Source organism: Blautia sp. DFI.6.71, assembly GCF_020593585.1.
GTDB lineage: Bacteria > Bacillota > Clostridia > Lachnospirales > Lachnospiraceae > Blautia_A > Blautia_A wexlerae.
In genome coordinates this window covers 57,672-100,044 of record NZ_JAJDMJ010000010.1, presented here as the reverse complement: position 1 = coordinate 100,044, position 42,373 = coordinate 57,672, and the positions used below count along the sequence as shown (strand labels likewise).

Below are 42,373 nucleotides of genomic sequence, written 5' to 3'. Positions count from 1 at the left end.
TACATACGCAGCACGACTCAGGATTCTGCCATCCTCACGTACTTTATAATGAATACAGTCCATAAAAACAAACGGATAAACCGGGTTCAGAGGACGGGACTGCCATTCCTTAACCTGAGGAAGTATCTTGTCTGTGATCTTGCTGACCATTTCAGCTGATAGCTCAATCCCATAAAGATCCTGGAGCTGGTCGTGGATGTCACGTGTACTCATACCACGGGCATATAAAGAGATCACTTTTTCCTCAATCCCGGAAATATCTCTCTGGTATTTAGGGATGAGTTTTGGTTCAAACTCACCGTTACGGTCTCTTGGTACGTCGATTTGAAATTCACCGTATTGACTCTTTAAGTTTTTTGTAGAATGACCATTTCTTTTATTGTCTGTCTGTAGATCTCCCTTATGGTTTTTCTCGTAGCCAAGAGTTGCATCCAGTTCTGCCTCCATCAGCTCCTGCAGGATATCCTTGAAACTGTCTTTCAGAAGCGTGTATATATCTGCAACGCTATTAATGTTGTTTTCTGAGATGATCTGTCGAATTTGTTCTTTTGCAACTGACATAAAAAATACTCCTTTTCGATAAGAATTGTCATATCTGAATTCTTACCAAAAAGGAGTTATTTTTTACCAAAAACACAAACTATTTTACACTACCCTAATAACTGCTTAGAACTTTGCCAGAGGGATTTAATTCTGCTCCACTGGAAAATCCTTCCCTCGCCTTCCTCTGTCAGAGATTCTGTCATATCCCTTTTCATATACTTTCCACAAGAAATACAGAAAACAGGAACCCCCTCCTGCACAAACCGTTTTCCCGCCAAGAATCATACCTTCCGTCTGGGATACCGTCTTCGGAAGCATCAGATACAGCTTAAATTCTGCCACAGCCTGATTCACCTTTTCTTTCCAGAACCCAAAGTCAGACCACCTTGACGGAATCCATCCCTCCGGCCAGGTCAGATGTGTAAAAAGAAGCCAGACCACCGTCCCTGCCATTACACTGTACAGCAGGTTGCAGAACCAGTACTCTGCATCTTTCACTATATAGTTCTTTTTTTCTCTGCTTATTTCCGTCCACAGACTGCCAGAAAGAACCGCCGGAAGCAGCAGTAATGCCGCCAGTCCTGCATTTTTTGGTAAAGTCGAGGATACCACAGTTCCCTGAAGTCCATATTTCATCAGAAATCCGTTCACTGTACTTTCTTCGGTTTCTCCATTTCTCCTTCTGATAAACAAACGATTATAAAAAAGTTCCGTCTCGGTATCATCCGCAGAAGCCGCCCCGAAAACCAGAATTTTCTGCCCCCAGTCCGCAACTTTCCTGACAGTATAAGTACGTCCCTGAAACAGAATCTGACCACCCGGAACCTTATTGCCAAAGAGCTCCCAGGCAGTTGTACCATCAATCACGCAGCCATCCGGATCACCTTCTGTCAGAGCTGCTGCCTGCCAGTCATACCCTGCGGGATTTCCCTTAAGATACACAGTCATCGCCTGTGCCTGCCGGTTTCCTTCTTTCGCAGAAATCTCCCTCAACCCTGCATCTGCATAAAAACATACATCATAAGGCTTCTCACTTTTTCTTTCCTGCTTCAGGATATTTTCTGCTCCTTTCCTGTCAGGATAAGCTGCGGACAGAAACACCGATACTGCTATATCATTTCTGATCTGCACATAATTATAGACTCCCAGAAAATAAATACAGAAAATAATCAGCCACACAGTCAGAGTACCGGCTTTCCTTAAAAAGGCACTCTGACTTCTGACACTCATTCCTCCAGCAGCCTGATCCGGCTGCCGCTGCTGATCTCTCTGTCACTGGAAGTCACGATTTTCTGGTCACTTGATAAATCCCCGTTCTCCAGCGCAGCAGTGGAAGAATTTTTATCTTTCACATTCACATACGTTTTTCGCGCTACCAGTACCTCACCCAGGACGGTGTTCTGTGTATCTGTCACATAAACATAGTATCTGCCATTTTCCTCATACAATGCGCTCAGCGGAACACAGATATTAAAAGGACCTGCATCCTGAGAGATTGTAAATTCCGCAGTATCTCCTATGGAAAGAGTTCCCTCCGGTACCTGTACAGAAAGAATGTACTGATTTTCATTACTGCTGTCCTCTTTCACAGACTCCACTTTCGCTCCTGTAATCTCTTTTTCATCCGCACCTTTTAAAATTACCTCTCCGCCACTCTTTATGTATTTCAGATCATCTTTGCTGACCTCTGCCTGAAACCGAAAGGTTCCTTTGGATTCATAAAGGACAACCGCAGCTTCCGCTCCTGTCTGGCTTCCTGTCACTGCACTCAGACTCTTTATCACACCATCACAGGGTGCTTTCACTTTTCCCTTTCGTGCTAGCACTTTCTGCAACGTTTCCAGATCTTTCTGCGCAGTCTCAAGTTCCGCCTGCGTATTCTCCAGCGTGGAATCCGAAGCATCACCAATCTGTGTATCCCGGATTGCCTGCTCTGCTGACTGAAGTTCTCTTCTGCGGCTGAGCATGGCTTCATTGACCGCCTCCTCTTTCGCCCGGATATCATCAATCAATGCCTGCTCCTGAGAATTGTCCTGCGCATTCGAATTGTCGCCGTTTCCTGATGTATTTTTATTCCCTTCGCTATCTGTGCGATCCGTATTTCCGGAATCATCGGAGTTCTCCGGATCATCTGTATTCCCAAAATCGTCTGTATTTCCCGGATCATCAAACTCGCTGGAATCACTGAACTTCTCCTCATCCGGTATCTTATCCTGTACGTCATTCTGCGCCGCATCCCGCTGTGCATAATAATCCTGAAGCTTCTGTCTGGCTATGGCTGCCTCATTCTGTGCCGCCTGCACACTGTAATTTCCGCTGGAAACCGCACTGTTATAATTTTCCTGTGCATCTGAAAACTCATTATTTCTCTTCTGCTGATTCACAGACTCTGCACTGATCAGATCATTGATCTTCCCCTGCAGAACATCTATGGCATCCTGTTTTTCCTTTATGGTTTTTTTTAGATATTTTACAGAAAACTTCAGCAGCGCATCCCCTTTTTTCACATTCTGTCCTTCCTGCACATAAACCTGCTCCACCTTCTGTCCCTCCTGGGTAAAAACTGCCCGTTCTCTGGTTCCCATCACTTTACCTGTGCCGGTCACCTCATGCGTGATCACCTGATTCTGAGCTGTTTTTGTCTCTACCTGTGCTACATTCACCGAATCTGCCGCCCTGGACAGAAAAGTAAACAAAAGCATCAGGGCAAAAAATCCTGCCAGAATTTTTATCAGTTTTATTTTCTTCATAGATAAATCCTCTCGTTTCTGTCGCTCTATTCCTTGATTGCCGTGGATATGATCCCTTGTTCCAGATAATCCTGCCCTGCCAGAAAAACGATCACTGCCGGGATCAGAACCAGAACAGATACCGCAAATGCCTTTCCTGTCTGGGAGATATCGATCTGTGGAAGGTACAGAGACAGCGGCCACAGACTTTTGGTCTTCAGAAATGCCATTGGCTGTTCGATCAGATTCCAGTATTCCAGAAATCCCAGAACCAGTGCCGAAATGATACCCGCAGAACCCAGAGGGATTCCGATTCTGATAAAAATAAGCAGCTCACCCGCCCCGTCCAGCCGCGCAGATTCCATCAGTGCCTCCGGAATACTCTCAAAGAAACGATACATGATAAAAACCGGAAACGTGGAAAAGGCCGCCGGAAGAATAATCCCCCACAGATGATCCAGAAGTTTCATCTGATCCAGAACCAAATAATTACTGAGCATCATTACCTGAAAGGGCATCATCATCAATGCCACATAGATCATAAACAGCAGATTTTTTCCCGGAAAACGATATCTGGCAAATCCCCACGCTGCCGGTACTCCCACCAGGATCTGCCCTGCCAGAACTCCGACAGTAATCTTTACGGAATTCCAGAACATCACAAAAAACTCCGGAGAATCCAGCAGGACTTTCACATAGGATCTCAGCGTCGGATAAAGCGGAAGTACTCTCCAGAATACATAACTGACTGCCTGACCGGAAGCAGATCCACTGTCTGCTGTCAGTACCGCCCCCAGAAGATCATTTAATTCCTTCTGCCCCATCAGTGATCCTGTAACTGAAAAAAATACCGGAAATACTGCCACCAGTGCAAGGAGTACAAGGAGCAGGCTTCCTATCTTCCTGATACGGAATATCTGCATAACTTTTCTCATTCTGCCCCGCCTTTCCCCCAGGCTTTCCACAATCCCAGGATCAGCAGAAAAATCACCAGTCCGGTCACCACTGCCGCAGCCGACATCTTATCCAGCGACAGGTCCCTGTACCAGTTGTTAAACAGATGCTGAAGCAGATACATTTTTTCCTGTGGATAATCACCGGCCACCAGATATGCCTCACGGAAAACCTTAAATGCATTGAGTACAGAAAGTACCACGATCGTAAAAAGGGACGGGAGCAGATTCGGGAGTGTGATCTTCGTAAAACATTTCCACTCCCCTGCCCCGTCCACTTTTGCTGCCTCGTAAAGTGCCGCCGGAATGGCAGACAATCCTGCCATCCAGAGCACTACATCATATCCAAGATTTCTCCATATATAACTGATCACCAGTACATAAAAAGAAGCACCTGTATTCATCCAGTCAGTCGTCTGAACAGATAACATATGAAGCAGGTGATTCAATAAGCCCTGATCGTCAAAAAGCAGTCTCCACAGAAGTACCACTGATGCTACAGGGATTGCCATTGGCAGAAGAAAGAAACTTTTCAGAATCTGCGTAAATCTTTTTTGCCCTGCAAGCAGGACTGCTATGATCAGAGACAATACCACCAGCAGCGGCACACACACTCCGAAGAACCGAAGTGTGTTGCCTGCTGCCAGACGAAACGCTTTGTTTGCAAATATCGTCCTGTAGTTCTCTATCCCCACAAATTCTCCATTCACTGCCCCGCAAAAAGATCTGCGGATCACATCCACATACGGGATCAGCCAGAAAATGCAGACACCTGCAAAACTCGGAAGAATAAAAGCCAGACCTTTTTCTGTATTTCTGAAAGCTGCACATCTTCTGCGATTTCGTTTCCGACTAAACAGCAAATCTGATTTTGCGTTCCGTTTCTCTGTTAAAGATAAGTGTTCTTTTAAATTAATCTTCATTCTCTTAAACTCCCTTACCTTGCAGTGTTGGGTAATCAGCAGCAGACAGCCGCTTATTCAGATAAATACAGATTTACTTCCTGCATGATCTCTTTCACAGCATCATCCAGCCCCGTTTCTCCATTGAGGTATTTCTCACCGGATTCCGTTACTGCATTTCGGATGATCTGATTACTCTTTGCAGGTACAGTAAGTGTTTTTCCCAGATCCATGATGTTCTGTATTGCTTCATCTTCCGGAATGATCTCGTCCATCTCAATCTGCTTGATATTACCATCTCCCGTATCATAGGAAGCCCCGATCGAGCCAATGGTATCTCCGCTGGATTTTCCCATTTTCCAGTAAGCCATATCCTCATAAACTTTACTATTTACAGCTAACCCTTCCGTATTACTTGCTCTCTGGGATTCCTCTTCAAACAGAAACTTGACAAACTTCTCTGCCGCTTCTTTTTCGGATGCCTTTGCACTGACCCCGACAGCACTCCTTGGATAGAAACAGTTCTCGCTTTGTCCGTTCAGAAGTTTATAATCCAGATCCGGATCTACTTTTCTTGCAGAATCTAAAGATACCAGACCTTCCGGTGAGAGCAGGCCTCCTGCTGCTACTGTATCAACTTTTGCAAGCAGACTGGTTACGGATCCTGAAATGTCCATATATCCTGAATGATCTGAATCTGCCCAGTCATCCCCCATCTGATAAGCTTTCTTTGTTTCTTCTATCGCATTTTTCTGAGTCTGCCAGATCCTGTTTACCTGTTCCAGATATTCTTTCACAGCATTTTCATTCAGAGTTCCGTCTTCGTTCATCCATGCAGGTATACTATTATCTATGGTTCCCTGTATCAGATAGGATGGTGCTATAGAAAAATCGCTGAAGAATTGTAATTTTCCATAGCTATCTTTCTGCGACTCCGCTGCATCAGCTTCTGTTGTCAGATCCGTAATTCCGGCTATGATATCCTTATTTCCCTCTATCATCGGAATGCCGAACTTGACAGGCATGGTATAAATGCTTCCGTCCTCTTTTGTATATGCGTCCTTGATATTGGACAGGATATCTGTATCTTTTAATACCCCGCTTAAATCCTCCAACATTCCTTTTTCTATATAAGTATCCTCTGAAATACCATCCAGAAGCAGGACATCCGGCCCTGTTCCTGCCATGATCTCTGTATTGAGAACTTTCAGCGCATCTGTATCTGTAACAGAATCATCTCCCGACATTCCCGTCTCAATATTTACATAAACATCCGGATATTTCTTCTGGAAAAGCACTGCTGCCTGTTTTATGAAATCATTATCTTTCAGGGAATAAACAGTCAGCTCTGTATCCGGCGTCGTTGGGGTATCTTTAGAATATACATAAGAATAAATTTTTATATCTTCTCCTGCATTGCAGCCCACATAGAAGTTTCCATCGCTGTCCTGCCCCCATGCTACAGTTCCTGTATCCGGTGAACTGAGCGAATTCAAGGAACCATCGATTATCTGTTCCACTGTGCTGCCTCCCAGAACATATCTGTAAACACCGGTATGATCAATATAAAAAAGGCTGTTATCCTCATCTCCCTTTAAGAACATAAGCGGAAAACTGCTGGTTGTTGTCCAGTTGACATCCTGCTCATCAGACTGGATCTGCTCTGTAAGCGCGCTGATATTGTCCAGTGGTTTTCCAGTATCCAGATCATATCCGTGAAGAGTCTGATCCTGAATGGTAAACAACATTTTTCCTGCTGTTCCGATAAAATCAACACGGATTCCTTCCTCATATCTTCTCACCAGACTTCCATCTGAAGGATTGATCTCTGCTACGCCATTGCCTGGATCTACGATAAGAACTGTCCCATTCTCTGTGAAACATGCCTGAAATGTATAGGAAGACTGAATCGTATCTCCGGTATCAACTTTCTGTACATTTCCATCAGGGGAAAGATAGAAAAATTCCATTTTCAGGTTGTCATACGCAGAATCCTCTTCCCCACTGTCGGCTGTTGTCTGTGCATTTTCATTGTCCCTGTCAGGAGACAGATCTGCCCCGACAAATATACTTCCATCCGCTGCTGCAGAAACAACGCTGATATATTCTCCCAGATTCTCCTTAAGCCCCAACAGTTCTTCCAGACTTTTTCCATTCGTCCAGGTTTCTCCATTATCTGCAGAATCTGCTGCATAATAACAGTTATCTGCTGTACTGTAATAAACCATGCGCAATGCACCTGAGTCGAGTACTTTGACATCTCTCAGAAACTGGCTGTTTTCAGGTACTGTAAGATCATTTTCCAGAAAACGTCCCATTGCTTTTGCGCTCTCATCTTTTGTTTTTTTACCATCTGAATTGTCGGTATTTACATTCACAAGATCTGCTGTATCTGCATTCCCTGCCTGATTGATGCTTCCTGTTTCTCCTTTGCTTCCGGAATTTTTTCCATCTGCACCGCCACATCCGGCAAGCAGGCTGCCAGTAAGTGCGATCACTCCGGCAACGGCGATTCCCTGTTTCCACCTTTTTATTTTTCTCATATCAGGATATACCTCCATGTTTTTATTTTCTTTCTGTCCCTCTCAGGATAAATGGATTGTAACAGGCAAATCTCTAAACTTTCTCTAATTTTCCAGCCGATATCCAATTCCCCGGACGGTTTTCAGGTTCAGTGTACTTCTGACACTTTTTAATCTTCGCCTCAGAAAATGAATATAATTATCCAGATTTCCATCCTCCACCTCACTGTCTGCTCCCCAGACACGGTTGAGGATCACCTCTCTCGGAAGTGTCTGACCGGCGTTTCGAAGCATCAGCTCCAGAAGTGCTCCTTCCCGTTTGGAAAGGGTACATTCCTTTCCGTTTCCTTCCAGTCTGCCGCTTTCGGGATCAAAAATAAGATCTCCGAGCGATAATACTGCCGTGTCCTCCCATCTTCCGGGTCTTCGAACCATACACTGTATTCTTGCCAGAAGTTCTTCGAAGGCAAACGGCTTCACCATATAGTCATCTGCGCCGCCTTTCAGTCCGGTCAGTTTATCCTGTAATTCTCCCAGTGCAGTCAGCATGATCACCGGTGTGGAAACATGATTCTTTCTGGCTTCCTGCAAAACAGTGATACCATCCATGGACGGGAGCATCCGGTCCAGGATCACCAGATCATGGCTTCGTTCTTTCATATAATAAAGCCCTTCTTCTCCGTCATCGCAGATATCTGTCTCATAGCCTTCTTTTTCGAGCTGAAATCTCATGCTATCTGCCAGTTCCCTGTCATCCTCTATCAGTAAAATTTTCATCTGTTTTCATCCTCCTGATTTTTCATTATACATGAGTTTTCTCTAAATTGTCTCTATACTCGGTTACAGGAATTTTTTTAGAGATTATTTACAGGTTTTCATGATACAATTACCATACAATCTCATAAAGGAGTAAATATTTCATGTTTCACAGACTTCATATTCAAATGACTTTTTTCTCTGCTCTGATCATTGGCATCGTCATTTTTATTATGACAACTGCCTGTAATTTCATCGCAGAAAACAGCACACGCCAGAATGCGTGGAATGCCTTTCAGAACAACGCCATCTCCTGTATCTCTCATCTGGAAACGCAGAGTATCATCAGCAGTGACTGGATTTTGCAGGCAGAAAAAAATTATGATATTTCCATGGATATCAGAGACAACGGAAATTCTCTTTATCTGAAAAAACTACAGACGGATTCTCTGGATGAAACGATTTTCCGGAAGGCAGAAGAAATCTCTGCTGCTTCCTATGCACTTGATCTTTCCAATCCCGGTGCGGTCAGTAAACTGACAAAACGGATCTTTTTTCAGATGAAAGATTTCTATGTTTCCACTGCTCTGATCCCCAAGAGCCACGGAACCGTCAGTATGATCATCCTGTATTCCCTGGATTCTGTAAAACACAGGATTCTGTTACAGAGACTTGCATTCTCCGGCGCAGCTTTTCTGGCAATTCTGGCTCTGAGTATCTGTTCCTGGTTCTTTACCGGAAGAATGATCACTCCCCTGGAAAAAAGCAGGCAGGAACAGACCGAATTTATCGCTGCTGCCTCCCATGAGCTTCGCTCCCCTCTGGCAGTAATCCTGTCCGGAATCTCTGCCATGAAAAAGGCAGATCCGAAAGAACAGGAACATTTTCTTTCAGTCATAGAAAAAGAAGGGACGCGAATGTCCCTCCTGATAAATGATATGCTCTCTCTGTCAAATGCAGATAACCATTCCTGGAAAATGCATCCGGTTTTCTGTGAACTGGATACTTTACTTCTGGATACCTACGAAAAGTATGAACCCCTGATGCAGGACCACCATATGAAATTTTTCATTGAACTTCCGGAAGAGGAAATCCCTTCCTGTCCCTGTGACCCGGAAAGGATCAGTCAGGTGCTTGGAATCCTTCTTGACAATGCCATCAGTTATGTCCCCGAAAACGGGAAAATTATTCTTTCCCTTTCACAGACCGAAACGCACTTTCTTATCCGCGTCAAAGACAACGGACCCGGTATTCCGGATTTTGCCAAGACTTCTGTTTTCCGGCGTTTTTACCGGGCAGATTCTGCCAGAAATAACAGGCAGCATTTTGGTCTGGGACTGTGTATTGCGTATGAGATCATTTCACTTCATAAAGGAACAATCTCTGTACTGGATACCCCGGGCGGTGGTTCTACTTTTCAGATTTCTCTGCCGTTGGCATAACACAGTAATTTTCTGTAACATAAAAACCGGAACGAACATACGGCCTCCCCGCATATCCGTTCCGGTTTTCTAATATTCATTCCTCTGATGGATTCATAGGTCGAGTAGGTGCACCCCTTACGGTCGTACACCCCCCTCACAGAACTCCGGACGTGCGGCTTTCCCGCATCCGGCTCTTTGCGAAACGAATCGTTCACATTATCATTCGTATATATTGACATATATCCGGGGTCTTACCAGTGGATAGCTGTTATCCAGCATATTTAGAAATTCTACCCAATTATAGCTTTTCTTCTGGCTTCTCCGGTTCAGACAATAGAACAGGCTTCTCATGATGTTATATCGGAATGCCGTTATACTTTCTGTATTGTCCGTAATTCCATAGTAATGGTAATAACCAGTTAGTATCTGGTTAAGTTTTGCAATAATCTCTTTTAATCTGCATGTTCTCATCTTCACTAGTGTGTTTGAAAAAGGCTTTCTGCAAGATGTGCGTCACAATTTGTGGGATATTGTGCCTAGATGAGGTTGCCGTAGTGGACTACGGCAACCGAATTCGGGTGAAATATCCCGCAAAGTGGGGCGTGCAGATTGCGGGAATGATTTTTCAGACGTGCTATAGTACAGCGAATATTAAGTTTCTGGCTTCACACTCTTAAATGCCTCCACAATCTTTTCTCCATCCGAATAAATCGTGCGAGATACTAAATACCAAAATGTAAAACCACATCATTGTTAACATACGATTGCATCGCAAAATCTAATAGTGCCTGACAATATTGCTTACTTTCTTTCGATACTTCTTCTGAAACATTCTTCAAAAAATCTAACCACTTTATCAGTTCATCCTTTTCATACACAGAAATCCCCCATTGATTGAACTTTATATCTGGTAATAATTTGCCATGCGTATCATACAAAATTTTTTGAATTACATCATCTGGTATTTCCAAAACGGCGCTTTTTTTTATTTTCCCCCCATTTATATACTCATATATATTTTCAGAATATAAGATTTTTTTGTTTGTTGGCTGCCGGACAGCCACAAATTCATGTAATAATGACATTTGTTCGCCTTTCATTGTCTGCCATAGCTTATAATTTTACCGATGTTTTTACTTCCACAAATATCAATATACTTTCCATTTTTCTTCCAACGAGTAACATTAGGGGTACTCCCATTTACTTTTGAGCTCTTAGCCCCACTTAAATTACTCTTGAAGTTTTCGCACTTTGTGCCTATGAAACGATATTAGATGTACCAACACCAGAACCGTGTTTTCCAAAATGATAATTTAAACTTGCAGAAGCAGACGAAAAACTTCCACGATGCCACATATTCAAAAGGTCTGACGGTATATCCCTGGAGCCTTTCGTCGTGCTGCTACCAATGCTGTCCCCACCATCTGCTGCAACTGTATATACAGAAATATCCTCATGGCATTTTTTCATGTTGATATTTACAGTTTTCTGCGTAGTTCCTGGCTTCGCTTTTAAAACGGTTATGCTTTTCTTCGTACTTCCAATTGTAACAGTTTATAAAATTTGAGAAATTTTTCACTGTATTTTTCTTGTTCATATTAACCGTAACGGTTCCCGTCATCCCCGTAAATTTGGGCTGAGTTCCTCCCGTAGGTACATAAAGTTTCACAACAACATTAATACCCTTTTGGGAATCATATGTTGTATACGAATTTACTCGGACATTTACTGCAGAAGCACATGCAATAGAATTCTCTTTATCAATACATTCATTCAGCCATCGTATTCTCCGATAACTATTGGCTGGTCTGTTTCTGCCTCTGCTGCATAAGTTATTGCAATATTTAAAGAAAATATCGTTGCCACAATTAAAAATAATGACATAATATTTCTTGTTTTTTAGAATAATTTTTACATTAAATCTTAGATGGTAGTGTCAACTTTATACATCCAAAATCGGCTCTGATTTATAATCATTAACTTCAACAGCATATTCTGTATCTATGTTGTAATCAGCCGTAGAAATTAAATTCATTGTTTCAATTCCATCTTCGGATAACTTTATGTTCTCATCCTGCATAGCAGCTTCAAAATCCGCTTCCAATGATTCGATCTCATTCTCCGATTGCATTGTTTCATCAACATTTGCAGAATATGAAGTTTCCGAAAAATCGTCTGTACTCAAACCAATCCCATCGTTTATTGCTGCTTCAAAATCCTTCTGCAGTTTTTCATCTTCCACATCTGCCGAATACTCTTTCACATGATCATCATCGTACATTGCCCCTTCATTATAAGAGTACAAATTCGTTGTTTCCTCCCCATACACATCTGCCGCATATACAGGCATTACTGTTGTTCCTATAAGGGAAATTGTTAATAAAGACAGCATGATTTTTTTCATAGTTTTACCATTCCTTTCATTAATTTTTATGGCTAAGAATCTATTCTTACTGTTATCCCCCTTTCTTAAATTTTGCCATCTATATTATTCATCGTATTTTTCATTCTTCCGTTACGCATTTTTTCAATTTTTTAATCTTTAAACAAATTTTATTAAAAAAACAAAAGGGACATAGATACTGTGATCTATTGCCCCTTTTACTTAAATTTCATAATGAATTAGTAAGTACAAACACTATTCTTTTAATTTAATTCTAAATTTTTGCCCAACAGGCTGCATTTCTGCGAAATCTACTTTAAAAATTTCACTTTCCCCGCTTCCTATTATTCCGAAATCCATCGAATCCTTATGTTCCGCATCATACGCATATGACAAAGAAAAAATTTGCCCATCCAGCCATTCACTGTTAGAGGAAGGTATATCTTCATCATTTTGAAAAGTAAACAATTTATCGTCCTTCTTTACCAAAGAATATCTATATTTATCCCCCTGCATATCTGTGATTTCAACATAGTACTGATTTTCTTCAGGATAAAATTTATCACTTTCCAGCTTCAAACTGCTTGTAACATTGTTAATAGAAAAATCTCTGATTACAGCTTCTCCCTCACTTAAACTTATCACCTGATTTAGATTTAAATGCACTGTATTTTTCTGTAATTCTTCTTTTGAAGCAGAAAAAGCAAATGTAAATGTCTCCCCGTCCATATCCTCAATTTGTTTATGGACTACGATCCCTAATTCAATATCCGCTTTCTTTGTCAATGGTACACCTTCATCATAAATCCATTCCACAACATATTGATGTTTTTTTTCTTCCAAATTTTGTTTCTGATAAACCCTTGATGAATCACATGCATATTCTCTACCATTTATTGTAATGCTTTCCCCCACACTTATCCCAATACCATCGTATTCAGCCTCCGCATCCAGATTTACAGATACAAGCAAACTATTATTCGTCAAAATAACTTCATTCAATGTAATTGATATTCCATCTTTCTCCTGCGTGGTGTTGATAACACCGGTATAAGGCTCTAGGTCATTTGATATTTGCAGGATTTCAGCAATCATCGTGGTAAATCTACTAACAGCAGCATAAACCTGATCATGGAATGCCAGGCAAAGTCCCAACATCACAATAATTGCCAGGCAAACCGCTTTTCTCCCGATATGATATACCATGTATCTTCTCGTCTGCCTTTTCCACGGTTGCAATGCTTGGACAATATATTCATCATCTATGTTTCCGAATAATTCCAAGAAGCTATATTCATCCTTTTTCATAGACGTCCCTCCTTTTCCAATATCTTTTTCAGTTTCCTTTTATTCCGTAACAGATTTTGCTTAATTGCCCCTTCTGACATCTTATGTCTAGTGGCAATATTTTTGATGGATTCCATTACCCAATATCTCTGGACAAAAATATCTCTGTCCCTGTCAGATAAACCACCCAGAAAACGATTTATAATTTCTATCAGTTTCTCAGCTTCCATATGTTCATCTAAATTATGCATTATGGCAATATTTAAACTTTCTACATCTTCCGTTATGTCTGCAATATGCATGTCTGTCCGTTTTGCCGCATGTTTTTTTCTTAACATATCAATTGCGAATCCCCTTGTGATTTTTCCTAAAAAAGCTACCAGTTTTGGCGGTCTTTTGGGTGGTATATAACGCCATGCCGCAAACCATGTGTCATTTACACACTCCTCAGAATCTTCCCTATTCATAAGAATCTTCCATGCAATAGAATAACAAGTAGAATTATATTTCTTGTCAACCAATTGTATTGCACTTTCATCTCTACTCCAAAACAACTCTATAATATAAGTATCTTCCATACATTTTCCCCTTATTTCGTAGTTTTAAATAGCCTATGCAAATATCATATCAAAAAAGGTTCTCATAATAAACATCGTATTTCTTATGCTTTGGTTATGCTTTCTCTTCAAATTTCTGTTTCTAGTCTGTGAACTCTGCAAAAAAGTTACACTAAATCCGCTACACCGCATAAATACTAGAGTTTCATGGATGGTCTTAGTGTAACTGTTACACTAAAACCAATTTGGGAAAAATGGCTTGTTTTCAAGCTTTTTAGCCATTTAGTGTAACTTTTATGAAAAGTTCAGATAGTCAATAAAATAACAAATTACATATAATCAAACTTCTTTCGAAAATACATTTTGAGTAACATGATTCCCGTATTGACAAATCCGAATAACAAGATCAAATTCACAGGTAAATATTCTCTGATTGCGTCTCCAAGCACTGATATACCTGAAAGACTTCCCACCAAAAACATCTGTGAAATCTCATCCCACATTTTTTCATATTGTCTTATCCCTTCTGTGATTATCAAAGTTACAATTGCCAATATGAAAAATACAACTATAATTGCCAGAATCCTGATAATCCATGTTCTTCCACCTGTATATGCTATTTTCTGTTTGAATGCGTTATCATAGGTTGGGAACACTAACCATTCACAAAATCGAATATACCACATGAATGGAATCCTGAAAAAATCTATAACGTCATCTTCTATTTCTTTTTCGATCTGCTCTTGCTCGCTCCTGCTCATCAATCCGTTTCTGTTCCTCAAGTCGTCGTTGCTCTGCTGAAGTGACTGATTGAGTTTCTGCGTCTCTGACAGCTCTGTTTTCAGACGATGCATTTCTTCGATGGATTTCTGTACTTCTCCTCGCAGTCTCTGCCTGTCGGATAAGAGCATCTGTTTCTCCTCTTCCAAAGCTTATATATGTTGTTTCTGTATCCGAAATACTCCCAGAACATCTGCTGTTCCACCTTGTCCGGTATGGAAGAATCCAGATATTTTCTGATATTTGCCCCACCTTCCAGGACTTTTTCCCTGTCCTCTGGATAATATGGAAAAGGAATCTGATTAATCGTCATATACTTCGGATCATGCTCTATCAGCTCACCTGACAACACATCATAATAAGCATTTCTGAAATTAATCCAGTGGGCAGGCTGCTTATTCAGTTCATACGAATTCCGGTAAATCTGTGGCTGTGTAATCAAAAGGTTATAAACTCTCTGGATGGTGCTGCTATTAACCTGATCTCGATAAATCAACTTTTGAATCCGATATTTCAGCTTTACACCCTTAGTGTCCTCAATAAAAACGCCATGCTCATAATAATAGGGAATCTCTCCCCTCACGAAAAAGCTCACATTTTCCACGATATAATCCACAATCTCCATATCCCGTACACCGGTGACCTTCCCTTTGGAATCAAACTTGTGGAACCAGCTTAATTCCGGATCATTCTTCGGTTCCCGTTCAAACCGCAGGATAAACTGCTCCAGAATTTTACCAAGCTCCTGCTTATCCACCAGAAAAATATATTTCTGTGCAGTACCCTCTGGCTCTGTCTCCATATAGTGCTTCAGGAACTTCTTGTTCATATTCATCACTTCCTTTCAGAGCAAAGAAAAAGACGTGGGCCACATTTCTATGACTCACGCCTTACTTTGCATTTATTCATTTTTAATATTGTTCTAAAAATTCCTTCATTGTGAGAATCTCTGGTGTTTCGACATCCAACACCAAAAAGTCTTTATCCCCGGTCAGAAATACATCTATGCCTTCCATAATTGCTGTTGCAAGTATTGGGGAATCTTTTACATCCCTCATTTCCGGGAACTCGTTCAAATCCAGTTCTTTCGGTGTATAAACCAGTTCAAATGGTAATTCCATGAAAAATCGGTCAAGGAATTTTCTCTTTGCCGGAAATTTACGTTCCGTTACAAGCCGTAGTTCTTCGATCACATAATCACAGACTACTATCTGATGGCTTTCTGTTAATCTTCTTGCCAGTTCTCTGGTCTGTGCAGAAGGAAAGAAGATCATGGAAATAAAGATGTTGGTATCAAGCATTATCCGCAAATCAACGCCCCCTTACTTCCTTCCGGATTTCTTTCATATACTCCTGCATATCTTCTTCTGTTTCAAATCCTGCCTTTTGCGCTTCACCCGCAAAGGCATCCTCTGCACGTTTAAATGCAAGCATGGCAGAGTTTTCAAAATAAAATCTTCCATTTTCTTCAAGAATGACAATTTTATCGCCAGTTCTCAATTTTAACTTGTTCCTTACAGATACCGGAATTGTAATCTGCCCTTTGCTGGAAATTTTTGCTACTTCCATAATCATCATCCTTTCATTGATTGCTTTGTTTTCTTTACTTTCTTTACATTTTTATTATACGCAATCAACGCAAAAATATCAATTCGATTTTAAATATAAATCAATTCCTTCAAAATAATTTCTTCTGCTATCGCTCTGTGCTGATTAGCAGCTCTTACCCATGCCATCTGATCTTTCTCTTTATCAGGCAGAGGCTCTTTTTTCTCTAACTATTTCAGAATAATTTCTTCTCGCTCTCTGGCTGCCTTATCCACTTCCAGTAGATGCTCACCAATCGTATCCTGTAAAAGCATCACCTGGTACAGGGAATTGCGGTGGTTCTTCAGATTTTATGGAGTCTCGGGCAAAATGTGGAGTCTGCTGTTTATGGACATCTTGGCACATCAAGCCTTGCAGCCTATACACTTACCGGTCCGATACAAGGGCTTATGGTAGGGGCACTTAGTGGATTGTCTGCGGCTGCCGGTGTGATGGTCGGCAAAAGACTTGGCAGGAAAGAATATGATGAGGCTTACACAGAATCAAAGAAGATTATGTATGCAGGCTTATTTGGTGCGGTAACGGTATCGGCTTTACTCATTCTTTTGGCCGGAGTATATACCGGATTATATCGTGTTGATGACAGCGTAAAAGATCTTGGAAAGACACTGCTTATCGTATTTGCCTTGTATGCTCCGGTCAAGGTGGAAAATATGATACTTGGCGGAGGCATTATAAGAAGTGGCGGTAACACCAAAATCATTATAATCATTGATATTGTTGGCACATGGTGTATCGGAATTCCACTGTGTCTGCTTGCAGCATATGTATTCAAGTGGGGAATTGTTGGTGTATATACATTGCTTACCACGGAGGAATTATTCAGGCTTGCTGTATCGTTAATTGTCTTTAAAAGACGTAAGTGGATAATTAGTTTGTGCTGAAAAAGCACTGTAAAACCAATAATCCAACGGTTTTCAGTGCTTTTGGATATTCCCCAACTGTGTATTATTTCTCAGCGCGCCAGTTTCCAGCTTACCGCCTGCTGCCTTGCATCCACAAATCTCTTATAGATACCTTCCTGCTTCATTAGCTGCTCATGTGTTCCCTGCTGCACAATTTTTCCTTTGTCAACAACCACAATCTGGTCTGCATGTCTGACCGTTTTTAATCTGTGGGCAATCATAATAATCGTTTTTTCCCTTGTAAGTGCATCTACTGCATCCATCAGCTCTTTTTCATTCTCCGGATCAACATTGGCCGTTGCCTCATCTAATATAACGATTGGCGCATCCTTCATGATCGCTCTGGCTATGGAAATACGCTGCTTCTCGCCACCGGAAAGTGTAGCTCCTCCCTCTCCAATCACTGTATCATATCCATCAGGAAGTTTGCTGATGAAATCATGACAGCATGCTTTCTTCGCCGCTTCCACCACTTCCTCATGGCTTGCATCCTGACATCCGAATTTTATATTATTTTCAATGGTATCTGCAAACAAATACACAGACTGAAATACAAATGAAAAATTACTCATCAGACTGTTCATGCTGTAGTCCTTTACATTCACGCCTCCAAGCGTCACTTCCCCGGAATCCACATCCCAGAACCTGGCGATCAGATTGCAAAGTGTTGATTTTCCTCCACCAGATGGTCCAACGATTGCTGTCGTTGTTTTCTGTGGGACAGAGAGCGATATATCGTCAATGATCTTCCGTTTGTCATAGGAAAACGAAACATTAGATAGTCTGATGTCGTAATTTTCCGGCTGAATCTCTTTGCCGTCAATATCCATGGTGTCCAGCTCCAGTATTGCATTTGCTTTATCTACACATACACTTACCACATGTAAAAGGGATGAATAATTTCCTGCGCATTCCAGGCTGGAATAAAGCATAAATGCCGAGATTGTCATACCGATCGCATAGACCGCGCTCATGGTTCCATTGATATAAAAATATGCGCTGCCTGCTACGATCACAGCACCTGTGATTTTTGTTATCACGCTTTGCAGAAAATGATAGGGAACAAACAACATCTCCATCTTTGTATTGACCTTTTCGCATGCTTCATTTGCATCGTTTAATCTTTTTGCCTGTTTCCCAATCAAGTTATATGATTTAACTTCTGATATTCCCTGCAGATACTCCATGATCTGGTTTACAAGCTCTGTATCACATACCACTTTTTGCTCTGAATCTTTTTTCCCTGCATTCTGCATCACAGAATTGACCCCAAAGAAAATAAGTACTCCTGCTGCAGCGCTCAATCCGATTCTCCAGTCAAAAAGAAACAGCATAAGAATGATCATTGATGTTTCCAGAATTCCCTGCATGGTCAGCATAACCACTCTTGCAGCTACATCGCCAAGCATTTCCATTGTATTGGTCGTAACAGAAGAAATTTCCCCGATACTGTTAGCATTAAAATATCCCATCGGCAGATAGCGCAGATGCTCTGCAATCTTGATTCTCATAAAAGCACTTGCATTATATCCACCTTCTGTCTGAAGCACAGTTGAATATCTCTTGCAGATAACATCGACTATGATTGCAATAACCATAATCGCAATAGAACCGCCAATATATTTTCCTATTGGTTTTCCACTCAGCAAACCAATCAATATGTACATAATAGCCGGAATCTTCATCGCTGAAGCAAGAGCCTCTATGAGTCCGATCACCATCGACAGTTTAAATTTATTTCCATTTTCTTTGCCTGAAAAACGAAAGAATTTTGCCAGAATTCCAAACATATCATTCTCCCTCCTTCACCGTATCTTTTACAGAAATATGGGCATTCCACATTTCCTCATAAAGCGGGTATGACACCAAAAGTTCCTCATGTGTGCCATGTGCTGTTACATTTCCATCATTTACAACAAAGATCTGGTCACTGTCCTTAACAGTAGAAAGTCTGTGTGCTATTACGATCAGGGTCTTCCCTGCTACCAGTTTTGCGATAGAATTCTGCAGAATTGCCTCATTTTCCGGATCTGTGTAGGCAGTTGCCTCATCAAGGATCACGATTGGAGCATCCTTTAACATTGCTCTTGCAATGGAGATACGCTGCCTCTCGCCACCTGACAGATGTCCTCCTGCACCTCCTACAACCGTATCAAATCCATTCTCCAACTGCATGATAAATTCATAGCATCCACTTTTCTTTGTCACCTCGATGATCTGTTCATCTGTAGCCTCCGGATTTCCCTGTCTGATATTTTCACGGACTGTTTCATTAAACAGATAATTGTCCTGTGCAACATATGCAATTTTCCGATTAAAATCTGCAAATGCCAGTTCTTTGACATCAACTCCACCGATTTTGATGCTTCCGGAATCCACATCCCACAGGGACGCAATCAGCTTTGCGATGGTCGACTTGCCGCTTCCGGAAGGTCCTACGATTGCATTTACCGTTCCTGCTTTTAGCTCCATAGTTACTCCGTGCAGGATTTCTTTGTCGTGATAACCAAATCTGACATCTTCAAGAGTAACGGAGTTATCTTTTGGAACACTTTTACTTTTCTCTGGACGTTCAAGCTCCGGCTGTTCCAGAATTCCTGCCACTTCACCAACAATCACTCCGATCTTGCCAAGATCATCTGTATAGGAACCCACTGTTATCAACGGTCCAACGATTCCAAGTGATAAAATAATGCAGATGACAAAATCTGAAATCGCAAGTGTTTCATTGGCTACATAATGTGCCCCAAACGGCAATACCGTAAGAAGCGTATAAGGTGTGACCACCATCATCAGTCCATGAAAGATTGAGCACCGTTTCATCCAGGAAATAAAGGAATCTGCATAAGCCATAGCCGCCTTTGTAAATTTTGCATAAGAACTTTCTGTCTTTCCAAATGCCTTGATCACTTCGATTCCGTCAATATATTCCACTGCCGCATCATTCAGATCTTTTGTTGTCTGAACCGTTCTCTCGAAGCTTGGTTTATAATCCAGCATCATTCCAAAATAGGAAAGAAATCCCACTATAACCGGCACCAATGACCAGAGTGCCAGTCTCCAGTCTGTCAGGAAGAAATAGATCAAAATCACAATCGGTGCCAGCAGATTGGACGTGAATTCCGGGACAATATGCGCCAGTGTTGTCTCGATACTGTCGATTCTTTCCACCATAATATTTTTAAATGTACCGGAAGGTGTGTCTTTCACATAGCCAAGAGGTACCCGCGCCAGCTTGTCACAGCAGGATTTTCTTATATTTGCAAGTACTGCAAACGTTGCTTTATGTGACAATGCTGTCGAAAGTGAATGAAGCAGTTCTGCAATGATAAACGATAATGCAATCAGAACCGCTTTTGCAAGATATATTTCAAACTCCTTTTCACCATTTAAAAACAGCTTTACTACATCTGCAATAATAAAATACGGCAAAATCTTAAAAATCACATTTCCTATTGCAAGTAACACACTCCACACATAGGCAATTCTTTTTTGTCCGGCCCACGTCAAGATCCAGCTGACTGCCGACTTCTTTTTTTCTTTCACATCTGTTCACTCCTTACGTTCGTTTTATTGTTTCGTTTTATTGTTTTACCTTCTGTTAGTTCGCGCTAACCAACATATAATAAAATAGGTGGTTTACTGGCATCAACCACCTGATATTATTATCCTGTCTGAACTTTATTCAGAAATCCAGGACCTGCAACATACATAACCTATTCAGAATTCCTGCATCAGTTATACTGGAAATTCAATATTCCACAATCGTTCCCAGCCACCTGTATTAAATTCTTTCAGTTGATGTACATTTTTCTTTGCAGTCTCCCTGTCTATATCATGCTCAATGATCTGAAATACTGATGAAAAAAATCCCGTATAGATCATATGCATAAGGCTTTCCTCTACAACCGGTATTTTTACACCGGCTTCCTTCATTTTTTCCATATATTTCAGGCTGGACTTCATTTCTCGCTCCACCATATTGTGTATGAATAATTCAAATTTTCCACTGTCTCCGCATTTCAACAATAATCTGAAATTATCATAATGATCATAGATATAATCAACCATCTGCTCCATCCCATCACTGGATGTATCCGACATATTCCTTGTCTGATCACTGGCAGAAAGCTTTTCAAACTCCTCAACAATCTGGTCATAAATCTGATAAATATGTTCCATATAAGGATCCGTCAGTGCATCAAAAAGTGCCTCTTTCGTCGGATAATATTTGTAAAATGCGCCAGTAGTAAGCCCTGCATCTTTTACAATATTTCTTAAAGATGCTCCTGTCAAACCATCTTTCAGGAAATGTTTTCTGGCTGTATCTAATATGTTTTTCTGTGTATCTTCTGCTTTCGTCGACATTCTTTTCGTATCCTCTAAACTTCTTTTCAAAAATATAACAATGCTATATAGCACTGTTATATTTTAACTCATTACAGGAATTTGTCAAGTCTTGGTGTTTCAATTTTTTATTTTCCTCGTGTATTCAGTTTCCACTCCGCAGATGCTTTCTGCAGTTTTACAAGTCTGTTCTATTCAGACAGATTTTCTTTGCAGAAAAGTTCTATACAGTTCTCAACCATTGTCTAATCATAGTCTGTTGAAATACCTGAGCCAAGCCAGTATTTGCATGCTTCTTCAGATATTGTTCAACCATCCGGTCTAATACAATTGTTCTCGCAATCACACCATAAGTCATAGCGTTATCTTTATCCGCTTTGGAAAAGTCATAATCAAGCTTTTTCACAAGTTCTACTGCAATTTCGTCATTTATTTTAGCATTTTTCTTTCTTGTTTCTTTTGCTCTTGCATATAAGGTCTGTACCATCGTTTCCGGCACACCTGTCACATTCACTTTTTCTTTCATTGTCTGTCGCCTTCCACTGCTTTTTTTACTTCTTTCACCCATTCTGCACTATGGCAGCAAAACAGTTCTTCATGCTGCATGTTATGTCTTCGGATATCCGGATTTTTGAAATAAGTACAATATCTCTTTTCGTATTTTTCACCCATCTTTGTTGCATAAAACACGTGAATTGTTGTTCCCGGTACATCAATTCCATGCTGGACTTTCGTAACCAGATCAGAATAGAACTGATTATAAACACTCTGTTTCGTAATCCATGGACTTCCTCCCTTGTCAATACCAAACATATTTACAAATCCATCAATCAGTTTCTTTCTTGATTCATCTGCTTCATTTATTTTCTTTTGCATAAACTTAGGTAATTTACCCGTGTGTACCATTTTATACATAATTGGCACAATGATAGATGACTGGAGCTTTGCCATAAACGAACCTGCTTCATCCATATCACTGCTCCCAATGATGCCATGATCTATATGGATTCTTTTCCGCTGAATCAGAAGGGATACAAAACTTCCTCCAAGGGAACATCCATACGCTGCTTTAATTCTCCCACCATACTTTGTTCTGATTTCCTGCTCAATTTTTTCACATTCATCTTCCATCGAATAAAATTCTGTTTTCTCGTTTGGATCAAATCCATCATAAGAAACTGCTACCGTATAAAAATAAGAATGTAACCCATCCAGTACATGATCAAAGCTACTATACAGGCAACAGGTACCGGGAAATAAAAATATCACAGGTTTACGATTGTCTCCACTTTCATAAAATTTCATAGCTAGTCTCCTTCAGACTTTTCTGACAACACAATGCATCCTCATACCTTTGCGGATTTCAAATTTTTCTACTTTTAATCCTACTTTTCTGCAGCATTTCATGACCACATCTCTTGTTGGAACCCGAACATCTCCATGTCCGCATATATTTGCCAGAGGCATTTCCAATGTATTCATCAGCCATACCAATACTTTATTGTCACTGGTCACATCCCGCAGGATCAATCTTCCATTTGGGCGAAGACATCTTTTTACACTGTCAAAAAATGCCTGTGGATCCGGATAATGATGAAAACTCATAGAACAAATAATTGCATCAAATGAATCATTTTCAAAAGGAAAGTTCTCACAGTCTCCTACAACAAACGTTGCATTTGAAATGTTTTTCTTTTTTGCCTGTTCAATCATGGCCGGAGTCAAATCCAGACCTGTATAATGTCGGTCTGGATATTTTTCTGCTAATAAAGAAATCATCGGAGCCGGTCCACATCCAGCGTCCAATAAATCTCTAAATGGCTCTTTCTCTAATTCTTCCAAAATATCCGGATAGTCCTTCTTACACATTTCGTAAATACCCGCATGGTTACTTTCATATCTTCCTGCTGCTTTTGTAAATTCAGCAATTGACAGTTTTTTGTATTCTTCGTTTTTCATGTTGTTTTCCTCAAATCACACCTGCACCATAAACCAATATTTTCATAGAAATCCGTCCTCTTTACATTGTCCAGTAAATCGCTATCATATATGTTAGTTTTATCTAACCTTAATTTTCTAAAAAACCGTGTGAAAACAAAACTGTAATTCCACACGGTTTCTTTTCTTATGTATTCAGTATATCACTTTTATCTGGTTTATCAACCAGATTTTGTCTCAATTTGTTACGCACTGCGTAGCCATTTGGAAAGACCAGTACATCGTTTTCGAAATATACACCAGAGCATATTGTCGGCACACTAATCTCTTGGTGTTAATCCTACATACATATCTTTGTACTGTTTTGCACTCTTTTCCCAGGAAACATCTTTATTCATATCGCGAATCACCATATCATCCCAGGATTTTCTGTTCTCGAAATAGAGCGTCTTTGCTCTGTTGATCGCATCGTAAAGCAACCCGCTTTCATATCTGTCAAATGTAAAACCGTTTCCTGTATTCTCAAACATATTATAAGGCTGAACCGTATCTTTGAGTCCTCCGGTCTCTCTTACAATCGGAACTGCACCATATCTCATGGCTATAAGCTGTGTAAGTCCACACGGTTCAAATCTTGATGGAACCAGAAGCGCATCACATCCTGCATAAATATTGTGAGCCACATTTTCATTGTAAGCAATATATGCACAGAAATTGCCTTTATATTTGTTTTCATAATAACGAAATGTATTCTCATACTGAGAATCACCAGTACCAAGAACAACCACCTGCGTATGTTCATCCATAATTCCCGGGATTACGTCATTTACAAGATCAAGACCTTTCTGGTTGGTGAGACGTGAAATAAGTCCGATTACCATCTTATGCTCATCTACATCCAGCCGCAGAGATTCCTGAAGAGCTTTTTTATTAATCTTTTTATTCTTTATCGCTGACTTCTCATCATAATCAGCAGCTAACAGCTTATCAGTTGCAGGATTCCAGATATCCGTATCAATACCATTCACAATTCCCAAAATCTTATTGTTGTGATATCTTAAATGCTCTGCAAGTCCCTCTCCATATTCCTCTGTCTGAATCTCCCAGGCATAGGTGTTACTTACAGTTGTAACTTTATTGCTGTAAGCGATGCCACCCTTTAACATATTGGCATCCAGCCAGTTCTGGATCATGCAGTCCTTATTAAATACATAATCCGGAAGTCCTGACCAGTATTGAATCTTTTTTCTGTCATAAATACCCTGGAACTTCAGATTATGTATTGTGAGTACTGAAATTGCACGTCCTACATCTGTATCCTGAAAACAGGTTCTCAGATAAAGTGGTACTAAAGCTGCCTGCCAGTCATGACAATGTACTACATCAGGAGTCCAGTTCAGATAATTAAGGGCAGCAAGGGCAGCTTTTGCAAAATAACAGAATTTCGGAATGTCATCTATGAGATTCGTATATGGATTTCCCCAGGAGAAGAACTCATCATTATCTATAAAATCATAGACAACCCCATCCTCCTGATATTCCATAATTCCCACATAATACTGCTTTCCATCAGAGCAGAGATTCATATCAAAGGAACCCCTGTATTCCATCTTTTCCTGAAATTTCTGAGGAATACATTTGTATCTTGGAATAATGACCTTAACATCAATGTTTAATTTTGCCAGACTCTTTGGCAGGGCAGACATTACATCTCCCAATCCGCCGGTCTTAACAAATGGATAACATTCTGATCCAATGAAGGCTACACTTCTTCGCGGTCCCAGATCAGGCTGTCTCGTTGGAATATTCTGTTCATTCTGTTCAACAGATGGCTCCTGAATAATTACGGCTTGCTTAACAGAAACATTCTCTACTGTTGGAGCAACAGTCTTAACAGCTTTTTGAGGACTGTTTTTTGCACTGCTTTTTACACTGCTTTTTACGCTGTTTCTTGCATTGCTCTTTGTATTACTCTTTGCATTGCCTTTGGTACTGCTTTTGGTACTGCTTGTTTGAACTGTTTTTTTTCTCATATCATTGATCTCCCTTTTGCATTTTACAAAGTCCGAAATCTATTACGTCTTAACTAAAATGTCCTCCGGTAAGTTCCTGATAAACATTCATTTTGCAGATATTTATCATTTCCTGTTAATCTCAATTATAACACAAAATGCGCAAAGTAACTATTATTATCTGAAATGTTTCCATCACTTAACTCTTACCTGAATGATACAAGCTGGTTTATTCCTTTTCATTATATCTGCCTCTTTTATTTTACAGATACACTACATAGAAAAAGGAATCTTCCACTCAGTCAATTTGAATAAAAAACATAATCTGTTTTTATTTCACGCATTCCATAATTATCATCTCACATCTGTCATATCCAAGCTGTGAGCTGTTCAGGCACAGTGTGTAATTGCTGGCTTTTCCCCAGTTCTGATCTGTGTAAAAGTTATAATTTGTTCTTCGCCTTTTATCTGTGTCTGCCATCATTTTCACAGCTTCCTTCTCTTTTACATTGTATAAACCAGTGATACGCTTTATTTTTTCCGGCATGTCCCCATGAATAAATACATTCAGCACATCATCCCGGTCTTTCAGTATATAGTCTGCATTTCTTCCAATGATCACACAAGGCTCCTTCTCAGCCAATCCTAAAATAATATTTCTCTGTGCCTCATACACCATGTCCTCCACAGATTTTCCTGTGATATCACGACCGGAAAATGCATATGCGAACAAACCTTTTTTCGGAGATAATTCCGCATTTTCCTGAATATATTCCGGTGATAAGCCGGACTTTTCTGCAATCTGACCAATGATATTTTTATCATAATAGGCAATTCCGAGTTTCTTTGCCACTTCTTCTCCGATAAAACGTCCACCGCTTCCAAATTCCCTGCTGATCGTAATAATTCTTTTTGCCATCTCTGATTCCTCCTAGTTTAAAACATCAACCCTATTTTTTCTGATTTTCTTTAAAAATACATATCCCACAAAACATGAAATTATTTCAGTAATTGGAAATGCCCACCAGATCAACGAAACTCCCATCTGACCATTTCTGACAAACAGAGAAAAGATTCCCGCCAGTGGCAGGATAATAATCAGCTGTCTCAAAAGTGAAATCACCAGTGATTCCAGGCCGCCATCCAATGCCTGGTAAATTCCCTGATAAGCAACATTAATTCCGGCAAACAAGAAACTCACTGAAATCACTCTCATCGCGGCAATAAAATATTCTCTTGACTGTCCTGCATTAAACAGCATTGCAAATGCTCCGGGGAAAATTTCCGTAATCGCAATTCCCAGAATCATTAATGCAATGGTATAAATAAGTCCATATTTGATACCATCCTGAATTCTCTTTTTACTTCTCATTCCATAAGCAAATGCAATGATCGGAGTGATCGCATCTCGCAGACCAAAAGCAAGGAAGAGAACAAACTGCTGGACTTTATAGAACAATCCATAGGCTGTCTGTGCTGATGGATTGAACTTCAGGATCAGATTCATCACATAAACCATAATAGACATCAGAGCCTGCGCAATAATTGCCGGAAGTCCGATTGCATAGATTTCTTTTATAACACCAGCATTCGGTTTCATGTATTTCAGTCCATGCCCGAATTCCCTGTTCAGTTTCATATGAAAAATAAGCAGCAATACAGCAGAAGCAACCTGACCAATTACAGTTGCGTAAGCTGCACCTTTCACTCCCATTTCAGGGCAAGGCCCAATACCGTAGATCATAATCGGATCAAGAATGATATTTACAACAGCACCAACCACCTGTCCGATTGTAGAATAAAGAGAACGGCCTGTTGCCTGTAATAACTTTTCAAATAAAGAAAAGAAAATAATGCCAAAGGAAATCACACAGCATATCCGCAGATAACTGACTCCCATTTCAAGTACTTCCGCATCAACTGTCTGTGATGAAATATATGCTTTCACTCCAAAAATACCAAACAGTAAGCAGACCACGTAAATGATCACACCCAGGAACAGACTGTTTCCTGCTACCTTTGCAGCCTTTTCCCTGTTTCCCTGTCCAAGTGTCCTTGCAAGAAGTGCATTGGTTCCTACACCTGTTCCGATTCCTGCCGCTACCATAAGCATCTGAACCGGAAATACCAGAGTGAGGGCATTTAATGCAGCTTCACTGCCCACTCTCATATTTCCTACAAACGCACTGTCTACAATGTTATAGACCGCCTGCAATGCCATGGATAAGATCATAGGGATTCCCATCTGGATCATCAGCTTATTCACCGGCATATCCTTCATCTTGTTGCTTTCTGCCATTTTACTTTAACTCCTCTCTTTTCTGCACAAAAAAAAGTGCGCACCCTGTCACATAAGCTGGACTTACGCTGACAGGCTACACACTTTTTCATGGCAAATATTCTATTTTAACAAAAGAAAAACGAGTAGCATGAAACTGGATTTACGCTCATCTGCTACTCGTTCGTTATCATTATATTTCCTGTTTTCTAAAAAGTCAAACGAAATATTTTTACAATGCATATCAATCTATTTTATTTTGATCGATGTAATCAATAGTCGTTTTACAGATTTCCTGTTTTGGCTTTTCAAGTGCAACTCCCAGTTCCATATATAACAGATTTTCTGCTATCTGGAAATACCTTGCATCTGTAGCAGTACACTTTTTCCCTTGTGCAAGTCTTTTCTGCTTCCGCTGATAAATCATTTTTATAATAGCAACTAATGCCTCAGGGTTATTTGCTCTTACTGCTTCTTTATAATTTTGTTCCCTCATTTTTTCATTGTTTGTCCATGCTGTCGGGATATCCGGAATTCGTTTGATCAGATTCCAGGCTTCTTCTTTTGTCAGACATAATCTCAGTCTTGAATCTGAGCTTGAAACAGGAACATATATTTTTTCCTTTTCATCTTCTACTGGTTTCATCAGATAATATAACTTATCGTTTTTTTCATCCTGCGGATTCAAATATAAAATATTTTCTATTTTACAGATACCTATAACTGATTTGCTGACAAAGTCTCCAATTTCATATTTCACAAAATCCACTCCTTGCTGACTGGCATTCTTATTCCGTAAAAGTATAACGTACAAAAGAACCCTGATTGTCTCCTGTTACTATTACAACATCTCCACTCTCGTTGCGTGTGGATTCCAGAATCGGAAATCTTCCATTTTCTTTTACATAAGCTTCCGGGCTGGCTGCTTCTGCCTCGATCAAAGTTTTTTTACTGTACTGTTCTCCTCCACACGGATTTATATCCTCAATAAAGATTTCATACTCATGCATATGCAATTCCTCCTGAGATTCATTTTATAAAAACAAGCAGCATAACTGTTGTTTTCCGACTCATTATGCTACTCGCCCTTATTTTTATTATAAAGCCATTTTACTTTGATTTCAAAAGCGTTTTTTACTAAAAATGTATCTTCTGTTTTTGGGTATTATTACCATGTGTTACCTGTAATTATAACTGATTTCTTTTCATTTGATAATTCACTTTTCGGCACCAAAAAGTGCCCCCTGTATAGCAAAAGTGACGGCAGATATCGTCTGAAAAACCACCTGGGAAAAAGTTTCATTTTGATACTTTATATGTTAAAATGAAACATATCGTATCAAGTGAGGGGTTTTACAGATGTCTAAAAAGAAATATAATCTGAATACAATTTACATCTCTGAGCGTCTGCAGGAGAATCTGAAGCCGATTTCACAATCTGCATTCACTGCTGTGACCGCTCCCATGGGATATGGAAAAACAACTGCCATCAGCTGGTATCTGGACAAACAGAGCAAAAACGGAAATTCCTGTGTGATCCGGATCAGTATTTATTCTGATAATCTGTCTGTTTTCTGGCAGAGCGTTCAGAAGGCATTTGCCTTTGCAGGGCTTGATTTTCTGGATAATTATAGCTACCCTTCAGATGCTGCCGGTGCCGGGATGCTTGCTGATGAGCTTTGTTATTCCCTGAGCAGTCAGACCTCTTACTACATTTTTATTGATGATTTTCATCTGCTGGGTGAACCTCATGTTGCAGATTTTTTTTGTATGCTTGCCAACAGACTGCCTGAGAATATCCACCTGATCGTATCCGGCAGAAATGCTTTTCTGTCCGGAAAAGAGATTCTCCGTCTTGGCAAAAAGTTATATCAGATCCATACCAGGGATCTGTGTTTGAATCGCCGGGAGCTTTCTGTCTATACCCATCGCTGCGGTGCCAGCCTGAACGAAGATCAGCTGAACACGCTTCTCTATTCCAGTGAGGGGTGGTTCTCTGCAGTCTATCTGAATCTCTGTACCTTTTTTGAAAGCGGACATTTTCCTGACCATACTTCTAATATCTATGATATGTTTTCCTCTGCCATGATCGCACCTCTTTCTGATGCGCAGCAGGAATTTCTCACTGTTATGGGACTTGCAGATGAATTTACCGTTGAGATGGCTCTTTTTATTACAGGGAATCCGGAAGCCGGACAGATTCTTTCCCTTATGACCAGACAGAATGCTTTTATCACTCCTTTGCCCGATGGAGTCAGCTTCCGTTTTCACCATATGATGAAGGAATGTACACAGCGTGCCTTTGCCATGCTTTCCCATGAAAAACAGACAGATTTCCGGAATCGTTACGGACAATGGTATGAATCCCGGGGACAGTTTCTGCAGGCACTTGCTGCCTATAACAAGGCTCTTAACTATGATGCAGCACTTGCTGTTATCCAAAAGGATGCAGGAATCCTCCTGGCTTCTCTTTCGCCGGAAAAGGTTCTCGCATTTCTTGATGTCTGTCCAACAGAAATCCTGAAGAACAGGCCTCTGGCCCTTCTCGTATTAATGCGCCGTATGTTTACCTGGCATCAGATTCCCAAAATGCTGGAACTGAAGCAGCTTCTGACAGATACCATAGCTGAAGATAACACTTTGTCCGAAGATGAGCGAAAGAATCTCTCCGGAGAATGTGATCTTATTATGAGTTTTCTGATGTATAACGATATCACCGGTATGAGCGTTCTGCACCGTCAGGCCAGTTCTAAAATGACCAGACCTGCCATCAGTATCCGCAAAACAGGAAGCTGGACCTTCGGTTCTCCTTCTGTTCTGATGATGTTTCACCGCAGATCCGGAACCCTGGATGCAGAACTGACAGCTATGAATGAATGTATGCCCCACTATTACAGGATTACCCAGGGACATGGACAGGGTGCGGAATTGCTCATGAATGCAGAGGCAGCATTTATGCAGGGGAATTTTTCAGATGCACAGATTCTGCTGGAGCAGACTTATTCCACCATTGCATCAAACGGACAGCACAATATTTCGCTCTGCTGTGATTTCCTTGCTGCAAGGCTTTCCCTTTTTCAGGAGAGTGTCACCTTTGTGAAGAACCCTGAAGTAAAGTATAAGGAGCTTCTGTCTCTCCACAATATGATGTGGCTGAATATTTTTGACAGTACTTATGCTTATTACTATGCATTGACCGGAATGCCGGAAAAGATTCCTGCATTATTTAAAGACCATATGTTATCCACTGTCAGCTTTCTTTCTCCCTGCAGACCTATGATGGAAATGATCGAAAATCAGGTCTTTCTTTCACAGAAAATGTACGCAAAAGTTATAGGCAGAAGCGAAACGCTTCTGCCCTTCTGTGAGAAAATGCACTATGAACTTGTGTCTCTCCACGTTCAGATCCAGACTGCTGCAGCTTACGCAATGCTGGGCAAACATCATGATGCACGACAGCTTCTGCAGAAAGCCTTAGGACACGCCATGCCGGATGGCTTTCTGATTCCGTTTGTAGAAAATTATACCTATATCAAGGACGTGCTGAGCAGTATTAATTCCATAGCATCAGAGCCTTTCACAGACCGGATCCTTTCCCTTGGTTCTGTTTATGAACAACACTGCCTCCGCCTGTCCAGCCGTAATTCCAGGCCTGAGATCCTGAATGTGCTGAACAGCAGAGAAGCAGAAATCGCAGCTTTGATCACCGACCGTCTGAGCAACCGCGAAATCGCAGAGAGGTTATTTCTCTCTGAAGGCACTGTAAAACAATATGTCAACCAGATTTATTCCAAGTTGATGATCAACGGTGATACACGCACCAAAAGGAAACAACTGGCAGAGCTGATTTCTTCCATAAACAAGGGCCTTACCTGACACTTTGAGAAAAAAAAGCAAGGAAATTCACATGACCAAAGTCTTGCGATTTCCTTGCTATTTGGCAAGAATTACAAATTTAAAGTTTTTTACTTATTTGCATTTCTGTTTCCTTGAGAATATCCTCGGAAATCTCAGTTTTATTCAGCATCATGTCTGCTCCCGGATTACGATAGAAGGAAAAATCCCTATCTCCATCCGGATATGTATGTACCATAGCAAGCGTAGTATGAATTTTTTCATCTGTACATAAGCCAATGTCATCAATTCCTGCTTCTTTTATGGCTGCTCTCAACTGATCTCCAAAAAAATCATTACCAACCTTACCAATAAATGCTGTATTATGTCCCAATTTATAACTCTTTATTATAATAAATCATATTTCACTATATCAAGCTTAGCTGCACCATCAGCAAAGAAAGAAATCCCCTTTGCTTCCTGCTTTGTAAGAATAACCGCAGACATAACCTGCTCGCCGTCATTAATAAATACTTCCACACTAAACTTATCCAAAATCACACGCAGTTTTAGTTCATTGCTGTCACCGTTTACCAGACAACTGCTCTGATGAACCAGCGCCCGTTCGCTTCCTGAGAATTTTCTATCGATTTTTAAAACAGATTCATCCGGACGGAAGCATAATGTAGAATGATATTTCTCATTCTCTGCAAAACAGAGTTCAAATTTTTTATAAAGATTGTCTTTATCTGCCGGTCGTATCACAAGTTCCAGATCTACCGTTCGTCCTTCAATCTGATCCAGTGTGAGCCTGGTATCTTTTATCACAACATTGTTATACTCGACTTTGTTTGCACGCATGGCATTAAGTTCTCTGACCGGAACCTGATACAATCTTCCGTTTTTAACAGACAGTTCTCTTGGAAGACTCATTTGTGCGAACCATCCAGAGTCATTGCATCGATATGCAAGCGTATCCCAGTTCTGCATCCAGGCGATCATAATTCTTCGTCCATCCGGTGCAAGCAGTGTCTGCATTGCGTAATAGTCAATTCCGTAATCAACACCTTGACAAAACTGTTCCTTTAAAGTATGTGTCTCCGGATCCAACTCCCCAATAATACATAACGTTCCATTTCCATTATGAAATTCTAATCCTTCCGGAAGCATATCCTGTGGACTTGTCAGAAGCACATATTTGCCGTCCAATTCAAAGAAATCCGGGCATTCCCACATTTTTCCATAACGATTTTGATTCTTTGCCAGAATGCTTACAAATTCCCATTCAAAGCCATTTTTACTTCTGTAAAGAAGGATCTGTCCGCTTCCATCAGCCGGACGACTTCCTATAACACAATAAAAGTTTCCATCGTTCCCTTTCCAGATTTTGGGATCACGAAAGTCTACTTTACTAGCCCCCTTTGGAAGATCTTTGGCTGTCAGAACCGGATTCTTATCATACTTTTCATAATCCTTACCATCTCCAACTGCCACTGCCTGTGTCTGAATATCCCTTACAGTTCCGTCTTCCAGTTTCTCCTGATTTACAGAAGTATACATAAGCAACTGTCTGCCATCCTCTAATTCTATGGCACTTCCTGAAAAACAGCCGAATTTATCATAATCTTCATCCGGTGCCAATGCAGTCGGAACATAGTTCCAATGCAATAAATCCTTACTCACTACATGTCCCCAGTGCATACTGTCCCAATGTGTGCTATACGGATTATACTGGTAGAACAAATGATACTCTCCTTTATAATAGGAAAATCCATTTGGATCATTCATCCAGCCAACATAAGGAGTTATATGAAAGGCTGGTCTTTCTTCCTCTTTGATCTGCTGTCCCTGTATAAATTCATATTTTCTTGCCTTTTCCAACATTTCGCTCATATAGTTCCTCCTGTCAAAATGATATCTTCTCTTATTTTTCACTGCTTAATGAATCCTGATACTGGTCAAAATATTTTTGCTTGATTGAAAGGTAATCGGAAAGCCCGTACTTCTCCATTTTTTTCAGATAAGAATCCCATTCTTCATCAATTCCTCCGTTCAGGATCCAATCTGCTTTCTTCTGTTCTGCATATTTCTTAATATCTGTATCATACTGTGACACTTTGTTTGTATCATCAATACTCATAAATACATTAGGATAAACATATTTGCTGTTCATATCCTGTAAATATGTCTCATGCATATTATCCAGACGCCATTTCGCATCTTCCGGCTGTGTTACATATACGCCATAATATTCATTTAATATAGCGAGAGGACCATTTACAGATTGCGCTTCACGTACTTCCACCGGTGACTGATCTCCTAAGTCCATATGCTTTAACATTTTTTCGCCATCTTTGTTTACAGACAACTCAAAAATATTAAAGGAATCCTTCTCTCCATAGGTTCCCCAGTTATTTTGCGGAGACTGAAGGGGTGCATACATCTGATCGATCCATGCGGCAGCAAGTGCCGTGTTACGGCAGCTGGTAGTAAGCACACATCTTCCTCTGTCAAAACCGCTGGTCTCACTGTTGTTCTGTCTGGTGATATTTCTCATTCCATCCGGTCCGGTCAGTGCCGGAAGCATCACATAATCCGTATTGTTGTCTATATTAGCAATATCCCATGTGAAGCAAAGTCCATAACGGTGATTCTTTCCTTTTGCAACATAAGTAGACCATTCCTGTGTAAATGCTTCCGGATCGATCAGATTCTCTGTCACAAGTTTATGCAGCCATTTGATACCTTCTTTGTATCCTTCCTGAACCGTTGTATAAATCACCTTACCTTCATCTGTTACAGCAAAATGATCTCCTGTGTCCCCATAACCATCTCCGAATCCATTTATTAAGATTGAAGGATCCTGATCTCCGTTATTGATAATAAATGACATTGGTATTACATCACCTTCAATGGAAAACTCTTGTTTCAGATCATCTGCATGATCTCGAAATTGAATCAGTACCTGCTCCAGTTCATCTGTTGTGGTTGGAATCTCAAGACCAAGATAATCAAGCCATTTCTTATTAATATAAGGAATATCTCCAATGGCCTGAATTGCTTCTTTTCCGGAACCAAGCTGTTCAATCCACGGAAAAGAGTAAATATGTCCATCCGGTGCTGTACACATGGTTCTGTATTCCGGGTATTTTTCAAACACAGCCTGAAGGTTTGGCATATATTTGTCAATCAGATTTTCCAGCGGAATAATTATTCCCTGCTTTGCATAACGCAACAGATCATAATCACTCATGCCTGCATTAAACAGTCCATCCGGCAGATTTCCAAACTGAGCCAACGCCAGATTCTTTTTATCTGAAAACTGATCTGATACAAAGCAGGTCCAGTCAATATGAACATTTGTCTGTTCTTCCATTCTCTGGAAAATCACTCTTTTATTTGGATCCTGTGTTGAAGTGGCCGGTGCACTGGTAATAAAAGAAAGCTCCTCTGTTTCTTTCAATGGAAACTGTACATCCGATACCGGTGTATCCGGATTAAGCTCAGCATCAAGCCTCTGCTGTTTTCCACACCCCATTATACTTACCATCATTGTTAAAGAAAGTCCAAGTGCAAGCAAACTTCTTACTCTGTTTTTCTTCATATCTGTATCATTCCTTTCTTTAGCCTTTTACCGATCCAACCATAATTCCTTTATCAAAATATTTCTGGAAAAATGGATACATCACTAAAAGTGGTAAACTTGATACTACAATTGTTGCATATTTCAACTGTTCTGCTACCTTTGCCATCTCTGCTGTGCTTTGGATATCTGCAATCATTCCCGGCTGTGGAGTATTCTGCACCAGGATTGAACGCAGTACCAGCTGCAATGGCTGAAGATTTGCATCGTTCAAATAAATCATCGCATCAAAGTAGCTATTCCACATTCCGACAAATGACCACAGTGCCAGTACTGCAATGATCGGTTTACATACCGGCATCATAATTTTGAAAAAATGCTGAATTTCATTAGCACCGTCAATTGCAGATGCTTCTCTTAATTCTGCCGGAATTGACTGATAATAAGTTCTTGCAAGAATCATATTCCAAACGTTAAATGCTCCCGGAATCAAAACCGCCCATACTGTATTTACCATATGCAGCTGATTGATCAAAATAAATGTTGGAATCATTCCTCCCCCAAAAAACATTGTGATCAGAAAAATCAGATTAAAAAATTTTCTTCCCACAAATTCTTTTTTAGACAGAGGAAAGGCTGCCAGTAATGTTACAAAAACTGAGATCACTGTAAATACAAATGAATACAGAAAAGAATTCAAAAATCCGCGCCAGATCATCTCATTCTCCAGTACTCTTCTATAAGCATCCAAAGTCCAGTCCTTAATATCAGAGCTCAGTCCCTGATTATTCAAAACAGTAGGATCCATAAAAGATGCAAGCACTACATATATAATTGGAATCGCAATAGAAAGTACAAACAGTCCAAGAATCGTGAATCCAATTCCAAGGATCAGACGATCTGTCCTTGAATATTTTCTCTTCTTTTTCTCCATCTTCTCTTCCTCCTATAATCCCTCTCCATCATTCAGCTTCTTTACAACCCAGTTTACAAAAATCAACAGAATTACATTTACAACTGAATTAAACAGACCTACTGCCGTAGAATAACCATAATCACCGTTCAAAAGACCGATGCGATATACATATGTAGATAAAATTTCTGATGCCGGCAGGTTCATATCTGTCTGCAATGCATATGCCTTCTCAAATCCAATGCTCATAATATTTCCTGCCTGCAGGATAAACTGAATTACAATAATGTTCTTAATCGCCGGAAGCTCCACGTACCAGATCTGCTGCAAAAGGTTTGCACCATCCATAACTGCCGCTTCTTCCAACTCTTTGCTCGCATTAGATAATGCTGCAGTATACATAATAGATGCCCAGCCTGCAGTCTGCCAGATTCCACTTGCTATATAAATAGTACGGAAAGCAGATGGCATTGTCATCCAGTTTGTGCTAATCCCAAGCAGCCTGTTCAAAGGTCCTACCGGTGATAACAGCATACGAACCATACCACAAAGTACTATTACAGATATAAAATTCGGCATATAGATCAGAAGCTGTACTTTTTTCTTGATCCCTGTTTTTTGAATACGATTCATAAGTAATGCCAGAATAATCGGAACCGGAAATCCCCATAATAATCCATAGATACTCAGCTTTAATGTATTCATCAGATAGTTCATAAAATCCGGTGATGATAAAAAACGTCTGAAATATTCAAGTCCAACCCATGGACTTCCAAGTACTCCCTTGATTACATTATAATCTTCAAACGCAATCAAAAGCCCTCCCATCGGAAGATACTTAAAAATGATTGTCAGTAAAAGTCCCGGCATTAAGAAAAAAAGGTATAACTGCCAGTTTTTCTTCACATACGTAACCTTATTTCTCCACGTCTGCTTGCTTACGGGCTTTGCTTGGTTCTGCACTGTTTTCATGCACTTTTTCCTCCATTCCTTTCATACATTGTTCACGAAACCGGTTAAGTAACCGGTTACTTTATAATCTGATGTTACTACATCACACACTCTCTGTCAACACTTTTCTTCATTAAAATAACCGGTTACGTAATCGGTTATTTTAATATTGCCTTTTTGTATAATAATTGCTATACTAAAAAAAATATTTGCATTTATTTATAAGGAGAATAAGTTTCATGTCAAAAAAACAGGTGACATTTGCAGATATTGCAGCATATACCCATTTTTCAAAAACTACAATATCAAGATATTTCAATCATCCTGATTCCCTTACACTTGAAAATCAGGAAAAAATTTCTCAGGCCCTTGATATCCTTGGCTATAAAAAAAATAAACTTGCAAAAGTTCTGGCGAATGGAAAAAGTGAATTTATCGGAATCATTATTCCGAATCTTTATCTGCATTATTATTCTGAAATGCTGACACAACTGCTGTCCAGCTACAGTGATTATCACTACAAATTTCTCGTCTTTAGCAGTGAACATGGGGCTGAAGAAGAACAGCAATATATTGAAGAGCTCCTATCCTATCAGATTGAAGGTCTCATTGTTTTAAGTCATACGCTGTCATCAAAACAATTATCCTCCTATCAGATTCCCATCGTTGCCATTGAACGTGAAGCGGAATATATCAGCAGTGTTACCACTGACAACTATATGGGTGCGCTTCAGGCTACCACTCTGCTGATCCGTGATAAATGTGATATACTGATCCACATCAATGTCAATGTTGAGAAAACAGTTCCTGCTTACGACCGTATTCGCGCATTTAAGGAAACCTGTGAAGAATATCAGGTTCCTTATGATATTGATCTAAGTGTAAGCGGTAATTCTTATCAGGAAATTTTAAATGAAATAAGACGCATTTTTACAAGAATAGAAGAGAAATATCCCAATCAAAAAAAAGGTATTTTCCTTTCCAACGATACTTATGCAAACATGTTTCTTAACCTGATTTTCCAGAAATACCGAGAATTACCCTCTTTCTATGAAATCATAGGATTTGATAATTCTCCCATTGCCAGTGAGGCAATTCTCCCAATCACAACCGTTGGTCAGCAGATTGATATTATTGCACAAACTGCCATGGAGCTTCTGGTTCAACAGATGGAAGAACAAAAAAAACGTTCCCCTAAACCACTGGAAAAGCCTGTCCATAAACAGATTACTCCAATATTGATTCGCCGTAATACAACCAGTTAAAACTAACCTTTCATTTTTCTCCGGAATACAATCTGTCCCAGAAATATTTCTGCCATATCGGATATTGGAATACTTAATTATTTGGGCAAAAAGGGGATGCCGAAAAGTGGTATTAACCGGCATCCCCTTTATTGATTGTATTATCTTATTTCATATGATCTTTTTCAGTTATTTTGCGAATAACCCGGCATGGATTTCCAGCAGCCAGACTATATGGAGGAATATCCCTTGTCACAACACTTCCTGCTCCTATTACACATCCCTCTCCTATGGTAACACCGCCACAAACAACCACATTGGATGCCAGCCAGCAATTATCTTTTATAGTAATTGGTTTCTCCTATTCAAGATTATAAAAGCTTCCATCTTCTCTTTTTCTGCTATTACGTTCTTCAAGTAAAAATGGGTGCATGGGAGTTGCCAATGTGACATTTGGACCAATCATCACATTATCTCCTATATGTACTTCACATACATCCAAGCAGGTGAAATTAAAAATTGTTCCAATTCTTTATCCGTTGGATCATATAACTCTCCACTTACCATTTTTTCTCTTTCTGTCATTTCTGATAACCTCCAGTAAAAATTTTATTACCAAGTTAGTTATTTCCGAGTACTTGATAAGTTGTTCCTACTACAATAATATATAGATAAGGAGAATCACTGTCAATGCAATCGTAAAAATTTGCGATTGATTTTTTGATTAATTTTAACTGTATTATTCCTTTTTGTCCAGCGAAGGAATAATGCTGACAGTTCTATTGGCTAGGTGATATGCAATTGTTCTGCTGTTTTTGAAATTATATCATGTAACTGTGTTATGGTCAAAAATCGTTTCTAACTCATGGGATTGTAAAACAGATTTTTGTACCCATCTATCAGGGCAAAATAACTGATATCTTTTAATTTAGACGCAGTGAACTCACGGTCAACAATAATCATCCCTTTTCGCGCAATGAGATTTCTAATCTATTCTTCATAGTTCAAAAATAGTTTTATCGGTTTTAATGCTTTTTCTATCGCTATAAAAATCTGCGTATATAGAAAAATGGAGGACCCTTAGGTCCTCCGTCCGGTCGCAGGCATCGCAAGTTTCTGCAACCTGATCACTGACAAGCATTTTAATACGAGTCTTTCTAAAAGACAAGTGCTTTCTGCGAACATTGTCCATTTGCACCATGACTCCTGCATTAGTTCCAAGATTACTTATAAAAACAATCTACAGTTTGGAAAAATCTATTCCAAACCAATTGGCAATTTTGCTTTGAATGTTCTCTCTTTCAAGCAGGTTCAATGGTTTTCTAATAATATCTTCTTGTTTCTACCTTAAGATATTATTAGAAAGAATGCTTTCCCTATTAAAGACTTTCAGGATAAATTCCAACAAATGAGAGCAGCGGAAGTACACGGAAATCATGTAAAACAATTTTCACTTTCTGGGCTTTTTGCCCCTTAACAGAAATGATCTTCTTATAACCAATTACCGTTCCTGTGTAAATACTGTTCCATATTTCCCCCTCTTTAACAAATATCTCAAATTTTTCCACTCTCTGACTATAGCAGACAGCCTCTTTTAATACCAGATACCCTAAGTTGTATGAACCGTCCAGACAAATGGTTATTTCTACTGGCAGTTCGCTGCTTTCAGGCTGAAACCAGGTTTCTGAAGTATCATCTGTCAAATCAGAAACCGGATGCGTCGGATCTTCATTTTCTGAAAAAATATGTGCTGTACTCATTAAATTATGAGTAAAAGATTTCTTTTTCCAACTTCCAAATTCTTCCAGACGTTTAACATCATTTTCATGAAGAAGCCCGTTTGGCATAGGTGGAATATTTAACAAAAAGGTTGCATTTCCTCCAACAGCCCCAATATAGATATAGATCAGCTCCTCCAGACTTTTCACCTGATCATCTTCTTCTGGATGATAAAACCATCCAGGTCTTATAGAAGTATTTACTTCTGCCGGATACCAGATCAGATTCGTTTCACCTTCAAGCGCTCTTCTGCTTCCAAGATCTTCCATGTCGCTGGTGATCCGGCGCATTCTAAATTCCTTATCATCGGTCTGCTGGCTTCTTTCCTGTACACTCTCTGCAAGTGCTGTACGTGCAGGAACAACACTCCACTCAGATTTTCTTACATCGCCAGCTTCATTTCCGCACCACCTGATATCCGGCCCACACACACAGATACATGCGTCTGGCTGATATTTTCTGACACATTCATAATAGCGTTTCCAGTCATATAGCTGTTTTTTTCCATTTGGTCCTTCTCCGCAGGCACCATCTAGCCAGACACTAAAAATATCTCCATAACCGGTGAGAAGCTCAGTCAGCTGTGCCAGATAGTAATCATCATATTCTTTTCCGCTTCCGTAACAAGGCTTGTTGCGATCCCATGGTGAAAGATAAATTCCAAATTTCATCCCATAACGACGGCATGCTTCAGACACTTCCCAGACCACATCTCCCCTTCCATTTTTCCATGGACTGGAGACAACGCTATGGCTGGTATATCTGGTCGGCCACAGGCAGAAACCATCATGATGTTTACAGGTAAGAATTACCCCTTTCATACCTGCATTTTGTGCTGCAGACACCCACTGGTCTGCAACAAACTCTGTAGGATTAAAAATTTGTGGTGTTTCTGTTCCATCTCCCCACTCACGATTGGTATATGTATTCATTCCAAAATGAAAGAACGCATAAAACTCTGTTGCCTGATAGGCAAGCTGGCGGCTGGAGGGAACTATTTTGATTAATTCCTGATCAGTTGGCATTTTATTTCCCCTTTCATTTTACCCTTTTAACCCGCCTGCACCAATTCCCTGAAGCAGATATCTTTGTCCAATCAGATAAATAATGATTGTTGGAATCATAATAATTACAAGTCCTGCAAACAGTGCACCCCAGTCCGTGGCATATTTCTGCACTTCAAACAAGTTTGCCATTCCGATGGGAAGAGTTTTCTTTGCATCTTCCGTGAGAAGAACAAGTGCCAATGGATATTCATTCCAGAAGCCCATGGCACTTAACATCGTAATGGTCGCAATTCCGGGTTTTGCAAGAGGCACCATAACTCTTGATAGCAGTTGGATATTAGTAGCACCGTCAATTCTTGCAGATTCCTCGTAATCTCTGGGTACTGCAGACATAAAGCCCTGTAAAGTAAAGATACAAAAAGGAAACTGCATAACTGCATAAACAAGGCATAGTACCGGCAGGTTATTTAATCCATTCACAGCCTGTAATTCCAGAAACAAAGGAATCATAATGTAGGTAGCCTGCAGAAAAATACATGCCATATAAATGGCAGAGATCAGTTTGCTGCCCGCAAAACGGTATCTTGCCAGTACATAAGAAATGGGAATAACCAGAAGCAATAGCAATACAGTGGAAAACACAGTCACAAATATGGAATTTCCAAAATAAGCGGCGATATTTGCTTTCTGCCATGCTGCCACAAAATTATCCAAATTCAAAGCTGTGGGCAATGCATAGGGATCTGTCAAATATTCTGCATTTGTCTTAAACGCAGACATCAGGTTCCAGAAAAGCGGGTACAAAAAGATAACGGTAAACAGAATCATCAGGATTCTGATACACCAGGTTCTTACAGTTTTCATCAGTCTCCCTCCTATTCTTTTTCAGATGATACTTTTTTAGAAATCATTGCAAGCACAATTGCAAGAATCAGGGTAAACATGGCGATTGCCATGGCATATCCAAAATTAGCGTTTCGCATACCCTGCGTATACATATACTGTAAAAGCACACTGGAAGCACCGTTTGGTCCACCGCCTGTCATAACGTTGGACAGAGTAAAACTTAAATTGATAGTACCAGACAGGGAAAGTATATAGGTCGTTCCAATGGATCTGCGAAGCAGAGGAATGGTAA

41 protein-coding genes and 3 pseudogenes (1 of these 44 running past the window's edge) are annotated in these 42,373 nt (G+C 40.1%); 5 read left to right on the top strand and 39 right to left on the bottom strand.

The annotated features are described in order from the left end of the window. The 7 genes from LJE12_RS06755 to LJE12_RS06725 all read right to left on the bottom strand — a co-directional run. Positions 1 to 561 (bottom strand): IS256 family transposase (locus LJE12_RS06755; RefSeq protein WP_227292132.1); only part of this gene is annotated, 561 nt, incomplete at its 3' end. 126 nt (positions 562 to 687) lie between these two features. Next, on the bottom strand, positions 688 to 1,773 hold the full coding sequence (locus LJE12_RS06750; protein WP_227292130.1) for a hypothetical protein: 1,086 nt from the start codon (positions 1,771 to 1,773) through the stop codon (positions 688 to 690). Continuing rightward, positions 1,770 to 3,293, bottom strand: a complete 1,524-nt coding sequence (locus tag LJE12_RS06745) for an HlyD family efflux transporter periplasmic adaptor subunit (protein WP_161276108.1) — start codon at positions 3,291 to 3,293, stop codon at positions 1,770 to 1,772. The genes LJE12_RS06750 and LJE12_RS06745 overlap by 4 nt, the downstream gene beginning before the upstream one ends. Before the next feature lie 26 nt (positions 3,294 to 3,319). Further along, entirely contained in the window at positions 3,320 to 4,207 is an 888-nt protein-coding gene (locus LJE12_RS06740; protein WP_226852677.1) for a carbohydrate ABC transporter permease, read from the bottom strand. Then, positions 4,204 to 5,148: a carbohydrate ABC transporter permease gene (locus tag LJE12_RS06735; protein ID WP_117676343.1), complete on the bottom strand. Its 945-nt coding sequence runs from the start codon at positions 5,146 to 5,148 to the stop codon at positions 4,204 to 4,206. The genes LJE12_RS06740 and LJE12_RS06735 overlap by 4 nt, the downstream gene beginning before the upstream one ends. 53 nt (positions 5,149 to 5,201) lie before the next feature. Then, complete coding sequence (locus tag LJE12_RS06730; protein WP_161276107.1) at positions 5,202 to 7,670, bottom strand: extracellular solute-binding protein; 2,469 nt, start codon at positions 7,668 to 7,670, stop codon at positions 5,202 to 5,204. A gap of 84 nt (positions 7,671 to 7,754) precedes the next feature. Next, positions 7,755 to 8,426, bottom strand: a complete 672-nt coding sequence (locus LJE12_RS06725) for a response regulator transcription factor (protein WP_118341571.1) — start codon at positions 8,424 to 8,426, stop codon at positions 7,755 to 7,757. 143 nt (positions 8,427 to 8,569) lie between these two features. Between LJE12_RS06725 and LJE12_RS06720 the strand changes: the two genes are divergently transcribed. Then, on the top strand, positions 8,570 to 9,847 hold the full coding sequence (locus LJE12_RS06720; RefSeq protein ID WP_227292128.1) for a sensor histidine kinase: 1,278 nt from the start codon (positions 8,570 to 8,572) through the stop codon (positions 9,845 to 9,847). A 201-nt stretch (positions 9,848 to 10,048) separates the two neighbouring features. On the opposite strand, the gene LJE12_RS20555 is transcribed toward LJE12_RS06720, so the two are convergent. Next, on the bottom strand, positions 10,049 to 10,300 hold the full coding sequence (locus LJE12_RS20555; protein ID WP_227292126.1) for a group II intron maturase-specific domain-containing protein: 252 nt from the start codon (positions 10,298 to 10,300) through the stop codon (positions 10,049 to 10,051). Here LJE12_RS20555 and LJE12_RS20550 point away from each other — a divergent pair. After that, entirely contained in the window at positions 10,291 to 10,506 is a 216-nt protein-coding gene (locus tag LJE12_RS20550; RefSeq protein WP_334298105.1) for a DUF6783 domain-containing protein, read from the top strand. The genes LJE12_RS20555 and LJE12_RS20550 overlap by 10 nt on opposite strands. A gap of 45 nt (positions 10,507 to 10,551) precedes the next feature. Here the strand turns inward: LJE12_RS20550 and LJE12_RS06710 are convergent, their stop codons facing one another. The 9 genes and pseudogenes from LJE12_RS06710 to LJE12_RS20545 form a co-directional block, all read right to left on the bottom strand. After that, on the bottom strand, positions 10,552 to 10,929 hold the full coding sequence (locus tag LJE12_RS06710) for a hypothetical protein (RefSeq protein ID WP_118592714.1): 378 nt from the start codon (positions 10,927 to 10,929) through the stop codon (positions 10,552 to 10,554). Positions 10,930 to 11,771: 842 nt separating this feature from the next. Continuing rightward, positions 11,772 to 12,233: a hypothetical protein gene (locus LJE12_RS06705; RefSeq protein WP_227292124.1), complete on the bottom strand. Its 462-nt coding sequence runs from the start codon at positions 12,231 to 12,233 to the stop codon at positions 11,772 to 11,774. Positions 12,234 to 12,467: 234 nt separating this feature from the next. After that, a complete protein-coding gene (locus LJE12_RS06700) occupies positions 12,468 to 13,520 on the bottom strand; it encodes a DUF4179 domain-containing protein (RefSeq protein WP_173720488.1) in 1,053 nt (350 codons plus the stop codon). Next, entirely contained in the window at positions 13,517 to 14,077 is a 561-nt protein-coding gene (locus LJE12_RS06695) for an RNA polymerase sigma factor (RefSeq protein WP_055154175.1), read from the bottom strand. Before LJE12_RS06695 ends, LJE12_RS06700 begins: the two co-directional genes overlap by 4 nt. A gap of 308 nt (positions 14,078 to 14,385) precedes the next feature. Continuing rightward, positions 14,386 to 14,838 carry a DUF6040 family protein gene (locus LJE12_RS06690; protein ID WP_154108126.1) on the bottom strand — a complete coding sequence of 151 codons (453 nt, stop codon included), beginning with the start codon at positions 14,836 to 14,838 and terminating at the stop codon, positions 14,386 to 14,388. Between the two features lie 59 nt (positions 14,839 to 14,897). Then, positions 14,898 to 15,665 (bottom strand): hypothetical protein, encoded by a 768-nt coding sequence (locus LJE12_RS06685; RefSeq protein WP_227292122.1) that lies wholly within the window; start codon positions 15,663 to 15,665, stop codon positions 14,898 to 14,900. Positions 15,666 to 15,747: 82 nt separating this feature from the next. Next, positions 15,748 to 16,137, bottom strand: coding sequence for a putative toxin-antitoxin system toxin component, PIN family (locus tag LJE12_RS06680; RefSeq protein ID WP_227292136.1), 390 nt, complete (start codon positions 16,135 to 16,137; stop codon positions 15,748 to 15,750). A gap of 10 nt (positions 16,138 to 16,147) precedes the next feature. Next, positions 16,148 to 16,405 (bottom strand): AbrB/MazE/SpoVT family DNA-binding domain-containing protein, encoded by a 258-nt coding sequence (locus LJE12_RS06675; RefSeq protein WP_055056916.1) that lies wholly within the window; start codon positions 16,403 to 16,405, stop codon positions 16,148 to 16,150. A gap of 89 nt (positions 16,406 to 16,494) precedes the next feature. Further along, positions 16,495 to 16,731, bottom strand: a pseudogene (locus LJE12_RS20545) (TnpV protein); the annotation flags it as partial. On the opposite strand from LJE12_RS20545, the gene LJE12_RS06665 reads away from it, so the two are divergent. Continuing rightward, the gene (locus LJE12_RS06665) at positions 16,720 to 17,328 is read left to right on the top strand and encodes an MATE family efflux transporter (protein WP_227292120.1); all 609 of its coding nucleotides are present in this window, start codon (positions 16,720 to 16,722) and stop codon (positions 17,326 to 17,328) included. The pseudogene LJE12_RS20545 and the gene LJE12_RS06665 sit on opposite strands and share 12 nt — an antisense overlap. Before the next feature lie 71 nt (positions 17,329 to 17,399). Here LJE12_RS06665 and LJE12_RS06660 read toward each other — a convergent pair whose 3' ends face one another. From LJE12_RS06660 to LJE12_RS06610, 11 genes are all read right to left on the bottom strand, one after another. Further along, complete coding sequence (locus LJE12_RS06660; RefSeq protein ID WP_227292118.1) at positions 17,400 to 19,139, bottom strand: ABC transporter ATP-binding protein; 1,740 nt, start codon at positions 19,137 to 19,139, stop codon at positions 17,400 to 17,402. Between the two features lies 1 nt (position 19,140). Further along, entirely contained in the window at positions 19,141 to 20,895 is a 1,755-nt protein-coding gene (locus LJE12_RS06655) for an ABC transporter ATP-binding protein (RefSeq protein ID WP_173700798.1), read from the bottom strand. A 192-nt stretch (positions 20,896 to 21,087) separates the two neighbouring features. Next, positions 21,088 to 21,717 (bottom strand): TetR/AcrR family transcriptional regulator, encoded by a 630-nt coding sequence (locus tag LJE12_RS06650; RefSeq protein ID WP_025579141.1) that lies wholly within the window; start codon positions 21,715 to 21,717, stop codon positions 21,088 to 21,090. A gap of 202 nt (positions 21,718 to 21,919) precedes the next feature. Continuing rightward, positions 21,920 to 22,222, bottom strand: coding sequence for a hypothetical protein (locus LJE12_RS06645; protein ID WP_227292116.1), 303 nt, complete (start codon positions 22,220 to 22,222; stop codon positions 21,920 to 21,922). Continuing rightward, on the bottom strand, positions 22,219 to 23,001 hold the full coding sequence (locus LJE12_RS06640) for a hypothetical protein (RefSeq protein WP_025579132.1): 783 nt from the start codon (positions 22,999 to 23,001) through the stop codon (positions 22,219 to 22,221). Before LJE12_RS06640 ends, LJE12_RS06645 begins: the two co-directional genes overlap by 4 nt. 12 nt (positions 23,002 to 23,013) lie before the next feature. Beyond that, positions 23,014 to 23,655 (bottom strand): class I SAM-dependent methyltransferase, encoded by a 642-nt coding sequence (locus tag LJE12_RS06635; RefSeq protein ID WP_173706096.1) that lies wholly within the window; start codon positions 23,653 to 23,655, stop codon positions 23,014 to 23,016. Positions 23,656 to 23,954: 299 nt separating this feature from the next. Next, on the bottom strand, positions 23,955 to 25,667 hold the full coding sequence (locus LJE12_RS06630; protein WP_227292113.1) for a glycogen synthase: 1,713 nt from the start codon (positions 25,665 to 25,667) through the stop codon (positions 23,955 to 23,957). Positions 25,668 to 25,977: 310 nt separating this feature from the next. Beyond that, positions 25,978 to 26,565: a cytidylate kinase-like family protein gene (locus LJE12_RS06625; RefSeq protein WP_022380959.1), complete on the bottom strand. Its 588-nt coding sequence runs from the start codon at positions 26,563 to 26,565 to the stop codon at positions 25,978 to 25,980. 12 nt (positions 26,566 to 26,577) lie between these two features. Beyond that, complete coding sequence (locus LJE12_RS06620; RefSeq protein ID WP_118613851.1) at positions 26,578 to 27,945, bottom strand: MATE family efflux transporter; 1,368 nt, start codon at positions 27,943 to 27,945, stop codon at positions 26,578 to 26,580. Positions 27,946 to 28,168: 223 nt separating this feature from the next. Then, positions 28,169 to 28,684, bottom strand: coding sequence for a CarD family transcriptional regulator (locus LJE12_RS06615; protein ID WP_227292112.1), 516 nt, complete (start codon positions 28,682 to 28,684; stop codon positions 28,169 to 28,171). A gap of 28 nt (positions 28,685 to 28,712) precedes the next feature. Continuing rightward, a complete protein-coding gene (locus LJE12_RS06610; protein WP_025579122.1) occupies positions 28,713 to 28,934 on the bottom strand; it encodes a hypothetical protein in 222 nt (73 codons plus the stop codon). A gap of 349 nt (positions 28,935 to 29,283) precedes the next feature. Between LJE12_RS06610 and LJE12_RS06605 the strand changes: the two genes are divergently transcribed. Beyond that, positions 29,284 to 31,800, top strand: a complete 2,517-nt coding sequence (locus tag LJE12_RS06605) for a LuxR C-terminal-related transcriptional regulator (RefSeq protein ID WP_227292111.1) — start codon at positions 29,284 to 29,286, stop codon at positions 31,798 to 31,800. A 100-nt stretch (positions 31,801 to 31,900) separates the two neighbouring features. On the opposite strand, the pseudogene LJE12_RS06600 reads toward LJE12_RS06605, so the two are convergent. The 5 genes and pseudogenes from LJE12_RS06600 to LJE12_RS06580 form a co-directional block, all read right to left on the bottom strand. Beyond that, positions 31,901 to 32,155: pseudogene (locus LJE12_RS06600) on the bottom strand (PfkB family carbohydrate kinase); the annotation flags it as partial. A gap of 11 nt (positions 32,156 to 32,166) precedes the next feature. Beyond that, positions 32,167 to 33,651, bottom strand: coding sequence for a glycoside hydrolase family 32 protein (locus LJE12_RS06595; protein WP_118575674.1), 1,485 nt, complete (start codon positions 33,649 to 33,651; stop codon positions 32,167 to 32,169). A gap of 31 nt (positions 33,652 to 33,682) precedes the next feature. Beyond that, the gene (locus tag LJE12_RS06590) at positions 33,683 to 35,362 is read right to left on the bottom strand and encodes an ABC transporter substrate-binding protein (protein WP_195303498.1); all 1,680 of its coding nucleotides are present in this window, start codon (positions 35,360 to 35,362) and stop codon (positions 33,683 to 33,685) included. A gap of 19 nt (positions 35,363 to 35,381) precedes the next feature. Next, complete coding sequence (locus LJE12_RS06585) at positions 35,382 to 36,275, bottom strand: carbohydrate ABC transporter permease (protein ID WP_022380668.1); 894 nt, start codon at positions 36,273 to 36,275, stop codon at positions 35,382 to 35,384. 12 nt (positions 36,276 to 36,287) lie between these two features. Further along, entirely contained in the window at positions 36,288 to 37,226 is a 939-nt protein-coding gene (locus LJE12_RS06580) for an ABC transporter permease (RefSeq protein WP_008706704.1), read from the bottom strand. 218 nt (positions 37,227 to 37,444) lie between these two features. Between LJE12_RS06580 and LJE12_RS06575 the strand changes: the two genes are divergently transcribed. Next, positions 37,445 to 38,470 (top strand): LacI family DNA-binding transcriptional regulator, encoded by a 1,026-nt coding sequence (locus tag LJE12_RS06575; RefSeq protein ID WP_022380667.1) that lies wholly within the window; start codon positions 37,445 to 37,447, stop codon positions 38,468 to 38,470. 145 nt (positions 38,471 to 38,615) lie between these two features. Here LJE12_RS06575 and LJE12_RS21045 read toward each other — a convergent pair whose 3' ends face one another. The 6 genes and pseudogenes from LJE12_RS21045 to LJE12_RS06555 all read right to left on the bottom strand — a co-directional run. Further along, positions 38,616 to 38,765, bottom strand: coding sequence for a hypothetical protein (locus LJE12_RS21045; RefSeq protein WP_330380683.1), 150 nt, complete (start codon positions 38,763 to 38,765; stop codon positions 38,616 to 38,618). Positions 38,766 to 38,926: 161 nt separating this feature from the next. Continuing rightward, the gene (locus LJE12_RS21040; protein ID WP_020993554.1) at positions 38,927 to 39,034 is read right to left on the bottom strand and encodes a maltose acetyltransferase domain-containing protein; all 108 of its coding nucleotides are present in this window, start codon (positions 39,032 to 39,034) and stop codon (positions 38,927 to 38,929) included. A gap of 658 nt (positions 39,035 to 39,692) precedes the next feature. After that, a pseudogene (locus tag LJE12_RS20535) lies at positions 39,693 to 39,791 on the bottom strand (LysR family transcriptional regulator); the annotation flags it as partial. A gap of 37 nt (positions 39,792 to 39,828) precedes the next feature. Continuing rightward, the gene (locus tag LJE12_RS06565) at positions 39,829 to 41,253 is read right to left on the bottom strand and encodes an alpha-L-fucosidase (RefSeq protein ID WP_025580031.1); all 1,425 of its coding nucleotides are present in this window, start codon (positions 41,251 to 41,253) and stop codon (positions 39,829 to 39,831) included. Positions 41,254 to 41,271: 18 nt separating this feature from the next. After that, the gene (locus tag LJE12_RS06560; protein WP_022380663.1) at positions 41,272 to 42,099 is read right to left on the bottom strand and encodes a carbohydrate ABC transporter permease; all 828 of its coding nucleotides are present in this window, start codon (positions 42,097 to 42,099) and stop codon (positions 41,272 to 41,274) included. An 11-nt stretch (positions 42,100 to 42,110) separates the two neighbouring features. Continuing rightward, positions 42,111 to 42,373, bottom strand: the 3' portion of a protein-coding gene (locus LJE12_RS06555; protein ID WP_119253240.1) for a carbohydrate ABC transporter permease. Its footprint extends 619 nt past the window's final position; the window shows 263 of its 882 coding nt (coding positions 620–882); its start codon lies off the right edge, out of view; its stop codon occupies positions 42,111 to 42,113.

Excerpts from the sequence above, each read along its gene's own strand:
- LJE12_RS06750 (WP_227292130.1), bottom strand. The coding sequence starts at position 1,773 with ATGAGTGTCAGAAGTCAGAGTGCCTTTTTAAGGAAAGCCGGTACTCTG.
- LJE12_RS06745 (WP_161276108.1), bottom strand. The coding sequence starts at position 3,293 with ATGAAGAAAATAAAACTGATAAAAATTCTGGCAGGATTTTTTGCCCTG.
- LJE12_RS06740 (WP_226852677.1), bottom strand. The coding sequence starts at position 4,207 with ATGAGAAAAGTTATGCAGATATTCCGTATCAGGAAGATAGGAAGCCTG.
- LJE12_RS06735 (WP_117676343.1), bottom strand. The coding sequence starts at position 5,148 with ATGAAGATTAATTTAAAAGAACACTTATCTTTAACAGAGAAACGGAAC.
- LJE12_RS06730 (WP_161276107.1), bottom strand. The coding sequence starts at position 7,670 with ATGAGAAAAATAAAAAGGTGGAAACAGGGAATCGCCGTTGCCGGAGTG.
- LJE12_RS06725 (WP_118341571.1), bottom strand. The coding sequence starts at position 8,426 with ATGAAAATTTTACTGATAGAGGATGACAGGGAACTGGCAGATAGCATG.
- LJE12_RS06720 (WP_227292128.1), top strand. The coding sequence starts at position 8,570 with ATGTTTCACAGACTTCATATTCAAATGACTTTTTTCTCTGCTCTGATC.
- LJE12_RS20550 (WP_334298105.1), top strand. The coding sequence starts at position 10,291 with ATGTTCTCATCTTCACTAGTGTGTTTGAAAAAGGCTTTCTGCAAGATG.
- LJE12_RS20555 (WP_227292126.1), bottom strand. The coding sequence starts at position 10,300 with ATGAGAACATGCAGATTAAAAGAGATTATTGCAAAACTTAACCAGATA.
- LJE12_RS06710 (WP_118592714.1), bottom strand. The coding sequence starts at position 10,929 with ATGAAAGGCGAACAAATGTCATTATTACATGAATTTGTGGCTGTCCGG.
- LJE12_RS06705 (WP_227292124.1), bottom strand. The coding sequence starts at position 12,233 with ATGAAAAAAATCATGCTGTCTTTATTAACAATTTCCCTTATAGGAACA.
- LJE12_RS06700 (WP_173720488.1), bottom strand. The coding sequence starts at position 13,520 with ATGAAAAAGGATGAATATAGCTTCTTGGAATTATTCGGAAACATAGAT.
- LJE12_RS06695 (WP_055154175.1), bottom strand. The coding sequence starts at position 14,077 with ATGGAAGATACTTATATTATAGAGTTGTTTTGGAGTAGAGATGAAAGT.
- LJE12_RS06685 (WP_227292122.1), bottom strand. The coding sequence starts at position 15,665 with ATGAACAAGAAGTTCCTGAAGCACTATATGGAGACAGAGCCAGAGGGT.
- LJE12_RS06680 (WP_227292136.1), bottom strand. The coding sequence starts at position 16,137 with ATGCTTGATACCAACATCTTTATTTCCATGATCTTCTTTCCTTCTGCA.
- LJE12_RS06675 (WP_055056916.1), bottom strand. The coding sequence starts at position 16,405 with ATGGAAGTAGCAAAAATTTCCAGCAAAGGGCAGATTACAATTCCGGTA.
- LJE12_RS06660 (WP_227292118.1), bottom strand. The coding sequence starts at position 19,139 with ATGTTTGGAATTCTGGCAAAATTCTTTCGTTTTTCAGGCAAAGAAAAT.
- LJE12_RS06650 (WP_025579141.1), bottom strand. The coding sequence starts at position 21,717 with ATGTCGACGAAAGCAGAAGATACACAGAAAAACATATTAGATACAGCC.
- LJE12_RS06645 (WP_227292116.1), bottom strand. The coding sequence starts at position 22,222 with ATGAAAGAAAAAGTGAATGTGACAGGTGTGCCGGAAACGATGGTACAG.
- LJE12_RS06640 (WP_025579132.1), bottom strand. The coding sequence starts at position 23,001 with ATGAAATTTTATGAAAGTGGAGACAATCGTAAACCTGTGATATTTTTA.
- LJE12_RS06635 (WP_173706096.1), bottom strand. The coding sequence starts at position 23,655 with ATGAAAAACGAAGAATACAAAAAACTGTCAATTGCTGAATTTACAAAA.
- LJE12_RS06630 (WP_227292113.1), bottom strand. The coding sequence starts at position 25,667 with ATGAGAAAAAAAACAGTTCAAACAAGCAGTACCAAAAGCAGTACCAAA.
- LJE12_RS06625 (WP_022380959.1), bottom strand. The coding sequence starts at position 26,565 with ATGGCAAAAAGAATTATTACGATCAGCAGGGAATTTGGAAGCGGTGGA.
- LJE12_RS06620 (WP_118613851.1), bottom strand. The coding sequence starts at position 27,945 with ATGGCAGAAAGCAACAAGATGAAGGATATGCCGGTGAATAAGCTGATG.
- LJE12_RS06610 (WP_025579122.1), bottom strand. The coding sequence starts at position 28,934 with ATGCATGAGTATGAAATCTTTATTGAGGATATAAATCCGTGTGGAGGA.
- LJE12_RS06605 (WP_227292111.1), top strand. The coding sequence starts at position 29,284 with ATGTCTAAAAAGAAATATAATCTGAATACAATTTACATCTCTGAGCGT.
- LJE12_RS06595 (WP_118575674.1), bottom strand. The coding sequence starts at position 33,651 with ATGAGCGAAATGTTGGAAAAGGCAAGAAAATATGAATTTATACAGGGA.
- LJE12_RS06590 (WP_195303498.1), bottom strand. The coding sequence starts at position 35,362 with ATGAAGAAAAACAGAGTAAGAAGTTTGCTTGCACTTGGACTTTCTTTA.
- LJE12_RS06585 (WP_022380668.1), bottom strand. The coding sequence starts at position 36,275 with ATGGAGAAAAAGAAGAGAAAATATTCAAGGACAGATCGTCTGATCCTT.
- LJE12_RS06580 (WP_008706704.1), bottom strand. The coding sequence starts at position 37,226 with ATGAAAACAGTGCAGAACCAAGCAAAGCCCGTAAGCAAGCAGACGTGG.
- LJE12_RS06575 (WP_022380667.1), top strand. The coding sequence starts at position 37,445 with ATGTCAAAAAAACAGGTGACATTTGCAGATATTGCAGCATATACCCAT.
- LJE12_RS21040 (WP_020993554.1), bottom strand. The coding sequence starts at position 39,034 with ATGACAGAAAGAGAAAAAATGGTAAGTGGAGAGTTATATGATCCAACG.
- LJE12_RS06565 (WP_025580031.1), bottom strand. The coding sequence starts at position 41,253 with ATGCCAACTGATCAGGAATTAATCAAAATAGTTCCCTCCAGCCGCCAG.
- LJE12_RS06560 (WP_022380663.1), bottom strand. The coding sequence starts at position 42,099 with ATGAAAACTGTAAGAACCTGGTGTATCAGAATCCTGATGATTCTGTTT.